The sequence below is a fragment of the Pseudomonas sp. TWR3-1-1 genome, from assembly GCF_049896545.1.
Taxonomy (GTDB): domain Bacteria; phylum Pseudomonadota; class Gammaproteobacteria; order Pseudomonadales; family Pseudomonadaceae; genus Aquipseudomonas; species Aquipseudomonas weihenstephanensis.
This window is the reverse complement of the sequence record NZ_JAFCUO010000013.1, coordinates 1-57,671: the sequence shown is the minus strand read 5'-3', so window position 1 is coordinate 57,671 and position 57,671 is coordinate 1. Positions and strand designations below refer to the sequence as shown.

Genomic DNA, 57,671 nt, shown 5'->3' with positions numbered 1-57,671 from the left:
TTGGGTGAGAACAACCAACGCCCAACGGCGCAAGACCTCGACAAACTACAGGGCAAAGTGGTCCGTATCTTTGCTGACGGGCGAGTGCCGGATGACAATCCATTTGTCGGGCAAAAGAATGTGCGGCCCGAAATCTGGTCGTTTGGGCACCGTAACCCGCAAGGCGCCGCCTTGAATCCGTGGACGGGAACGCTGTGGACCCATGAACACGGGCCGCAAGGCGGTGACGAGATCAACCTGATTGAGCGCGGCAAGAACTATGGCTGGCCGCAGGCAACCCACGGCATCGATTATTCCTCAAAACCGATTCCCGAAGCCCAGGGGCAAACGGTCGAGGGAACGGTCGTACCGCATCATGTGTGGGAGAAATCGCCAGGCATCAGTGGCATGGCGTTTTATGATGCCGAGCGTTTCAAGCCGTGGCAGCACACGCTGTTTATTGGCGCGCTGGCCGATAAAGACGTGATCCGATTAAAGCTCGATGGCGACAAGGTGGTGCATGAAGAGCGCCTCTTAGGCGAATTGAAATCACGTATTCGCGATGTGCGCCAAGGGCCGGACGGTTACCTCTATGTGCTGACCGATGAAGACAACGGCGCCTTGTACAAAGTAGGGCTGCAGTAGGTATCAAGCGTGTCGATGGACCTGCGCCATAAGGCGCAGGTCGATTACAACGTTACTCAACGACAGCTTGTTTGACTTGCTTGGAGGCGGACCAAATGCGGTAGCGCACTTCAATGTCCTTGGGCACGTACACCACGATCGGCAGCTTGCTGTTGTAGCGCAGCATGAAACCATCGCCAACGACCGGGACGAATTCAGCATGGGTTTTGCCTTCAGGGCAAGCCATCATCGTACTGGCAGGGCCGCTGACTTTGTTCAGGCGGTACATCGGATAGCCCCAACCCTTGAGGGTTTTCTCTTCGAGCTTGCCACCCAACCGCTGTTTGTTGCAGTCGACTTGCAGGGTCTTGCCCGCAATGATCTGGACTTTGTAGTCGTCTTCGTTTTTCTGCGTCGGCAGGTGAATGACTTGTCGGCTGAACCCGGCTTCGGCTTTAGGGTAAGGCGCCACGTCTTCCAGTTTGGCGGCGTTGGCAACGCCGCACAGCGTGCTCAACGAAAACAAAAGTGCCGCGCTGATGACCAGTGGTTTCATGTTGTGTCCTCAATTCAAAGCTTAAAATGTGCGCCCATTTGGATCATCGAAACGCAACTAAGTGCCATAGTTGTGCCATGTGGCAGCACATGTTGCAAATGCATGCTGCTCAAAACACACGAACTAGAGCATTGAATCAATAAAATTGAGCTCAGTTTGGTGCTGAAGGGATAGATCGCTTCTCGCCAGTGTCGAAGTGCCAGTAAACTGCGTTTTTTCCTCCGAATCATTTATTTCCCGAGGTTTTGCATGACACTCAGTCCTCTTGCGGGCAAACCGGCTCCAGCAAACCTGCTGGTCGATATTCCGCGACTGGTGACCGCTTATTACACCGGTCAACCCGATGCAGCGATGGCTACTCAGCGTGTCGCGTTCGGTACGTCCGGGCACCGCGGTAGCTCGTTTGATTTGAGCTTTAATGAGTGGCATGTGTTGGCCATCAGCCAGGCCATTTGCCTTTACCGCCAGTCCAAGGGTATCAACGGCCCGTTGTTTGTCGGGATCGACACACACGCGTTATCGACCCCTGCCGGGGCCAGCGCCCTGGAAGTGTTTGCCGCCAATGGTGTTGAAACCATGATCGCTGCAAATGACGAATACACGCCAACTCCTGCCATTTCCCACGCCATCATTTGCTATAACCGGGGCCGTACACGTGGGCTGGCTGATGGGGTGGTCATTACGCCTTCGCACAACCCGCCGGAAAGCGGCGGCTTCAAGTACAACCCGCCCAACGGCGGCCCTGCTGATACCGATGTGACCAAGTGGATTGAGGCTAAAGCCAACGAACTGCTGGCGGCTAAATTGTCGGGCGTCAAGCGCATCAGTTACCAACAGGCGCTCAAAGCCAGTTTCACGCACCGCCACGATTACCTGAATACTTACGTTGCTGACCTGAAAAATGTCATCGACATGGACACGTTGCGCGGTGCGAACTTGCGTTTGGGTGTGGATCCGCTGGGCGGGGCGGGCGTGCGTTACTGGTCGGCCATCGGTGAGCATTACGGCCTGAACCTGGAGGTGGTCAACACCGCAGTCGACCCAACTTTCCGCTTTATGTGTGTTGACTGGGATGGCCGTATCCGGATGGACCCGTCCTCCAGCTACGCCATGCAAGGCTTGATTGGGCTCAAAGAACGTTTCGACGTGGCGTTCGCGTGTGACCCGGACCACGACCGTCATGGCATCGTGACGCCATCGGGCGGGCTGCTGGCGCCGAATAACTACTTGGCGGTGTCAATTGACTACCTGTTCCAGAACCGTGCGCAATGGCGAGCAGACGCAGCCGTCGGTAAAACCGTGGTCAGCAGTGGTTTGATTGACCGCGTCGCCGCGCGCCTGGGGCGCCGCCTGTATGAAGTACCGGTCGGTTTCAAGTGGTTTGCCGACGGTTTGTTTGAAGGTTCGCTGGGCTTCGGTGGGGAAGAAAGCGCCGGGGCCTCGTTTTTGCGCCTAGACGGCACGGTATGGTCGACGGACAAGGACGGTTTGATTCCTTCATTGCTGGCTGCTGAAATGACCGCCCGAACAGGGCGCGACCCTTCACAGCTGTATCAGCAAATGACGCAAGACTTGGGTCAGCCGTATTCCACCCGCGTAGATGCCAAGGCCACACCGCAGCAAAAAGCCTTGCTTGGCAAGTTGTCGCCGCAGCAGGTCAAATCCACCACCTTGGCCGGTGAAGCCATCACCCAAATCCTCAGCCACGCGCCCGGCAACAATCAGGCGATTGGCGGGCTTAAAGTGATGACCGAAAACGGCTGGTTCGCTGCGCGGCCGTCAGGCACCGAAGACATCTACAAAATTTATGCCGAGAGCTTTGTCGGAGATGCGCACCTCAGCCGTTTGGTCGAAGAGGCTCAAGTGCTGGTAGACGCGGCCATCGCGTAAAACCGCCAGTGCAAAAAAAACCTGACCCCGGTAACGGGGTCAGGTTTTTTTATTTCAGCGTCAAGGGTTTCAGGCCTTGGTGTTGAGTTGCACCACTTGCAGCATTTGCTCGTTGCAGTTTCGTGCGTCTTTGAGCATCGCTTCAAACGGCGCGCTGATGATGTCGTCGTGGCTCAGCCAACTGTGCTTTTGGGTGACGGTGTACAGGTAACGGTACTCACCTTTACTGCGTTTACCGCTCAGTTCGACATCAAACCATGGCGAGTTCACCGTACACGTGTTGATCTCTTTGCCCACTTTGGCGCCAGACAGCGTGATGTCATAGGTCAGCTTTTCTGGATCGCCCAGGTACAAGTCGGCCAATTGCCCGTTGCGTCGGTAGTTCATCAAACCGTCCCAACGTTCACCCATGAAGGCTGGTTTGTACACGTGTTGCCCTGACAGGTTTTCAAGGGGACGCAGGTTGGTCAGGGTGGCGTTGATCCGGTAGTGATCAGGCACCACGAAACCGGTTTTTTCACGGGTAATGTTGCAGTCCGTGACTTCTTTGCCAAAGTTGTTGCACAGGTCCAGGTTGGTACCGGATACGCCCGAGGTGGTGTCGAAATAGCTGAGTTGCATCAGCGTCATCTGGCTCATGTCGACGGTTGCCGTGGTGCGTGCCTGCCCCTCGCGATTGAAGTGCTCGAACTTTTTCAAGTTCATGCTCAACGCGGGTTTTTCTTCGGGGATATGGTCTTCACGCACCTTGCCCTGGGCATCGATAACCAGCGCCCAGCGGTCCTGAATGTCGGGCATGCTGCGGCCTGGCAAAAACACAGGGTTGGTCGGGTCGAGCCACCAGACCTGGCCGTTGACTTGCGCCCTGACGATGGCATGGTTAGGTGCGTTGGTGCCTGGCAGCATCAGGCTGAGCGTGTTGGTGCCACGGCTGACCCAGGTGGTTTCAGCCTTTACGCCGCTGGCATTGAGCATGGCGGTCAGCAATACAGCCAGATCCTTGCAGTCGCCGTAGCCACGGTCCTCGATCTCGCTCAGGGTAAAGGGCACATAACCACGGTCAGTGGCACGCCAGTCGCCCATGTAGCGATAGTGATCGTGCAGGTATTGCATCAGGCCAGCCACTTGTTGCTCTGCGGGCAAACCCTTAAGCCCCGAGACCGCTTTGGCAGCACTGGCAGGCAGGCGGGCGGCGAGGATTTCGTTGTAACGCTTGGCGAACTGACCGAAATAGTCTTGCAACTGGGTTGAACTGCCCAATTCGACCCGAGGTACGTGGCGAATATAAGCGTTGCCGGATTCATTGATGTAATTCACGAAACGCGGTTTTTTCTGCTCAATGACCAACGTTTTGTTATCGGCAGACGGGGTGAAGGTGAAGTCCTCCATTAACTCACTGCGCCACACAATCGGCTGTTCGGCACTGAAGGTGCTTTTGAAACGGTCGGAGCGCACAGCGTTTGGACCGAACATCATGACGTAATGGAAGTTGTCCATCAGCGGTTTGGCGGCAGTATGTTCACGCAGGGTGTAGGTGATTTGAGTGCCTATGCGCAAGTTTGGAAAGGCAATCGAGGTCTGCTTGGAGCGTAAAAAACCCTGATCCGGGTTAGGCGCCATGCGCGTGTCGATTTGCGATTCGGCCAACGCAATGGGCTTGCCGCCGGGCTGGGTCGATTGTGCGTTGATGACCTCCAGTTGGTCGGTTTCTGCAAAACTGAAGTCGATACGCGACAACATCTCTCGACCATTATTGGTGAGGAGGGTGTAGCGATAGGAGGTGGTGCAATCGGTACTGGTGTCTTTATTGAAGTGGCAGGCCTTGTCGATTTCGCCGGCCAGGTCAGCTTCGGACTCTGGTTGAAATGCCGCAAAAGTCGGCAGACAGACAAACCCCAATGTTGCGCAAATCAACGATTTGCTAAAAGTAAAGCGGTGCATGAGCGCCTCAGGTTATTCCCTTAAAACAGCACCCAACGACGTTTTATTTGAGGTTGATTTGAAGTAGAAGGGTGCCGTGCGAACGGCAGATGATAATCGATCTCAACAATAATTACCATATTGTCAGACAATTAATATCGCTGAAAGGCCCGGCCTAGAGCCTTCGCTCTAATTTAAAGGCTGATTTTGGCGTTTAACTGGGGTTGATCCGCTGAGTATTTAATCGCGCGGACCTCAACTATTGCGGGCATGGCTTGGGTGAACCATTTTGAGACATGAAGCCAGAGGCGCGTCGGGAATGCGCGCTCTGGCTGAGTGGCGGTTAGATATCGAGGCAGATTTTGCCGAAGTGCTGATTGGTTTCCTGATATTTGAACGCTTGCACGATCTCGCTCAGCGGGAAGTGACGATCAATCACAGGGCGCATGCCGTTGGCATTGATGGCACGAATCATGTCTTGTTGCTGGCTACGGCTGCCCACCAATACGCCTTGCAGACGCACTTGTTTGATCAAGGCGGGCACAAAGTTCATCGCGCCGCTGACGCCGCTCAAAATACCGATGATGGAAATGTGCCCGGCCACCCGGATCGCGATCATTGACTGCTCAAGGGTCGCAGGACCGCCCACTTCAATAATGTGATCCACGCCACGACCACCCGTGAGGGCGCGCGCCGTCTCACCCCATTGGGTGTCTTTGCGGTAGTTGATGACGTGGTCGGCGCCCAGCGCTTTGAGGCGTTCCAGCTTTTCATCGCTCGAAGAGGTGGCGATCACGGTAGCGCCGGCCATTTTGGCGAATTGCAGGGCGAAAATTGAAACGCCGCCCGTGCCTTGTACCAGCACAGTGTCACCGGGCTTGAGCGAATCGTCGGCCATCAGTGCACGCCAGGCCGTCAGGCCAGCCGTGGTCAGGGTTGAAGCTTGGGCATGGCTATAACCTGTTGGCGCGAGGGTGAAGGCGGTGGCTTTGGCAGTCACTTTCTCACGGGCGTAGCCGTCGATGCCGTCACCCGGCACGCTGACAAAGCCTTCAACCAGCGGGGTGCCATCAATCCAGTCGGGGAAGAAGGTGCTGACCACCGCATCGCCCACTTTGAATTCGCTGACGTCGGCCCCGACTGCGATGACTTCCCCCGCGCCGTCAGCCATAGGAATACGTTTTTCGCTCGGCCCCCACATGCCACTGACAACGGCAAAATCGTGGTAGTTGAGCGAGTTGGCGTGCAAGCGCACCGTGATTTCGTCACTTGCAGGCTCGCGCACGTCACTGCTGCCGACAACCACGTTGTCATAGCCGCCACCCGGTTGGACGAAGATGGTTTTATTGCTCATGGGGCTTCCTCATATTTTCTAATTACGCAAAATAACGAAATGAATGGTTAAAAATTACAACTCGATTTTCAGCCTAGCCGCAAAGTCATTAATCGCCTGCTCGTTGCGTCGGTAATAGGTCCACTTGCCAATGCGGGTGGTCAGAACAAAGCCGGCCCGTTGCAAAATGGCCAAGTGCGCTGAAGCGGTCGACGGCGACAAGCCCGCCTTGTGCTGCAAGTGGGTCACGCACACACCGATGGCAGGATCTCCATGATCTTGCGGCGGAAAATTAGTCTGCGGGTCTTTGAGCCACTCCATCATTTGCATGCGAGTGTCATTGCCCAGCGCTTTGAGCTGTTCGAGAATCATGGGCGCCGATACTACGCTTTTTAACGAAATGTTCAACCCTCCACGCATTGCGCTGATGGACGCACAACACGCCAACCCTCACCGCTTGCGGTGGCTCAAAGGCGGGCAGGGTGTGCTGCGGCAATGGGCCGCATGCTTTGCATTTGCTGTTTCAATCCTGTATTTGTGGCGCCATTGAGCCTTGGCCAAGGCTCGCTTGTCTTATGAACCTGCCCTCAGGAACCATGATGCCTAACCAGTTCCCTTCTGTTCGCCCGCGCCGCCTGCGCCGTTCACAAACCCTTCGTGACATGTTTCAAGAAACCGAATTCAGCCTGAGCGATTTGGTGCTGCCGATCTTCGTCGAAGAAGAAATCGACGATTTTGTGCCCATCACCAGCATGCCGGGCGTGATGCGCATTCCTGAATCGAAACTGGCGGGCGAAATCGAGCGCTACGCCCGCGCAGGCCTCAAGTCGGTGATGTTGTTTGGCGTCTCCCATCATTTGGACGCTACTGGCAGCGATGCCATGCGCGAAGACGGTCTGGTGTCGCGCATGGTGCGCATCAGCAAAGACGCCGCGCCAGACATGGTGGTCATGAGTGACACCTGTTTTTGCGAGTACACCTCCCACGGTCATTGCGGCGTAATGCACGACCACGGCGTGGACAACGACGCAACGCTGATCAACCTGGGCAAACAAGCCGTGGCCGCTGCTGCTGCGGGCGCGGACTTCATCTCGCCCTCGGCGGCGATGGACGGACAGGTGCAGGCGATTCGCAGTGCGCTGGATGGCGCCGGTTTTCTCGACACCTCGATCATGGCGTACTCGACCAAATTCGCCTCGGCCCTCTATGGCCCGTTCCGCGAAGCCGGTGGCAGCGCACTCAAAGGTGACCGCAAGTCTTACCAGATGAACCCGATGAATCGCCGCGAAGCGATTCGCGAGTCGCTGCTGGACGAGCAGGAAGGCGCAGACGTGTTGATGGTCAAGCCCGCCGGCGCATACCTGGACATCATTCGCGACATCCGCGAAGCCTCACGCTTGCCTTTGGCTGCCTATCAGGTCAGCGGTGAGTACGCGATGATCAAGTTCGGCGCTCAGGCGGGGGCTATTGATGAAGCCCGTGTGGTGCGTGAAAGCCTGGGTTCGATCAAGCGCGCAGGCGCTGACATGATCCTCACCTACTTTGCTATGGACCTTGCCCTGCAAGGCATCTAAGCCCTCCTGGTGGCGGCGGTGCTCACACCGCCTGCCGCTCATTGCACCTTCCTTGACGTCCATCAATATCGTTTCAGTGCTTTTTGTCATATTACTTGGGGTTGATTTTTCCTCGCGTGCGAGCGGAAGTTGGCTATGGTCATTAGATAAAAAAGCCTGAGCGTATCCTGTCACCGTGAGACAGGAGCGACTCTGTATCCGGCATAGCGCACGGATGTTGAGGAGATTTATGGACGTCGGCAGAAGACAGTTCGTCAAACTTTGTACGGCCGGTGTTGCCACGGCCACGGTAGCATCACTCGGTTTTGCCCCCGGACTTGCCCAGGCAGATCCCTCCCGCCAATACAAATTGCTGCGCGCCAAGGAAACCCGCAACAACTGCACCTATTGTTCGGTGGGTTGCGGGATTTTGATGTACAGCCTGGGCGACGGCGCCAAAAACGCTAAAGCGCGCATCTTTCATATTGAAGGCGACCCGGATCACCCGGTCAGCCGTGGCTCGTTGTGCCCAAAAGGCGCGGGCCTGATTGACTTCATCTACAGCGAGCAGCGGCTCAAATACCCTGAATACCGCGCCCCCGGCTCCAACGAGTGGCAACGCATCAGTTGGGAGGAGGCGATCACGCGCATCACCCGGTTAATGAAAGATGACCGCGATGCCAACTTCATTGAGAAGAATGCTGACGGCGTGACCGTTAACCGCTGGCTGACCACGGGCATGCTGTGCTCGTCGGCTGCCAGTAATGAAACCGGTTTTCTGGATCAGCGTTTTACCCGTGCGTTGGGCATGCTGGGCATCGACTGCCAGGCACGGCTGTGTCACGCCCCGACGGTATCGGCACTTGCGCCGACGTTGGGCCGGGGCGCCATGACCAACAATTGGGTCGACATCAAGAACGCCAACGTGGTGTTGATCATGGGCGGTAACCCGGCTGAAGCGCACCCGGTAGGTTTCAAGTGGGTGGTCGAAGCCAAGATCCGCAATGGCGCCAAAGTCATCGTCGTCGACCCGCGCTTCAACCGCAGCGCGGCCGTGGCTGACATTTACTCGCCCATTCGCGCCGGTTCCGACATCGCCTTCCTGATGGGCATGATCCATTACCTGATCACCCACGACCGTATCCATCATGAATACGTGCGCGCCTACACCAACGCGCCGCTGATCGTGCGCGACAGCTACACCTTCGAGGAGGGCCTGTTCAGCGGCTTTGACCCTGCCAAGAAGCAGTACGAACGCAGCGAATGGATGTACGAGCTCGACGCCGACGGTTTTGCCAAACGCGATGAAACCTATAGCCACCCCCGCTGTGTCTGGAACCTGCTCAAACAGCACGTCAGCCGTTACACACCCGAGGTGGTGACCGACATCTGCGGCACGCCAAAAGAAGACTTTCTGGAAATCTGCCGCATCATCGGCGAAACCAGCGCGCCAAATCGCACCACTACGTTCCTGTATGCGTTGGGCTGGACCCATCACTCCAGCGGCGTGCAAATGATTCGCGGCGCCGGGATGATCCAACTGCTGCTCGGCAACATCGGCATGGCGGGTGGCGGGGTCAACGCTTTGCGCGGGCACTCCAATATTCAGGGCTACACCGACATCGGGCTGCTGTCGCTGCGTTTGCCGGGTTACATGAACTTGCCCAGCGATCAACAAAGCAACCTGGCCACTTACCTCAAGCAAACCACGCCCAATGCGCTGCTACCGGAGCAGGTCAACTACTACCAAAACACGCCGAAATTTTTCATCAGCATGATGAAAACGTTCTGGGGTGATAACGCGACGGCGGCCAACGATTGGGGCTTTGACTGGCTGCCCAAGTGGGACAAAAGCTACGACGTGCTGCGTTATCTGGAAATGATGCATGACGGCGAGGTCAATGGTTACATCGCCCAGGGTTTCAACCCGATAGCGGCCTTTCCGGACAAGAACAAGGCCAGCGCGGCACTGGCCAAACTCAAGTACCTGGTGATTATCGATCCGCTGGTGACCGAAACCTCCAGCTTCTGGAAAAACTACGGCGACCAGAACGACGTTGATACGGCCAGCATTAAGACCGAAGTCTTCCGCTTGCCGTCTTCGTGTTTTGCCGAAGAAAACGGCTCCATCGTCAACTCGGGTCGCTGGCTGCAATGGCACTGGGCTGGCGCGGCACCGCCGAACGAGGCATGGCACGACGGCAAGATTCTGGGTCACCTGTTCGTCAAATTGCGCCAAATGTACGAACAGGAAGGCGGTGCCAACCCCGCGCCGCTGCTGAACATGGCCTGGAACTACCGCGACCCGCTGGATCCGACTCCTGAAGAGGTGGCGCAGGAGGCCAACGGTTTTGCCCTCGAGGACTTGAAAGACGCGCAAGGCAACATCACGGTGCACAAAGGCCAATTGCTCAGCGACTTCTCGCAACTGCGTGATGACGGCAGCACCGCCAGTTTTAACTGGATCTTTGCCGGCTCCTGGACCCCACAGGGCAACCAGATGGCACGCCGCGATAACGCAGACCCGTCAGGCTTGGGCAGTACCCTGGGATGGGCGTGGGCCTGGCCACAAAATCGGCGCATTTTGTACAACCGCGCCTCGGCTGATCTACAAGGCAAGGCGTGGGACCCGCAGCGAGTGGTTATCGAGTGGAACGGCCAGCGCTGGACCGGCATTGATGTGCCCGACTTCCCGGCCACGATGCCGCCAGGCAGCAAGGCCAACCCCTTTATCATGCTGCCCGAAGGCGTCGGGCGCTTGTACGCCATCGATGCGCTGGTCGACGGCCCGTTCCCCGAGCACTACGAACCGACAGAATCGCCGACGGGGCGTAATCCCTTGCACCCGAGCATGGTCTACAACCCGACCGTGCGCATCTTCCCTTACGACCAGGCCCGCCTGGGCACTGCGGCAGAATTCCCTTACGTCGCGACCACCTATTCGATCACTGAGCTGTTTCGTCACTGGACCAAGCACTCGCGGATCAACGCGGTGTTGCAGCCCGAGCAATTCATCGAGATCGGTGAAAATCTGGCGAAGAAAAAAGGCATCGTCCAGGGCGATTGGGTCAAGGTCAGCACCAAGCGCGGCTACATCAAGGCCAAAGCGGTGGTGACCAAACGCATACGTACGCTGCAAGTGGGCGGACAAGAGGTCGATACCATCGGCATTCCTTGCCACTGGGGCTATGAAGGTGAAACCCGTAAAGGGTATTTGGCCAACACCCTGACCCCGGCCATCGGCGACGCCAACGCGCAGACGCCTGAGTACAAGGCTTTCCTTGTCAACGTGGAAAAGGCGTAAGGGAGAAAGCTCATGTCCATGCAATCCCAAGACATTATCAAGCGCTCTGCGACCAATAGCCTGACGCCTGCACCTCAAGTGCGTGACAGCGAAGTGCAAGTGGCCAAACTCATCGACGTAACCATCTGCATCGGCTGCAAAGCCTGTCAGGTGGCGTGCGGGGAATGGAACGACCTGCGTGACGAGGTGGGGCATAACGTCGGCGTATACGACAACCCGGCAGACTTGTCGGCTGAAACCTGGACCCTGATGCGGTTCGACGAGGTTGAGGATGAAAGCGGCAAGCTCGAATGGCTGATCCGCAAGGACGGCTGCATGCACTGCGCCGATCCCGGCTGTCTCAAGGCCTGTCCGGCGCCAGGGGCGATTGTGCAATACGCCAACGGTATCGTCGATTTCCGCTCCGACCACTGCATTGGTTGCGGCTATTGCATTGCCGGCTGCCCCTTTGACGTGCCGCGCATCAGTAAAAAAGACAACAAAGCTTACAAGTGCACGCTGTGCATTGATCGCGTGAGCGTAGGGCAAGAGCCGGCGTGCGTTAAAACCTGCCCCACCGGTGCCATCAACTTTGGCAGCAAGGCCGACATGAAGCACTTGGGCAATGAGCGGGTGGCAGAACTCAACACCCGTGGTTTTGCGAATGCGGGGGTATACGACCCGCAAGGAGTCGGCGGCACCCACGTGATGTATGTGTTGCAACACGCTGACAAACCGCAGCTGTACCACAACCTGCCAGCCGATCCGCGTATCAGTAATGTGGTTGAAGGGTGGAAGGGCTGGCTTAAACCGGTCGCCGCTGTGGCGTTTTTTGCGACCCTGGGCGCAACCCTGTTCCATTACGTGGGGGTTGGTCCACTCACCACCGATGACGCCGACGATGAGGCTGAGCGTGAAGAGGGCGCGGCACACCAGGATCAGGAGAAGCACTCATGAAGCATAAAGACATGATCTTGCGCACCCCGTTTGCGGAGCGGATTTGCCATTGGGTGATGGTGATCTGCTTCATGTTGGTGGCGTTATCCGGGTTGTCGTGGTTCTTCCCCTCCATGAGTTGGCTGAGCAACGTGCTGGGAACGCCGCAACTGGCGCGCATCCTGCACCCGTTTTTGGGCGTCGTGGTGTTTTTGGCCTTGATGTTTTTATGTGTGCGCCTGGTCAAATACAACTTGCCTGAACCCGAAGATCGTCTGTGGTTTGCCAACGTTAAAGACGTGCTGATGGGGCGTCACAACAAAGCGTTGCAGGTGGGTAAATACAACGCCGGGCAAAAGCTGTTGTTCTGGGGAATCATGGGGCTGATTTGCCTGCTGTTAATCAGTGGTGTGCTGATCTGGCGCCCGTATTTCGCACCGTTTTTCCCCATCCCCGTGATTCGCGTCGGGGCGTTGATGCACTCGCTGACGGGCATCTGCCTGATCCTGTTGATTATCGGTCACGCCTACATGGGGTTCTGGGTCAAAGGCTCGATTGGCGGCATGGTCACCGGTTACGTTTCGCGAAAATGGGCCAAAACCCACCACGACCGCTGGTTCAAACAGATCAATACCAAGAAGGACAATCAATGAGCAGCATTAAGCTCACGCCGATAGAGACACCTACCGGCGGCATTGGCCGGATAACGCCGTTGTTGCTACCCACCCTCAAGCAGCACTACACCCGGCGTGCCGAACGCTTGCAAACGTTGGCCATTGATCATCCGATGGGTGATTACCTGAACTTCGTGGCCAACCTTGTACAGGCTCAGCAGCGAGTGTTGGAACAGCAGCCGCTACCGCGCAATCTGGCCGAGGGCGCGGCGGCGCGAATAGGCCAGCCACTGGCGCCACTGGATTACGTCAGCATGCAGCGCGATAGCTACTGGCAACAGGCGCTGGGGGCATTACTCGATCAATTACCCTTGGCGACAGTCGCCGTCCAGGAGGTGGTTGCAGCATTGCGCGATACGCCGCCTGAGCAACTTGAACAGCAGGCCAGCGCTCTGCTCAGCGGCCACCACGGCGAAGTGGGCAGCGCTCGCGCGTTGTTTATCTGGGCGGCACTGTCGTTGTATTGGACGCAACTGGCGGCACAGTTGCCCGCCAGTGGCCACGCGGACTATGGCGAGCACCGCCAGTTTTGCCCGGTGTGTAACAGCGAGCCATCGGCCAGTGTGGTGTTGGGTGGCGCACAAAGCGGCCTGCGGTATTTGCATTGCCGTTTATGTGAAAGCCGCTGGCACATGGTACGCGCCAAGTGCAGCAACTGTGAGCAAACGGGGAAACTGGACTATTGGTCGCTGGACACCAAAGAGGCGAGTATCAAAGCCGAAAGTTGCCTGGATTGTCACAGCTACCTGAAGGTGTTGTATCTGGACCGGGACACACAGTTGGAAACCTTTGCTGATGATTTGGCGTCACTGATCCTCGACGCAAAAATCGAAGAACAAGGGTTCGCGCGCAGTGGGCTGAACCCATATTTGTTTCCGGGGTAAGCCATTCGAACGCATGCCGGTGGAGCGTTTTGGCTGCATCCATCGGTGTGAAGCCCTGCACTTTTTACGAGACCTGCGTTCAATGCTGTACACCGTGATAACTAAACTTTACTTAATAAAAAGTTCAGTTTCTGATGACTCAGGCAGCAACTTTATCGAGCGCTTAGTGTCACGACAGTCAACGTTATAATGCGCTGCTTGTGAGGCGGCAAAGCGATCTCTGGAACTTATTAGGGCATGAGAGCCACACACGCCATACCTGTGACTTACTTTAGAATGCCTTCGCTCGTGAGGGGGAAGGTAATGTCAGCAGGACGGTCATGCACATAAATAGTTTGGAGATTCGCTATGTCTAACACGCTCTCGCTCAACCCCATATTACTTGATGCAATGGCTGCAGTACGTAAACCAGGGCTTGACAGCGCTCCTCAACAACTTCCAAGCCCCTCTGAACACAGCACGGGCAGTTTGAATTTCGACTCGATAAAACTGGGGCCAAGGAATAACATAAAATTCCACGAAGCTTACAATGCGACGGTCATGCTTTCGGGTGCCAATCAATTTTCGGGTAAAACTGACAAAGAAGTCGCGCAAACGTTGAGGAACAATTTTGATGCGTTCGAGGACCCCAAGAATCCGGGGGCTATTTCTCAGAAAATGATCCGCAATATGGCCAATAGTCAGTTAAGCGGCAACTATGCCGACGATCAAAATATCATGCTGGCGCGCGAAATCCTGAACCGGCCTGACTTGAATAAACTCTTGGATCAAGACAGCGTAACCGGTAAACAAGACGGCTTGATTCGTAAGGAAAATACGGAAATTGCTGCGAACGGCGGCAATCCACTCTCCGGTAAGTCGGATCAGAAAGTTGCCGAGGAAATGCTTAAGAACTTTGACAAGCTCAAGGATGATTACTGGACAAGTTCAATTAAAGTCGACACCCTCAAAGACATATCTAAGCGCTCGCTGACCGGCAATGCCGATAAAGACCGACTCACTCACATTGCAAGAGAAGTGCTGAGCCGCCCTGAGCTCCTTAAGAAGCTGGACAATATATACAGTAAAGATGGTGACGGCTGGATCCGCTGGGAAGCACTCGAGTACATGAAGGATTAATTAATCAGCGAGTTGCCTTCTTTGCCAGGAAGAATGCCCCGAGACGGTCGCGGCATTCTTTTTCATGTGCAGGATGTTGTGATTTAAGCCCAATGGGCCGGGTCATCCACGATGCCTTGGTGCCCCTCCAGTGTCTTGGGAATTTCCTGCTTAAGAAATTCGACCCATGTCTTAACCTTGGCATCCAGAAACCGCCGCGAAGGGTAGAGCGCATAGATGCGCTTCTCATGCAGCCGATAGTGGGTCAGCAAACGTACCAGAGCACCACGCCTGTAAGAGCCGACGGCGACGTAGTCCGGCAGCAGGCAGACACCCAACCCCGCTTCCGCCGCCTGCGCCATGGCTTCGGCCACATTGACCTGAAACACGTCCCCGGGACGCACAGACTGCTCACCCTGGGCGCCGTGAAAGGTCCAGCTGTCCGTAAATAGCGGGTCGACCAGGTGCAAACATCGGTGCTGTTCAAGGTCATTGGGGGTTAGCGGGATGCCGTTTTTTTCAAGATAGGAGGGGGCGGCACTGATCACGCTAGAGATCGTACCCAACTGTTGACCTACCAGTTCTGAGTCGGGCAGGTGCGAGGACAGCGTGATAACCACGTCATGGCCTTCCTCCAGCAAGTCGGGCTGACGTTGTGAGAGGGTCAAGTCCACACTGACCTGCGGGTACAACTCAGCGTAGCGAGCAACCAAAGGCGCCAACAGTTGAATGCCAATCCCTGTGGTTGATTGCACGCGCAAATGGCCACGAGGCGTCAAATGTGCCCCGCCTGCCTCGGCGTTGGCGTCTTCAACCTCTTTCAAAATCAGACGGCATCGCTCCAGATACCGGGTCCCGACTTCCGTCAATGCCAAGCGCCGTGTACTGCGTTGCAACAGCCGGGCCTGCAATGAACCTTCTAGCTCTGATAACAGGCGCGAGGTTTGGGCCGTGGAGTAACCCAACGCTTGAGCGGCTGCCGTAAAGCTGCCGGTTTCGACCACGCGCACAAAGACACGCATCGCCTGAAAAATATCCATCCTGATTGTTACCCCACACGTGAGCGTGTTTTTTGTCGGGGGATAATTACACAGACTGATCAAATATGCCGCGTTGACATCATCGCGCCGGGCTGATCAGTGCGCCCAGGCTCGTGGTAAAACCGGTGGCCATTCTATCGGGCCGTATCACTCAAATGGCCTATGTGAACCGCTGTGTTGAGAAAAAAACCTTAAAGCCCGTTCTACAGCCTGAATAATGCCTTAGGGGGTTTCTGAGATTTTTGTAAGTAAATTGTCAATAAAATGAGAAACAGCCGCTGAAAATCATAATTGTGCTAGATATCACTTTGGCATCACTTGCTTTTATTGAGGTATGTGCTTGATTCTTAAGCGTAGGGATCTTTTTCAGGAATGGTCTGTCAGATAGGCATTGAAAACGACCTAACCTAGATCTGCTTAAGCAGTCAAGCGGTGAACTTGCCAAGAAGTTCTACTCACAAGGTGCATTTTTTTGAAAACTATTCAGCATCCGCTAGCAGAAACTTCGACTGATGAAATCGACCTGTTTGCTTTGATTCAATCGCTATGGCAGCAAAAAAAGCTGATTGCAGGCACCACTGCTGCGGTGGGCGCTCTCGCGTTGGGCTATGCGTTCCTGGCCCCGAGTGTGTACCAGGCCAGTACCGTGTTGCGCCCTGCGGCTATTAACGAACTCGATGCCCTGAACCGTTCCGAGGTGTACAAGCTCCCTCCGACCGATGCGTTGCTCAAAGTCGGCTCAGCACTGGACTCTTATGAGACGCGGCTCAATTATTTTGAAGCGCATCAGGACCTGTTCAAACCCCTGGAAAAGAAAGGCATTTCTCTGGAGCAAAGTTTCGAAATTTTCAACCGCGATGCGATTAATCTCACCCAGCCAGATCCCAAAAAGCCGGATTCGCTAAGCCCCTTCATCAAACTGGAACTTACTTACCCGGATAACGTTGACGGGGTAAAAATCCTTAACGGTTTTGTTGAATACGCGATCAATAATCAGCGTGCGCAAATTGGGGCTGACCTTAAAGTCATCATTAATAATCGCCTTAGAGAGCTGGAAGAAAAGATTGATGCGGCGCGCTCCGGTTATAAATCAGACAAAGAAGGCAAAATTGCCACACTGGTTGAATCAGACACATTACAGCGGGCCAAGCTCAACGATGAATTAAAGGCCCTTCGGTTGCAGTTAAAAACCGAACGAGAATCACGGATTGCACAGTTGTCCGAAGCGATCTCAATTGCCCGCTCATTGGGCATCACGCGTCCGACCACACCTTCAGCCATGTCGGATGCGGCCCAAGGCTCGAGTCGGGTCATGCGCACTGAGATCACATCCCAGAGCATTCCGCTCTACTTTATGGGAACTCAGGCGCTGGAGGCTGAGCGCACGGCACTGCTCAAACGCACCTCGGATGATTTCACTGACAAAGGCATCTCCGATATTGGCAAAAAGCTGCATATGCTGGAGGTTAACCGGCAGGTCGAAATGCTCGGCAAGCGTGCCAACGAGGACCTGTTTCTGAAAAATATCGAGCCGTTGCGGGCAGAGGTGGTTCGCCTTGGCAACCTGAACACCGACATGGGCAAGCTGGGGCTCGTCAGCATTGATCGCAAGGCCCAAACGCCGATCAGCCCGATCAAGCCCAAAAAGGCGCTGATTATTGCATTGGGTCTGGTGTTGGGCTGCTTGCTCGGTATCGCAATTGCGAGCACACGTTACTTGATCAGTCGACGCCGACCAATGCCCTGAAGCGATCAGGCCAGTACGGCCACGGATTTGATTTGCGCCCACATCTGCTGGCCCGTGGTGAGATTCAATTGATCGCGCGAGTAGCGGGTGATACGTGCCAAGAGCGCTGTGCCACTAGCATCGAGGTGGACCAGCACATGGGCCGGATTGTCAGCGGGAGCTTCGCTGATGACCGTCACTCGCAGGCAATTGAGGATGCTGCTGTGTGCGCCAGGCTCAAGGTTCAAGCTGATGTCGCGTGCCTGGACCTTGATTCGCAGGCTTTGGCCTACCGGCAAAGAGACATGCGCCACCCGCAACCCTTGGTTGCTGTTGGGCAGGCGCAAACTCAGTAATTGATAGTGGGCATCGTAGGCGTTGACCACGCCCTCAATGACTACCCCGGCGTCATCGCCTTGTGCCAAAGGCAAGTCGAGCCTGGCGAGGGTCTGGGCAATCGGGCCGCTGGCCAATGCTTGGCCTTCACTTAGCAGCACGATGTGGTCGGCCAGGCGCGCGACTTCATCCTGCGAGTGGCTGACGTACAGCACTGGAATATCCAGCTGCGCATGCAGGCGCTCAAGGTAGGGCAGGATTTCGCGTTTACGTTGGTTATCCAATGCCGCCAGCGGCTCGTCCATTAGCAGCAATTTAGGGCTGGTAAGCAGTGCTCGGGCTATACCCACGCGCTGGCGTTCACCACCGGACAGATGACTGGGCGAACGGTCGAGCAAATGGGAAATACCCAACAGTTGTGCGGCGTCAGCCAATTCAACGCTACGTTGATTACGTGCGATACGCCGCAGCCCAAAGGCAAGGTTTGAACGCACCGACAGATGCGCAAACAGACTGGCTTCCTGAAAAACATACCCCAAGGCACGCTTATGCACGGGCACAAACAGATTGCGCTGCGAGTCTTGCCACACTTCACCGTTGACCTCTACATAGGCCTGACTGGCACGCTCAAGCCCGGCAATGCAGCGTAAGCAGGTGGTTTTCCCTGAACCGGAATGCCCATAAAGCGCTGTAATGCCTTTGCCGGGCAACTGCAAATCGAGGTCCAGGGCAAAGTCGCTGTAACTGAGCTGGAGCCGAACGTTGATATTCGATTGCATGTTCATCCCCATGGGCTTTGACTTCTGCGGCTTGAATACAACGCCAGGAGCACCACAAAGGAAAACACCAGCATCGCCCCGGCCAGCCAATGTGCCTGAGCATATTCCAGCTCCTCCACGTGATCGTAGATCTGCACCGAAACCACGCGGGTTTTCTCTGGAATATTGCCCCCGATCATCAAGACCACGCCAAATTCGCCCACGGTATGGGCAAAGCCTAGAATCGCGGCAGTGACAAAGCCGGGTCGGGCCAGGGGCAATATCACGCTGAAAAAAGTATCCCAGGGGCTCGCGCGCAACGTTGCGGCCACCTCAAGCGGTCGCCGGCCAATGGCTGTGAATGCGTTTTGCAGAGGCTGTACGACAAAAGGCATTGAATAGATCACAGAGCCAATGACCAGTCCGGCAAAGCTGAAGGTCAATGTGCCGAGGCCGATAGACTGCGTGAACTGACCTACAAGGCCATGCGGCCCCATCGCCAGTAACAGGTAGAAGCCGATGACCGTGGGTGGCAATACCAGGGGCAAGGCAACAATCGCACCAATAGGCCCGCGTAATCGCGAGCCGGTATGCGCCAGCCATAACGCGATCGGCGTGCCGATTACCAACAAGATCACCGTGGTTAACGACGCCAGCTTGAAGGTCAGCCAAATAGCGGCGAAGTCAGCAGCCGAGAGCGGCATTTAAAGCTGGTAACCGTAAGCTTTGATGATGGCCGCCGCTTTAGGCCCTTTCAGGTAGTCCGCAAGGGCTTTGGCAGCCGGATTGTTCGCGCCTTTTTTAAGGATCACGGCATCTTGTTTGATGGCGTCATGCATCGAGTCTGGAACGATCCAGGCAGAGCCTGCGGTGACTTTGCCATCTTTGTAAATTTGCGACAGGGCGACAAAACCGAGTTCAGCATTACCGGTTGAAACAAACTGGTAGGCCTGAGTAATGTTTTGGCCTTCGACAATTTTGTCTTTGACCTTGTCAGTCAGCCCCAGTTTGGCCAGTACCTGGGTGGCGGCCAGCCCGTAAGGCGCGGCTTTGGGATTGGCGATAGACAAATGGGTAAATTTATTCGCGAGTAACGCCTGATCAGTGCCATCGATGTAGCCGTCTTTGGCTGACCACAACGCCAGTGTGCCAATGGCGTAGGTAAAGCGCGAACCTGGGACGATGTCGCCTTCTTTTTCGAGTTTTTGCGGCGTGCTGTCATCAGCCGCCAGAAATACTTCAAAAGGCGCACCATTTTTTATCTGCGTGTAAAACTGCCCGGTCGCGCCGTAGGCTGCGACTAATCGGTGCCCCGTGTCGTTTTCAAAATCACGGGCGATGGCCTGGATCGGGGCAGTGAAATTGGCAGCTACGGCGACTTGAACTTCATCCGCTTGTGCTGACATTGCACAAAGGCACCCGATCAATGTTGCGAGGGCCACAGGGGCAAAGCGAAACGCTTGGGCAGTCATGTCGAAACTCCTTTTAATGGCGAAGGCAGCCCAAGATTTTCAGGGTGTAGTGGGCGATAGGAAGATAATCGGTATGTATAAAAATATATAGCGATTTATCAGCTCACTGTCTGCGCTAAACACACTCGTCAGGGCAGGCTATTGAGCCTGCCTTGCGCAGAGTGATATTGATCCGTTGTTCCCCCAGCAATGAATGGTGCCCTGGCTTGATCGGCAGCACGCCATGGAAGCGCAAGCGATCGACGCCGCCCCAGACCACGATGTCGCCATGGAACAGTGAGATGCGTTGCGTGGGATCGTTGCGCTCAAAGCCGCCAAACAGGAAGATAGCCGGCAGCCCAAGCGAAATCGAAACAATGGGCGCAGTGTAGGTGCGCTCGTTCTTGTCTTGATGCAAGGACATTTTTGCACCCGGGGCGTAGGTATTGATCAAGCACGCATCGGGCGCAAAGTGATCAAAACCTGCTGCGTGTGCAGCGGCCTCGGCCAACTTCAGGAAAGGATCGGGCATTGCAGGCCAGCGTGCCCCGGTCAAAGGGTCCAGGGCGCTGTACCGATAGCCTGCAAGGTCGGTGGTCCAGCCCAGATCACCGCAACTGCTCAAACGCGCTGACATGATGTAGCCGCCAGGCGTTTGCATCTGTCGAAAAGGGGCCTGCGTCAAAACCTGCTCAAGCGCCGTGAGCAGTGTATCTACCCATGGCAAAGCAAAACCGCGCAATACAAACGCCTGCTCACTGATTTTTTCAATCCGTGCGGGTTGTTGCAGGTCCTGCTCGGCAAACAGGTCGAAAGACATGGCGGGTTAGAGTGCCTTGCTCACTTTGATCTCGGTGATGACTTCATCGCTGTTGTGAATTTTCTCAAGCGCTGCGCGGGCTTCTTCTTCGGAGCCAGTCTGCAGCTGCGCAAACTCAAATCGGCGCTCGCCATCGAGTTTGTACTTAATCACGTACTTAGTGGTTTCCACGGGATGTCCTGTCTAAAAGGGTGCTGACGTCAGGCTTAGCGGAGTTTTGAGCTGGAGCGACGAACAATTTTGATCGAGTGCTTCAAGGTCGGTTTGCGCGTCACGCTGACAGCGCGGGTGCTGACGGTATCGATCGTGATGTTCCAGAAACCGGTGCTCGGCGCAGTGATGCGGGCCGGAAATTTATCAAATGCACCGCCATGGTAAGAGTGGCGGCCACCGTTTTTAAAGCTGCGAAAATGTGCATCGCTCATCAAGCGGATATTGCACGGGTGTGAGCACTCGATGACGACAATGTCATCTTCATTAAGGTGCTCACGCTGGTGAATAAATTTCATTGGGGCTCCAAAGGGGGCATTTGTTAAAAAAACAGGACGATAGCATGTGCTTTAGTCCAAGTTGGAGGCGAAAGCAGCTTATTATGCCGCCGCGCAGAAAAGTCTGACGCCTGGCAAGTCGAAATTGCTACTTTTTAAGTATTAATTCCCTGTCATCAGGGAGAAATTTTAAAGATCGCTGGTCGTAAGGTCTTTAACGGAGGATTTGTATGAAGTGGGGCGTGTTGGTCGCAGTGCTGGCTTTGGGAGGCTGTGCATCAGTTACAGATATTGAGCAGACAATGCCCACCATGAGCGTGATCTCGGGAAAGAAGCCGGACGCTTACGCCCAATGCTTGGTGCAGCAGTTGTCACGCACGCGCAAGGCCCCGCAAATAGAGCCTCACAAGGAAGGTTTGCGGGTAATCGTTCCGCAAAAACTGACCTCGGGGCCCACAGCGGTGATTGATATCGAAGAGCGCTCAGGCGGGAGCAGCATCAAGGTGTATGAAAGCATGTCGAATGTGCCCATTCGTCCGGGTGACATCCGCGGTGCCGCAACGCACTGCATTTCGGGCGACTAAGCGTCAAATCTGATTTATATCGTTTGATGACTCAAAAACCTGGCGTCGCTTTACGTGATGTCAGGTTTTTTTTCGCCTGATGACCAGGGCGCGCGTCAAGGCAAGTGACGTGGCGACAGCGTTGAAGGTCAAACGCTCAGTGCTGATGGACTGAAGTATTCAGTAAACTGCGCGCATTTAGTTGTACCGGTGCTGAAGCCCTGCGCTTGAGCGCCAATTTTCAGGAGGACGCGATGAAGCGAGAACACGTCAAGCAGCGACATGCCGAGGGCAGCATTACAGCGACCCATGCCATTCAAAACCCGGCAGTTACGGGGGAGTGGATCGTATTTTTCAAGAAGAGTGCAGGCCGCAGCTTCTTTTTAGTCGACAACAACGACGAAGTTGAGTCGTTCGAGAGTCTGGATGCGCTGGTCGAAACCATTCGCTCGCTCGGGATCAAGTTCGTCGAAGTGCATATCTGACGCCAGGCAGGTGCAAATTATTTGCACATCACCACGACAGTCCGGCTCGTGAAATTACCGACATCGACCCCCAGGGTCTTTTCACTGTCCTGGACAGTTGATGAGCCATCGGTGCCCACAATGGTGTATCCCGTTCCGGCACACGAGGCGTCGGCTTTTTCGTAGCATTTGCCCCAGGACATGGCTTCGCCAGAACAGTCTATGCTCAACCCTTGCTTGCCATCCGGCAGGTAGGTATTGGATGCAGTGGCGCAGCCGCCAAGGGCTAGCAGTACAGCTATCAGGGTCTTTTTCATTGAGTGCCAGTTATCGCGATATAAGGGTCAGATTTTGTTTTTACGTTTGCGTGCAGGCGCATCGGGTTGATCTTGAAGCACAGCAGCCACTTCCATGGCGCTGGTTTCAGAGGCAAAAGGGCCAGCTACCTGCGCCTGGGCTGCGTCCAGTACCCACCATGCGCCCGGTGTGACTTCTTTGATCAGGTAACCGTTGACACTTTTGATATCCGACATTGTGAGGCGTGCTCATTGATTTGAAAGTGCGCAATAGTACCGTCAAACAGCCGTGGCGTGCTCTGATGCATACTCAATGGCCATTACGTTCAAGCAGACCCTGTCGACGCTTCATAGGTTCAAGACAGTGATCCAAAGCATGAAAAATAAGTCACGAAGGAACTAAGTGGCACAAAATTTCTCTATGTTGGCATCAGTATGCTATCGGGGGCATTGTAACGTCGCTGCCGCCTGATTAGACTGCGCCAAATTCGTACGCACAGCCCTTTTAAGGACTCATATGATCAAGAAATGCTTGTTCCCAGCAGCCGGCTACGGCACTCGCTTTTTGCCAGCGACCAAAGCCATGCCTAAAGAAATGCTGCCGGTGGTAAACAAGCCACTGATCCAGTACGGCGTTGAAGAAGCACTGGATGCTGGTTTGAACGAAATTTCCATCGTGACCGGTCGCGGCAAGCGAGCGCTGGAAGACCATTTCGACATCAGCTATGAGCTGGAAAACCAGATCAAGGGCACCGATAAAGAGAAGTATCTGGTCGGTATTCGTCGCCTGCTGAGCGAGTGCTCTTTCTCTTACACGCGCCAAACCGAAATGAAAGGTTTGGGCCACGCCATTCTGACTGGCCGTCCGCTGATTGGTGACGAACCCTTTGCGGTCGTGCTGGCAGACGATTTGTGCGTCAACCTGGAAGGTGACGGTGTACTGACTCAGATGGTCAAGCTGTACAACCAGTACCGCTGCACCATCATCGCGATTCAAGAAGTTGACCCTCAAGAAACCAACAAGTACGGCGTGATCGCTGGCGACTTGATCGGTGACGATCTGTACCGCGTGCGCAACATGGTTGAGAAGCCTGCGCCGGAAGATGCGCCATCGAATCTGGCGATCATTGGCCGCTACATTTTGACGCCGGACATTTTCGAGCTGATCAAGCAGACCGAGCCGGGCAAGGGTGGTGAAATTCAAATCACGGATGCCTTGATGAAACAGGCGCAAAACGGTTGCGTAATTGCCTACAAATTCAAAGGCAAGCGTTTCGACTGCGGCGGTGCTGAAGGCTACATTGAAGCGACTAACTTCTGCTTCGAGAACTTCTACAAAACTGGCAAAGCTTACTAAGTAGAGCGAGCCTGCTGATTGCTTCAACAGAAAGCCACCTACGGGTGGCTTTCTCGTTTTTCGTCTTCAACAACGCCCGCGCGCTGTTCAATCGTGCTGGAGCGATTATGCTGATGGACTGCTCAGGAGATAGAAATGTCCTACGAATTTGATTTGTTTGTGATTGGTGCGGGTTCGGGCGGCGTACGCGCTGCGCGCTTTGCGGCCGGTTTTGGTGCAAAAGTAGCGGTGGCAGAAAGCCGTTATCTGGGAGGGACGTGTGTCAACGTCGGCTGCGTGCCGAAGAAACTGCTGGTCTACGGCGCACATTTTGCTGAGGACTTTGAGCAGGCTTCTGGTTTTGGCTGGACCTTGGGCGAATCGAGTTTTGATTGGGCTACCCTGATTGCCAACAAAGACCGTGAAATCAATCGACTCAATGGAATCTATCGCAACTTGCTGGTCAATAGCGGCGTTACGTTGATCGAAGGTCATGCCCGTATTACCGGCCCCAACGAGGTTGAGGTCAATGGTCAGCGCCATAGCGCCAAGCACATCTTGATTGCCACCGGCGGCTGGCCGCAGATCCCTGAAATTGCTGGCCGTGAGCACGCGATCAGCTCCAATGAAGCCTTCTTTCTAAAGGCGTTGCCTAAGCGTGTACTGGTAGTGGGCGGTGGTTACATTGCTGTTGAATTCGCCGGGATTTTCCATGGCTTGGGCGCGCAAACGTCGCTGCTTTACCGCGGCGATATGTTCCTGCGCGGGTTCGACGGCGCAGTGCGTAAGCATTTGCATGAAGAGCTGACCAAGCGCGGTATGGACATTCAGTTCAACGCCGACATTGCGCGTATCGACAAGCAAGCAGATGGCAGTTTGAAAGCCACGCTCAAGGATGGTCGTGAGTTGGAGGCGGACTGTATTTTCTATGCCACTGGGCGTCGCCCAATGCTCGACAACCTGGGGCTGGAAGCCACCGGTGTAAAACTCGACAAGCGTGGTTTTGTTGAAGTGGATGACCTGTATCAAACGGCTGAGCCTTCGATTCTGGCCATTGGCGATGTCATCGGTCGTGTGCAATTGACGCCCGTTGCATTGGCGGAGGGGATGGCGGTTGCGCGTCGATTGTTCAAGCCCGAGCAATATCGTGCGGTGGATTACGCGATGATCCCGACCGCGGTGTTCAGCCTGCCCAATATCGGCACTGTGGGCTTGAGCGAAGAGCAAGCAGTTGAAGACGGGCATGCGGTACAGGTCTTCGAGAGCAGTTTCCGCCCAATGAAGCTGACCCTGACCGATTGCCAGGAGCGCACATTCATGAAACTGGTGGTGGATGCCAACACCGACAAGGTGCTGGGCTGCCACATGGTTGGGCCTGAAGCCGGGGAAATTGTGCAAGGACTGGCGATTGCATTGAAGGCAGGCGCGACCAAGCAGCACTTTGATGAAACCATTGGCGTGCATCCTACCGCCGCTGAAGAATTCGTCACCATGCGCACGCCGGTTAAGCGTTAAGCAATCAAATCACCACTGGTGAGGCTGTGTTGTTGCAGCCTCACCGGCAGGTACGTCTGGCTGGCTTACTCCTCGGGTGTCGCATCCCTCGCAATGCCCTGGGCTTCTTTCTGTGCCTTGAAGCTGTCAAGTGCCGCTTGCGCTTTCATCGCTTGCATTGTCAGCTCAGTTTGAGCCTGCTGCGATTGCGCATAAGCCTGTCTCAATACCTCGCTTTCTTGAGTGGCCACGCGCAGGCGCTCCTGAAGCAGCGTGCGCTCACTGTCCAGCAGGCTTAATTGCTTGTTCATCTGCTCATTGAGCTGGCTGGATTTGTGCTGCTGAGCATTGGCGTGCTGCAACTCCTTGGCCAGGGCGCGACTGTCGCTGTGTACGCGCTCGTTATCACGGTGCAATTGGGTGATTTCGTCCTGGCGCACCAGCGCGCTTTGTTGTGCCTGGCGTAACTCCATCTGAACTTGTTGAACTTGCCCTTCATGCCGGCGTTGATCTTGCTCGCGTTGCTCCTTGACCGAATTGCGGTAGTGCTCAAGGGCATCACGCGCGTGCAGGTGTTTTTCTTCCAGCGAGCTGATTTGTTCGTCGCGATCCTTGAGGCGTAGCTCAAAGTCGCTGCAAGCTTGATTCAGGGCAGCGTTGCGCGTCTGCTCGGTTTGCAGCATAGAGCGCGTTGACGCCAGGCTTGCGGTTTCCTGAGTCAATGCTTGCGCCTGAATCTCCAGTTGCTGTTGCAAAACAGCCAGCGCTTGCTGGGCCTCGGACAGCTCATCTTGCAACTGGTTTTTAAGTTGCTCGTAATGAGCCTGGGCGCGATCTATCGGCTCCTGGGCCTGTTCCTGCAAACGATGGGCGAGGCGGGTGACCAGCTCAGCCAACTCATCTCCCAGCTCGGCATGCGATACGCCGCGGCGCGTATCGCTCTCGTCCAGCTCCTTTAAATACCGGTGAATGGTGGTTTTTGAGCCGGTATTGCCCATTTCAATACGTACAGCATCGATGCTCGGGTGTTCGCCACGGGCGAGGATTGCTGTGCGCGCAATTTGGACCACTGCTTTGTTAACGCCGCCACGGGCCATGGCTGTCTCCTACGATTATGTACTGTGGTATGTATCATGTAATTACATACTATATTGTTTTATAAATCTTGTCTTTTATTCGTCATCTTAAGGCGGGATATACTGGTATTATCCCGTGCCAGGGCCTTGGATTCGTTTTTAGGGCCTGTTTTCAGTACACCCGCCAAGAGAACTACCCAATGAGCGATCTGGATCGCTACCTAAACGCGGCGACCCGCGACAACACCCGTCGCAGCTACCGTGCTGCAATTGAGCATTTCGAAGTGACCTGGGGGGGCTTTCTGCCGGCTACCAGCGACAGCGTGGCGCGTTACCTGGTCAATTACGCAGGACAACTCTCGCTCAACACCTTGAAACTGCGGCTTTCGGCCATAGCTCAGTGGCATAACAGCCAAGGCTTCGCCGACCCCACTAAGGCACCAGTGGTGCGCAAGGTTTTCAAGGGCATTCGCGCGCTGCATCCGGCGCAGGAAAAACAAGCGCAACCGTTGCAGCTGCAACACTTGGAAAAAGTGGTCGACTGGCTTGAGGACGAAGCGCAGGCCGCGCGTGCCAACCAGGATCACCCCGGATTGCTACGCGCCAGACGTGATTGCGCACTGATCTTGCTGGGTTTTTGGCGCGGGTTTCGTAGCGATGAGCTGTGCCGCTTGCAGATCGAGCACGTGCAAGCGGTGCAAGGGGCGGGTATCACCCTGTACGTACCGCGCAGCAAGGGCGATCGCGATAACCTGGGCAAAACCTTCCAGACGCCAGCGCTGTTACGGTTGTGTCCGGTGCGCGCCTATATCGAATGGCTCAATGTATCGGCCTTGGTGCGTGGCCCCGTGTTCAGAGGGATTGATCGCTGGGGCAACCTGGCGCAGGAGGGCTTGCACGCCAACAGTGTGATTGCGCTATTGCGCCAGGCACTTGAGCGCGCAGGTATCCCTGCCGAACAGTACACCAGCCACTCATTGCGGCGCGGTTTTGCGACATGGGCCCATCAAAGTGGCTGGGATTTGAAGTCGCTAATGAATTACGTCGGCTGGAAGGACGTAAAGTCAGCGATGCGCTATGTTGAAGCGACCCCGTTTACCGGGATGAGCGTAACCGCTGAAAAAAGTATCGGTCACTGATTGGGATCAAGAGGCGAGGGTGCGCAAAGGGTGATAGTCAGATTCAGGTTTCTTCTATTAATACAGTGACCTGATAGCCAAAACCAATCACCTGCATCAGCTTTCCCAATGAGCCTGATACAAAATGTGTTGTTAGGATTCACCCCATCAACTTTTCAACCCTGACGGAGAGACAACGATGCCTATCATCAACAGCCAAGTAAAACCGTTCAAAGCCACTGCTTACAAAAACGGCAGCTTCGTGGAAGTGTCGGACGCCGACCTGAAAGGCAAATGGTCCGTTGTGTTCTTCTACCCAGCTGACTTCACCTTCGTTTGCCCAACCGAGCTGGAAGACCTGGCTGATAACTACGAAGAGTTCAAAAAGCTTGGCGTAGAAATCTACAGCGTGTCGACTGACACTCACTTCGCTCACGCTGCCTGGCACAACACCTCGCCAGCCATCGGCAAAATCCAATACACCATGATCGGTGACCCAACGCTGACCATCTCGCGCAACTTCGACGTGCTGATCGAAGAAGCTGGCCTGGCTGACCGCGGTACGTTCGTGATCAACCCGGAAGGTCAGATCAAAATCGTTGAACTGAACGATGGCGGTGTGGGTCGTGACGCTTCCGAGCTGCTGCGCAAAATCAAAGCGGCTCAGTACGTTGCTGCACACCCGGGCGAAGTATGCCCAGCCAAGTGGAAAGAAGGTGAATCCACCCTCGCTCCATCGTTGGACCTGGTAGGCAAGATCTAAGCCTGTGAGCCAGCCAAGGGCGGTGATCCGCACCTGAGTTGTAAGCTGCATCGCCCTCAAAACGCCCGGGCGACATTCGCTCGGGCGTTTTTTTTACACAGTCTTAACGTTAAAGGAGATCGCCCGTATGTTGGACGCCAATCTAAAAGCTCAGTTGAAGTCATACCTGGAGCGGGTTACCCAGCCAATCGAGATCGTTGCTTCGCTCGACGACGGCGCGAAATCCCGTGAAATGCATGACTTGTTGAAAGAAATCGCTAGCCTTTCCAGCCAGATCACCTTGCTGGACAACGGCACCGATGCGCGCAAGCCTTCGTTCTCGTTGAATCGCCCGGGCGGCGACATCAGCCTGCGTTTTGCAGGCATCCCAATGGGCCACGAATTTACCTCGCTGGTACTGGCTTTGCTGCAAGTCGGCGGCCATCCCTCGAAAGCCAGTGCAGAAGTGATTGAGCAAATCCGTTCGCTTAAAGGCGAGTTCAACTTCGAGACGTATTTTTCGCTCTCGTGCCAGAACTGCCCGGACGTTGTTCAAGCGTTGAACCTGATGGCAGTACTCAATCCGAACATTCGCCACGTTGCGATTGACGGTGCTTTGTTCCAGGACGAAGTGACCGAGCGCCAAGTAATGGCAGTGCCAAGCGTATACCTGAACGGGGTTAACTTTGGTCAGGGGCGTATGGGGCTCGAAGAAATCCTTGGCAAGCTGGACACCAGCGCGATTGAACGCCAGGCCGAAAAAATCAGCGCCAAAGACGCTTTTGATGTGCTGGTGATTGGTGGCGGCCCGGCCGGTGCGGCGGCTGCAATTTACGCGGCCCGCAAAGGTATTCGTACGGGTGTGGCAGCTGAACGCTTTGGCGGTCAGGTGCTTGACACGATGGCCATCGAAAACTTCATCTCGGTTCAAGAGACTGAAGGACCCAAACTGGCCACGGCACTGGAAGAGCACGTCAAACAATACGACGTGGACATCATGAACCTGCAACGTGCGGATCAGTTGATCCCTGGCAAAGCGGGCGAGTTGCACGAAGTCAAATTCGCCAGCGGTGCCTCACTCAAGGCCAAGACACTGATTTTAGCGACGGGTGCGCGCTGGCGTGAAATGAATGTGCCGGGCGAGCAAGAGTACCGCAGCCGTGGTGTAGCCTACTGCCCACACTGCGACGGCCCCCTGTTCAAGGGTAAACGTGTCGCGGTGATTGGTGGGGGTAACTCAGGTGTTGAGGCCGCCATCGATCTGGCCGGTATCGTTGCGCATGTGACGTTGCTTGAGTTTGATACCAAGCTGCGTGCCGATGCGGTGTTGCAGCGCAAGCTCAACAGCCTGCCTAACGTGACCGTGATTACCAATGCCCAAACCACTGAAGTCACGGGTGACGGGCAGAAAGTCAACGGTTTGCGCTACAAAGAGCGCCAGTCTGGCGAGGTGCGTGACATCGCACTGGAAGGCATTTTTGTGCAAATCGGTTTGCTGCCTAACACCGACTGGCTCAAAGGCACGATTGAATTGACGCCTCGCGGCGAGATTGTTGTCGATGCGCGCGGTGAAACTTCAATCCCGGGCATTTTTGCCGCCGGTGACGTTACCACCGTGCCTTACAAGCAAATTGTGATTGCGGTCGGTGAGGGCGCCAAAGCATCCCTGAGCGCATTCGATCACTTGATCCGCACTTCAGCTCCCGACTGATCAATCGGCAATAAAAAACCCATGAGCGATCATGGGTTTTTTATTGCCTGCGTTTTACAGCGGGGTGGGCTGAATAATCTCGACCCAATAAGCATCCGGGTCCTTGATGAAGGCCAGCGACTTCATGCGGCCATCGGTTAGGCGTTTTTGGAAATCCACACCCAGCGCTTCGAAGCGCTCACACGCAGCCACGATGTCAGGCACCGAAATGCAAATGTGACCAAAGCCGCGCGGGTCCGTATTGCCGTTGTGATAAACAACGCTATCGTCTGTTTCCGAACCATGGTTGTGAGTGAGTTCGAGAATGCCGGGGATCGACTTCATCCACACGGTGCGAGCCGCGTCATCGGACGGGATTTGCGCTTTGTCGACCAGCGCAAGGAAGTACAAGCTGAATTGAGCGTCAGGGAAATCGCGCTTTTCGACCAGCGAAAAACCCAACACCCGCGTGTAGAAATCCAGGGACTTCTCGATGTTTTTCACACGCAACATGGTGTGGTTGAAAACGAAATTTTGGGTAGCGCTATCTGGAGCGGCAGTCACGCCAGAGATGTTGTTCAGGTCTTGCAGGCTCATGAACCCTCCGAATGTATTGCTTGGGTGATCGGTCGCTGCGGTGAGCGTGATGGGCGAATGATACGGAATGTGACGTCGTGCGCCAAACGGGTTTTAGGAAAACGTGAAATGGCGCATCGGATACGCAAGGGGTATACAGGCAAATTTCAGGCAAAAAGAAGCCCGCCGAAGCGGGCATGGGGCGCTAGTCCTTTAGCAGCCTCCATCCTGATGCGAGCGATGTGAAAAAAATGTGAATCAGGGCATGTCTACGACTATTGGTTGAGTTGCGCCGTCAATAAGGCGCAACTCTTCATTTCAGCGATGCTTGAACAAATCGATAAAGCGTTGAGTGCGTGTAAACAACGTCTTGTCTGTGGCGGTGTATTCATCCTGAAAAGCAAAAAAGCCCTGCAGGGCAGGGCCGGTGAAACAAAATGCATCAGGTACGTACCCAGGTCTCTACAGTGGCGGCACCGTATTGCTCTTTCCAGGCCTTAAGCCCGCGGTGATTGCCGCCTTTGGTTTCAATGAGTTCGCCGGTATGCGGATTTTGATACACCTTGAGCACACGCGCCTTGCGCTGCTTGGGGGTTGATGAGGTTTTGGACGTCGCGTGGCCTGGATCAAGAATGGCAATAATATCCCGCACGTTTTTATTGTAAGACTTCATCAATCCCTGGAGCTTCTGCTCGAACTCAATCTCCTTTTTCAAACCGGCATCATTCTTTAAGGCTTCTAACTGCGCCAACTGTTCTTGTAGCGCCTTTTCGGCAGCGCGAAATTCAGCAAGTCTGGACAAAGTCATTACTCCAATCGTAGGTCGGCAGGCTAAACCGATGAGATGAATGATGTATTAGCCACATGGCATGGACACAATAGTTTTACCGTCGTTCAGCCTGAATCAGGACTCGGCAAAACGAGTATTAAGGTGTTCTGTCATCAGTCAAAAAAATTGTAGTTGTTAATTTACAAAGTGCCAATGGCCCTTCACGGTGACAGTGCTGCGCCGCTCTGCAAGTTCTAACCCCTGTGTTTAGTTCATTGTTTGTTGTGGTCGCGCCTGCACCGATTTAATGAATTGCTCTGGTGGCAGTGGGCGCGAAAACAGATAACCCTGTAGAAACTCGACCCCGCGCGAGGTCAAGTAGTGGCGTTGTTCTTCGGTTTCAATGCCTTCTGCCACAACCCCCAGCTCCAGCTTTGCGCTGAGCTCAATGATGGTGTCCAGAATGTGCTTGGATAATGCATCGACACCGATCATGGCGACAAAACTCTGATCAATTTTCAAGTAATCAACGTTGAATTCGCGTAAATACGTGAGGCTTGAATGCCCGGTGCCAAAGTCATCTATCGCGATCATTACGCCGATCGCGTGCAGTTCAGCGAACAACTGGAGCGCCACCTCGCTTGGCACGATCAACTCTCGCTCTGTCAGCTCCAGTACGAGTTTGATATGGCCTGGTGCAAATGCTTTTAAAAAGGCTCGGCAGTCATCCACCAATCCCAAGTCCTGACAATGGCGTGCGGTGATATTGAAGCCAATATGAAAGCCCTGCGCCAGATTCGCTGCGTGGGGTGAGAGCAAGGCTGCAGTCTGCTGCATGAGCGATCGTGTCATCGGTACGATTAGGCCACTATGCTCCGCGAAAGGAATGAACAGATCAGGGCGAACCAATCCTTCTCGCGGGTGCTGCCAGCGCATGAGGATTTCGACGCCTGCCCACTCCTGCGTGTCGCTGCGCACAATCGGCTGGAAATAAGGAATGAACTCACCCGCCTCTAAGCCACGCTGAAGTTCATGACTGGGTGATGACGCACGCTTTTGCAGCCAGTGCACAGTCGCCGCTGATATCAGTCCCAGAAAAACCAGTAATCCCATCAATACGGGATATTCCACAACCGCGTACCGGGCAATTTCACCCTCACTAAAACCTGCCACGACGCGGTAGGGGTATTGCGTGGAGGGGTGACTGACTTGCGCCACGGGATAATCAGGCAGGGCGGCGTTGCTAACTAGACCATAGCGGTCTATCCAGGCGTTACCCACTTGAATCAATAAATGTGTTTTAGGGTTGATCAGCCCCAGCACATTGACTAAATGAAAACCATAGAGACTCACCAATACACTCTGTTGCCCGTTCTGCTTGCGCAATACCAGTAAAGGTTCGTTCGGTGTAATGGGATTGCCGGGCATTAACCACAATGTGCCTGCGGTGTAATCGCCGGGGTATACGCTCTCCTTGAAGCGGCCGAACAAGGAGGTGCAATACAATTTATTGTCCCAGGCCAAATTAACCGAGCGCACAAAAGGGCGGCGTGTCACTTGATCACGCAACGCCAATTCGACTTGTGCGCATTCTTGTCCAGCCAGCGGTAAAACCACATCGGCGGCCAAGTCTGCATTGTCGAGCATTTGATCGAATTGCCGGACCGCCTCCTCAGAGGTATGCAGGGCGATCAGTTCCAGCGAGCGGTTAGCCTGCCATGCCAGGATGAACAGGCCAAGTACAACGGGCAGCAAGCCACTGAGTACAATTAACGCGTAACGATCTGTCCACGTGCGGGTCAATTTCAGCGTTAAAGGCATTCAGGTTCCTGAGCGTACAAATAAAGGCGATGAAGAGAGAATAGGCGTTAATCGTCAAAGGCTAGCATTACGAGGCGACTAATTTAAAGGTGGCCGGGACAAACATCTTTACGCCATGTAGAATCCGCTTACGCATACAAGAATAATGACTTCTGCAAGCAGAAGCCCCGCCCGTATAGAGATGGGTCGACATGAAGACACTCGGGTTCCAACTGATCTACGGTGATTTCCTTGCGCGCAGTGTACGCGGCATCTCCTGCGCACCGCCTGTCAGCCTCTGCATTCTTAGCAAATAACCCTGCGTTAATTCTAAAAATGATACTGATGAGGCACCAACATGGCTGATCTATACGAAAACCCAATGGGCTTGATGGGCTTTGAATTCATCGAATTCGCGTCGCCGGTCCCCCATACACTCGAACCCATTTTTGAAATCATGGGCTTCACCAAAGTGGCCACCCATCGCTCAAAAGACGTGCACCTGTATCGTCAGGGCGACATCAACCTGATCCTCAATAACGAGCCGCACAGTGTGGCGTCCTACTTCGCAGCTGAACACGGCCCGTCTGTGTGCGGTATGGCGTTTCGTGTACGCAATGCCCAGCAAGCCTACTCCCGTGCGCTGGAACTGGGTGCGCAACCGATCGAAATCCCGACGGGTCCGATGGAACTCAACTTGCCAGCGATCAAAGGCATCGGCGGCGCGCCACTGTACTTGATCGACCGTTACGGTGAAGGCAGCTCGATCTATGACATCGACTTTGTGTTCATCGAAGGTGTGGATCGCCATCCGGTGGGCGCCGGCCTGAAAATCATCGACCATTTGACCCATAACGTGTATCGCGGCCGCATGGCGTACTGGGCTAATTTCTACGAAAAGCTGTTCAACTTCCGTGAAATTCGCTACTTCGACATCAAGGGCGAATACACCGGTCTTACCTCCAAAGCCATGACGGCCCCGGACGGCATGATCCGCATCCCCTTGAACGAAGAATCGTCCAAGGGTGCAGGGCAGATCGAAGAGTTTTTGATGCAGTTCAATGGCGAAGGCATTCAGCACGTCGCCTTCCTCAGTGATGACCTGATTAAAACCTGGGATGCACTGAAGAAAATCGGCATGCGTTTCATGACTGCGCCGCCAGAGACCTACTACGAAATGCTCGAAGGCCGCCTGCCTAATCACGGCGAGCCGGTGCATGAGTTGCAATCGCGGGGCATCCTGCTGGACGGTTCATCCGATAAAGGCGATCAGCGTTTGCTGTTGCAGATCTTCTCCGAAACGCTGATGGGGCCGGTGTTCTTCGAATTTATCCAGCGCAAGGGCGACGACGGTTTTGGCGAAGGCAACTTCAAGGCGCTGTTCGAGTCCATTGAGCGCGACCAGGTGCGTCGTGGCGTGCTGACAGCAGACTGAAAACACGTGTAAATAAACGCCCATCCGCTGTGTCGGTTGGGCGTTTTTTTATGGGTTTAAAACAGGCCTGCCGCGATATTGATCGAAAACCCGAGGACTGCGGTATTGAACAAAAAACCCAACAACGAATGAGCAAGGACTGCTTTGCGCATCTCGCGTGTCGCAATGGCGACGTCCGCTGTTTGCACCGCCACGCTGAGCGTGAAAGAGAAATACATAAAATCCCAATAATCAGGGCTCAGTTCGCCCTCTGGGAAGCGCAGCGCCGGTTCAGGCCCCTCGTTGTTATAGAACAAGCGCGCGTAATGCAGACTGAAAATGACCCCGATCATCAGCCACGAGCCGACGATGGTCATGCCGGTAAAGGCGTAATGCATGATCTGATCGGTATCGCTCAGTTTGCTGTTGCCTGACAGCTCAAGCGTGATGGCCGCGAGGCTGGCCACGGCAGCAATACACACCGTGAATAACACCATGCTGGCATTTTCATCTTCGACCTCAGCTGTGCGCTTCACGTCATGGGCCTTGGCGCGAATAACCAACCACAGCGTCAACGCTAAATACAGCCAGACACCGGCGTTCCAGCCCAGCAAAAATTTAGACGTCAGCGTCGCAGCAGGAGCAAAGATACCAACCGCGACCCCCAACACAGTGGCAGCGGTCAGGCGAGGGTGAGTGCGTGCAAGATGCGGCATAAACAATCCCTGTTACTCGGTATTGCTGCACCTTAGCACGCGCGGTGGACGCTTAAAGCGATCGCGATTTGCTTCTGACCAGTTTCATCACCACGACGAAGAATACGGGCACAAAAACCACTGCCAGGGTTGCCACAATCATGCCGCCAATCACCCCCGTGCCGATGGCCTGCTGGCTCGCGGAGCTTGCACCGGTGGCAATCGCCAACGGCACCACACCGAGAATAAACGCCAGCGATGTCATTACAATCGGTCGCAAACGCAAGCGGGCGGCCTGCACGGTGGCGTCCACCAAGTCATGACCTTCGTCATACAGCGTTTTGGCGAACTCAATGATCAAAATCGCGTTCTTGGCTGACAAGCCAATGATCGTGATCAAGCCCACTTTGAAAAACACATCGTTGGGCATTCCTCGCAAGGTCACGGCCAGCACAGCACCCAAAACACCCAGCGGCACGACCAACAGTACCGCCGTAGGAATCGACCAGCTTTCATACAGCGCCGCCAGACAAAGGAACACCACCAGCAATGACAGGCCCAGCAGAATCGGCGCCTGTGCGCCCGAGATTTTTTCTTCAAGGGACAGACCGGTCCATTCCATGCCCATGCCTGCTGGTAATTGAGCGACCAGGCGCTGGATCTCTTCCATCGCTTCGCCTGTGCTGTGGCCCGATGCGGCTTCACCCGAAATACTGATGGCCGGGTAGCCGTTATAGCGCGTCAACTGAGAAGCCCCTTGAATCCAGCGCGCTTCGACAAACGCTGAAAGCGGCACCATTTTCCCCAAGTTGTTGCGCACATTGATCTTGAGCAAGTCTTCAACCTGACTGCGTTGATCGCCCTCAGCCTGAACCACCACGCGCTGCATACGGCCCTGGTTCGGGAAGTCATTGACGTACGCCGAGCCGACCGCCGTGGACAGCACATTGCCAATGTCAGCAAACGAGATGCCCAACGCGTTGGCCCGCTTGCGATCAACCTCCAGTTGAACTTGCGGGCTTTCTGCCAGCGCACTTTCACGCACATTAGCCAGCACCGGGCTTTTCTCGGCCAGCGCCAACAGTTCGGTACGCGCTTGCATCAGTACCTCGTAGCCTGCGCCGCCACGGTCTTGCAGACGGAATTCGAAGCCGCTGGATGTGCCCAAGCCACTGACTGGCGGTGGCAGGATGGCAAACGCCACTGCATCTTTTAGCTCGCTGAAGGCGGCATTGGCTCGATCGGCAATGGCCGAGGCAGAGTCCTTGGCGCCGCGTTCTGACCAATCCTTCATCGTTGTGAACGCCAGTGCCGCGTTTTGGCCGTTACCCGAGAAGCTGAACCCCAGAATCATCGTCGTATTGCCCACGCCAGCCTCGCCTGCGTTGTGGGCTTCAATCTGCTCGGCGACTTTTATTGTGCGGCCCTGACTGGCTCCCGGCGGTAACTGGATATCGGTGATGGTGTAGCCCTGGTCTTCCACGGGTAAGAACGAGGAGGGCAGGCGGGCAAAGCACAGCACCAAGATCACGAGCAGCGCCCCGTAGAGCAACAAGTAGCGGCCACTGCGCTTGATCACGTGCACAACCCAGTGCTCGTAACCTTGGGACATACGCTCGAAGCGTGTATTGAACCAGCCAAAAAAACCGCCTTTGGCATGGTGTTCGCCCTTGGCGATTGGCTTGAGCAGCGTTGCGCACAACGCCGGGGTCAAGGACAGCGCTAGGAAGGCCGAGAACAGAATGGAGGTGGCCATCGACAGCGAGAATTGCTGGTAAATCACGCCCACCGAACCCGGCATAAACGCCATAGGGATAAACACGGCTACCAGCACCAGCGTTATACCGATGATGGCGCCGCTGATCTGGGTCATGGCTTTGCGTGTGGCCTCACGTGGCGACAACCCTTCGGTGACCATGATCCGCTCAACGTTTTCCACCACCACAATGGCATCGTCCACCAGAATCCCGATGGCCAGCACCATGCCAAACATGGTCAGCACGTTGATCGAAAACCCGAGGACCAGCATGGTGGCAAACGTGCCCATGAGGGCGACAGGCACCACCAGTGTCGGAATCAATGTGTAGCGCACGTTCTGCAAAAACAGGAACATCACGGCAAACACCAGCACCATGGCTTCGACCAGGGTGTACATCACTTTGGTAATCGAAACCTTCACAAACGGCGAGGTGTCGTAGGGAATGCTGTATTCGACCCCGGCCGGGAAGTAACGGCTCAACTCGTCCATCTTGGCGCGAATCAATGTCGCCGTACTCAGGGCGTTAGCTTCGGGCGCCAATTGAACGCTGAACGCGGTGGCCGTTTTGCCATTCAGGCGAGTGCCGTACTGGTATTCCTGACTGCCGATTTCTACGCGCGCCACATCCCGCACACGCACTGTCGAGCCATCGGGGTTGGCGCGCAGCACAATGTCACCAAACTCTTCAGGCGTCGACAACTGCCCCTTGACCAGCACCGTCGCGGTGATTTCCTGGGTGGGGCGCCCCGGTAAGTCGCCAATGCTGCCCGCTGAAACTTGAGCGTTCTGACTGGCAATCGCCTGATTGACATCGGCAGGGGTGAGGTTAAAACCAATCAGCTTTTGTGGATCGATCCAGACACGCATGGCACGTTCTGCGCCATAGAGCTGGGCCTTGCCCACGCCTTCGATGCGCTTGATTTCGTTCATCACGTTGCGCGCGAGGTAATCGCTGAGCGCGACCTCATCCAGCGGGCTGTCATTGGCGGTCAAGGTCACCAGCATCAAAAATCCGGAAGACACTTTTTCGACCTGCAAACCTTGCTGCATCACCGCTTGCGGCAGACGAGACTCCACGGCTTTGAGCCGGTTTTGCACATCCACCTGCGCCATTTCGGGGTCAATCCCCGGCTTGAACGTGGCGGTAATGGTTGCGCTGCCCAAACTGCTTTGGGATTCGAAGTACATCAGGCCGTCGGTGCCGTTGAGCTCTTGCTCAATCAGGCTGACCACGCTTTCGTCCAGGGTTTGGGCCGAGGCGCCGGGGTAAACGGCGTAGATTTCAACTTTAGGCGGCGCCACGTTGGGGTATTTGGCCACCGGCAGTTGCGGAATGGCCAATGCGCCGGCCAGCACAATGAACAACGCGACGACCCAGGCAAAGATAGGCCGATCGATAAAGAACTGCGGCATGCTCACTGATCCGTGGAGTGTACGAGAGGGAGTGCGGGGTCATCGATCTGTACCTGCTCGCCGGGGCGCGCGTGTTGCAGACCTTCAATGACAATGCGGTCACCGGCCTTGAGGCCGCTGTTAACAATCCAGCGATCATTTTGTGCATTGCCCAGTTGCACGGGGTGTTGCTTGACGCGGTTGTCCGCGTCAATCAGCAACACCTGCGCCACGCCGGCGCTGTCTCGCAAAATGGCGCGCTGCGGCACGCTGATGCCTTGCTTGTTCATCGCCTGCTCCAGGCGCACGCGCACAAAACTGCCCGGCAGCAAGTCGTAATCCGGGTTGGGAAATTCGCTGCGCAGAATCACTTGGCCAGTGCTGGGATCGACGTTGACGTCGGTGAACAGTAATTTACCGGGTAAGGGGTAGAGGCTGCCGTTGTCGCGGATTAGCGTGGCGCGGGCTTGATGGGCCCCCACTTGTTGCAGTTCACCGGCGCGAAATGATTCACGCAAGTTGTCCAGATCGCGCGTGGACTGAGTCAGGTCGACGTGCACAGGGTCGAGTTGCTGAATGCGGGCTAGCGGGGTGACTTCTCCCTGACCGACCAACGCGCCTTCCGTGACCAATGCCCGACCGATGCGCCCGGAAATAGGGGCTGTCACGGTGGCATAGCCTAAATTCAGGCGGGCGCGCTGCACAGCAGCCTTGTTTGCGGCGACATCGGCTTGCGCCTGTTGCGATTGGGCACGGGCGTTATCGTATTCCTGACGGCTGATGGCACTGCTTTCAATCAGTGCGCTGTAGCGTTCATCTTGCTGCCTGGCTTGCAGGGCCAGCGCCTGGGATTTACGCAGAGCGGCTTGCGCGCTGTCCAGGTCAGCCTTGAACGGTGCAGGGTCAATCAAGAACAACACCTCACCGCGTTTGACCTCACTGCCTTCCTCATACACGCGCTTAAGGATGACCCCCGCGACGCGGGCGCTGACCTGCGCCACGCGTGGTGCAACGATCCGCCCACTCAATTCGTTATTGATCGACAGGGGAGCAGTTGTAATGACTTCGGTGCGCACCTTGACCAAGGGCGCTTTCTGTTCAGCATCGGGGCTGTTGCCGCAACCGCTGAGGGCCAGTGCCAGCGCTGAAAGGCATAGCGGGGCAAAGAGCTTTTTCAATGAGCGTGCCTTCTTATAAATGCAGGATGGTTCTGTAAGTGCTTGCGAATGCTAAGCGCAGCACGCAAGAGGCGTTGTGAAGCTGTGTAGGAGGTGTGTGAAAAAGTGTGAAGGTTATGCTCCTATCCATGTGAGGTTGTATATCCTTTGCGTTTCCCCAAGTTGTAAGCATTTATTATGCCCACTATTTTGCTGGTCGAAGACGACGCTGCGCTCTCGGAGCTGATTGCCAGCTACCTGGAGCGTAATGGCTATGAAGTCAGCGTGATTGCTCGTGGCGATCAGGTACGTGATCGAGCCAAAAGCAACCCGCCAGACTTGGTTATTCTTGACCTTATGTTGCCGGGCCTTGATGGCTTGCAAGTGTGCCGTTTGTTGCGCAACGACTCGGCCAGTCTGCCGATCCTGATGTTGACGGCCCGCGACGATAGTCATGATCAGGTGCTAGGGCTAGAGATGGGTGCCGACGATTATGTGACAAAACCTTGCGAGCCGCGTGTACTGCTGGCGCGAGTACGCACTTTATTGCGCCGCAGCAGCCTGATTGAGCCACAAGTGGCCAATGACCGAATCCTGATTGGCAACCTGTGCATCGACCTTTCTGAGCGCACCGTGTGCTGGCGAGGCCAGGACATCGAGTTGTCCAGCGGGGAGTACAACTTGCTCGTGGTGCTGGCAAGGCATGCCGGAGAAGTGCTCAGCCGCGATCAGATTCTTCAGCGTTTACGCGGTATTGAATTTAATGGCACAGACCGCTCCGTTGATGTGGCCATCTCCAAATTGAGGCGCAAGTTCGACGATTGCGCGGGCGAAGCCCGCAAAATCAAAACAGTGTGGGGCAAAGGGTATTTGTTCAGCCGTTCCGAGTGGGAATGCTGAGCCATGTTCAAGGTTCTGCTACGGCTTTATCTGGTCACGATGGTGACCTTCGGCGCAGCCATATATCTGGTGCCCGAGCTGATCGTGACGGTGTTTCACGAGCGTTTCATGCATTACAACGTCGACATGTCCCGTGGCATGCAAACCCTTCTGGTCAAACAGTTCCACACGGTGCCCGCTGAACAGTGGCCGACACTGGCCAGCGAACTGGACACGCAATTCTCCCCGTTGCGGGTCAATTTACTGTCGATCAACGACCCTAAATTCAATGCCCGGGAGCGCCATCAACTGGAGCAAGGCCAAGGCGTGCTGCGCATCGGCGAGTGGGGCTGGCGCACATTAGTGGTGTCCCCGCTGAACCGACAACAAGCGATTGAGCTGGTGATGCCTCCCGACCCGTTCGACATGAACGTGTTGTATTGGAGCATCAACGTTTTGACCGGCGCAGCCTTGCTCGGCTGTCTGTTGCTGTGGTTGCGGCCGCACTGGCGTGACCTTGAGCAGCTCAAGCGCACGGCCGCACAGATTGGCCTGGGCCACTTGAGTGCGCGCACCCACATCTCGCCACGTTCCAATGTTCATGCGCTGGCCAGCGCTTTTGACACCATGGCGCAAGACATCGAGAGCCTGCTCAACCAGCAGCGCGACCTGCTCAATGCGGTGTCTCACGAACTGAGAACGCCCCTGACCCGGCTCGATTTCGGCCTGGCGCTGGTGCTGTGCGATGACCTGCCGCCTGCCAGCCGCGACCGCCTGCTGGTGCTGGTTGGCCATATACGCGAGCTGGATGAGTTGGTGCTGGAGCTGCTGTCCTTCAGTCGCCTGCAAAACCCGGCGCTGGTGCCGGAGCGGGTAGATGTGTCGCTGGACGAGTTCATTGACAGCATTCTGGGCAGTTTCGATGAAGCGCTCGAAACCCCGGACATTGTGCTGGACGTGTTGATGCAAGGGACTCAGGCGCGATTTGCCCTTGATCCACGGCTGACAGCGCGTGCGCTGCAAAACCTGCTGCGCAATGCCATGCGCTATTGCGATCACCGCATTCAAGTGGGGGTCAATGTCACGCCACAAGGCTGTGAGTTATGGGTGGACGACGACGGTATTGGCATTGCCGAGGCGGATCGCGAGCGGGTTTTTGAACCGTTCTACCGCCTGGATCGCAGCCGGGACCGCGCAACGGGGGGCTTTGGACTTGGATTGGCCATCAGTCGACGCGCCCTGGAAGCCCAGGGCGGTACGTTAAAGCTTGAGCAATCACCCTTGGGTGGGGCGCGCTTTAGACTGTGGCTGCCTGCCTGACTTAGAGGGAGCGGCGTTGGCGGCTCACATGCTTGAGGCCTTCAAGCACCAGTACCCCGACGGCCAGCCAGATCGGTCCGTAGGTCAGCCATTGCCCTTCTTGCAGGCTGTCGCCCAGCAACAGTGCGACGGCCACCAGCAACACCGGCTCGACGTAACTGAGCAGGCCGAACAGGCTAAACGGCAGCAAGCGGCTGGCCAAGATGTAAGCAAAGCCTGCGGCGGCACTGATAATACCCATCAGCGGAACGAGCGCGAACAACAGCGGGCGCTGCGCATCGAGATCGACATGCTCGCCGGCAAGTACAAACCATAGCGCAACCGGCACCATCAACAGCATGTCCAGCCATAACCCGCCCAGGTTGTCGATGCCGATCTTCTTGCGCAGCACGAAATACATCGGGTAGCCGATGGCGACCACCAGCGTGGTCCATGAAAAACCGCCGGTACGGTACAACTCGTTGGCAACCCCGACCACGGCCAGGGCGGTGGCGATTTTTTGCAGGCGCGAGAGGCGTTCGCCATACACGATGCGTCCAGTGAGAATCATGGTCAGTGGTAGCAAGAAATAACCCAGCGACACATCCAGCCCGTGGCCATTCAAAGGCCCCCACATGAACATCCACAGCTGTAGGCCCACCAGAAAACTGGTGACGGCGACGCAAGGGATCAGAGCCGGTTGGGCGCGCAAGCGCTGAAATATGAGCGGCACCCATTTCCAGTCGCCGCTGAGGCAGATAAACAGTGTCATGAAGGGCAGCGAGATCAGGATTCGCCAGCCGAAGATTTCTTGACCGTTGAGCGGCCAGAGCACAGACGTGAAGTAGTACAGGACGCCGAACAGGCACGACGCCAAAATCGATAAAACAATACCTTTAGACACAACAACCTCAATGGATCTACAGCGTTACTCGTGTGAGTGGGCACATAGCTTGAGGCTGTGGAACATCATTGGCAAATGTCTTTTAAACCAATAAGTTGGCTTTTAAACCTAGCCAAACAGGTAATGCGTGTAACTTCCAAGCAAATACTGGGCCAAAGACGTTTTAAGCGAGCGTTCGTGTTTTCAAAAAAAAAGATTAACGGTCATGCTCAGGCCCAGTACGCACCTTCCTAGACTGATTTTCTCTGACGCATCAAGTGCTTGAAGCCTTCAAAAATCAGCACCAGCACCGCCAGCCATATCGGCAGATACGTTAGCCACTGACCCGAACTGATGCTCTCACCCAGCAGCAACGCCACACAGACCAACAGCACCGGTTCGACGTAACTGAGCAACCCGAACAGGCTGAATGCCAGCATGCGGCTGGCCATGATGTAGCTGATCAAGGCCAGTGCGCTGATCACCCCCAGCAGCGGGATGAGCATATACAGAGCAGAGCGCTGACTGGCGACATCAAAGCCATGCTCCCCCCCCTGAACGAACAAGAACGCCACCGGCATCAACAACAGCATGTCCAGCCAGAGGCCGCCGAGGTTATCAGTGCCGATGCGTTTGCGCAGCACGAAGTAGAGCGGGTATCCAATCGCAACCAACAGCGTGGTCCACGAGAAACCGCCCACACGATAGACCTCGTTGGCCACGCCCAGGGTCGCCAGTGCGGCAGCGATCTTTTGCAAATGCGACAAGCGTTCGCCATACACCAAGCGGCCGGTGAGGATCATGGTCAGCGGTAACAGGAAGTAGCCCAGCGACACGTCGAGGCTGTGGCCATTTAATGGCGCCCACAGGAACAGCCATAATTGCACACCCACCAACGCACTCGAAGCAATCAGCCCGCCCCAGAGCATGGGTTGTTGGCGCAGACGGGAAACTATCGCCGGCACCAACCGCCAGTCCCCGCAGATACACATGAATACACTCATGCACGGCAAGGTGAGGAGCATCCGCCAGCCAAAAATTTCAGCACCGCTCAAGGGATAGAGCAGGGAAGTGAAGTAATACATGACACCGAACAGGCTCGATGCCAGAACAGACAGAACAATACCTTTGGACACAACAGCCTCGTTTACACGCGCATTTTGATTGTTAGAGGCGCGTAGCTTGAGGCCCTGAAGCCCTTAGGGCAAATGCATAAAAAATGGACGGGGTTGGCATAGCGGTTGCCGAAGGCGACGTCCGATTGCGAAGCGCTCGTAAACCCGATGACTGCGGTGTCAGTCAGACACCGCATCGGATGGGTTTCGACGGCTGCGCCGTCGGACGTCGTCTTGCATTACTCGTCAACGGCTAGCGTTTTTAAGTGCGTATGGCCCCGTCAATTACGCGTTGTTCATCCCCCGCGTCATGCGCAGCGCCAACACACTGCCGCCCACAATCACGGCGGCCAGCAAATAGAGCGCGACGTCGGTCGAACCCGTGGTGTCTTTCACAAACCCCACCAGGTACGGGCTCAAGAATCCGGCCATTTGCCCCATCGAGTTGATCAGGGCCAAGCCCCCGGCCGCTGCACCGGCACTGAGCATGGCGGTCGGCACCGGCCAAAACATCGGCAGGCCGGTGAGGGCGCCCATCGTGGCAATGGTCAGGCCCAAAATGGCGATTGCCGGTTGGGTGGCAAAGTTGACGGCGATGATCAGCCCCAACGCGCCCATCAACATCGGCACCACCAAATGCCAGCGGCGTTCTTTGCGCAAGTCGGCCGAACGCCCCACCAGCAGCATGAACACAGCGGCGAGCAGGTAGGGGATGGCACTCAACCACCCAATCACCAACGTGTCGCTGAACCCCAAGTTTTTGATGATCGAGGGCAGCCAGAAGTTAATCGCGTACACGCCGCTCTGAATGCAGAAGTAGATCAGGCCAAACGCCCAGATCGCGGGGTTCTTGAACACCGCGAGCAGTGAGTCGCTGGTGGTAGGCGGTTTGTTCGCGGCGTCCAGCCGATGATCGGCTTCGAGCACTTCGCGCTCATGAGGTGTGAGCCATTTGGCGTTGGCGAAACTGTCATTGAGCAGAAAGATCGCCAAGCCACCGAGGATGACAGTCGGAATCCCTTGCAACAGGAACATCCACTGCCAGCCGGCAAGCCCACCCTGGCCTGCGGCGAAGTGGCTGAGGATCCACCCCGAGAAAGGCCCGCCCACCAGGCCCGACACCGGGATGGCCGACATGAACAGCGCCATGATCCGGCCACGACGGAATGTCGGGAACCACTGCGACAGATACAGCACCACACCGGGGAAGAAACCGGCTTCAGCTGCACCCGTAAACAGGCGCAGGGTGTAGAACTGGGTTGGCGTGGTGACAAACATCAGGCAGGTGGACAGCAGGCCCCAACTGACCATCATCACAGCGATCCAGCGTCGCGGGCCAAACTTGGTCAACGCCAGATTGCTGGGTACGCCGCACAGCACGTAGCCGATGAAAAAGATCCCGGCACCCAGGCCGTACACGGTTTCGCTGAATTTCAGCGCGTCGAGCATCTGTAATTTGGCAAAGCCAACGTTTACCCGGTCGAGGTAATTGAACAGATAGCAGATGAAAATGAAGGGGATCAAACGCAGGGTGATGCGCTTGTAGATGGCGTTTTTATCGTCATCGCCGGTCAGCGAAGCGGGGGCGCTCTGTGACATCTCTTGTCTCTCTTTATTATGTTTTTTTGCGATCCGAGGTTAACGTTGGTCGCTGCTTGAGTCTCGGTCACCCTAACGTTGCTGTCTTTGTGCTACTGCACAGCATTTTTGCGCTCAGGCTGTGCCTAAGAACAAATGTTTCCAAGGATTGTCACCCTATGTTTGAACTGGATCATGATTTGGCGCAGGACATCGTGGATCGCGCGATGGCCATCTTGCCGTACAACGTTAACGTGATGGACAGCCAGGGGCTGATCCTGGGCAGTGGCGAGCCGGAGCGTATCAACACCCGACATGAAGGGGCGCAGTTAGTGTTGGCCAACGGACGGGTGGTGGAGATCGATGCGCAAACCGCCAAGTGCCTCAAGGGTGTGCAACCGGGTATTAACCTGCCCTTGCTGCTCGATCAACGCCTGATCGGTGTGCTCGGCCTGACCGGTGAACCCGAGCTATTGCGCACCTACGCCGAGCTGGTGCGCATGACTGCCGAGATGCTGGTGGGCCAGCGTCATCAGCAGGCCGAGCAGCAATGGCGACGCCAGCGTTGCGACGATTTGGTGGCCTTGTTGCTGAGTGAAGGCGGCGATTCTCCGCGCTTGATCGACGAAGCTCAGCAGTTAGGTCTCAAACCCCAACTGTCGCGTATTCCGTATCTGTTTGAGCTGGGCAAAGGTCTCACCGGCGAAGCCCTTGGCGCGTGGTTGCAGTCACGTTACCCGGACAGCTGGTGCGTGTGCCCGGCCAACGCATCGCTATTGTGGTGCCGGCCGGCCACCACCACGCTGGATGATGTGCGGCTGTTGGAGCGTCTCGACACCCAGGGCTGGAACGTGCTGCGCATTGCCGCCGGAGGCCAGGCCGATGCGCTCAAAGGGCTGCGTCGTTGCTACCGTCGGGTCGGGGATTTGCTGGCCTATGGGCGCGATGTATTACCTGACACACGGCTGCTGAGTCTGGATCGCTATCGATTGCCCGTCATGCTGTGGCGCCATCGCAATGACGATGCGCTGGAAGAGTTGCTCAATCCGTTGCACAAGGTGGTGGCCAAAGACAGTAACGGCCAATTGATTGCTACCTTGCGCAGTTGGTGTGTGCACGACGGTCAAAGTCAGGCCTGTGCCGATGCGCTGGGTATTCATCGCAACAGCCTGCGCTATCGCATGGAGCGCATTGCCGAGTTGAGCGGAGTCGATCCGCTGAGCCTGAACGGCATGTTGGCGCTGTATCTGGGGGTGCAACTGCTGCCCTATGCCCGAGCTTCAGCGATTTGAAAGCAAAAAAAGCCCCGCGACCGAATGAACGCGGGGCTAAACGGTTGGATGCGACCAACCAAAGGAGCCGTTAAATCAGTTGAAACTTAGCGCGCACTGGCCAGGGTTTCGACCTGCCAGCCGCCACCCAGGGCTTTGTAGATCGCCACAACGCCGCGATACAACTCAACCTCGGCTTGCGCTTGGCTGTCTTCGGCCGCCAGACGTTCGCGCTGGGCATCGAGCAGCACCAAAAAGTCCACGGTGCCTTCACGGTAACGAATGGCTGCCAAATCCGCCGCGGTGCGACTGGACTCGCTTTGTCGAATCAGCGACACCAAACGTTGCTGACGTTTGCCGTAGTCAGTGAACGCGTTTTGCGACTCTTCCAGCGCCAACAACACTTGCTGCTCATAGCTGGCCAAGGCGCCCTCGGCTTGAGCATCCGCACCGCGCAAGCGGGCGCGCACACTGCCCAAATCAAACGCAGGCCAGGTGATGCGCGGGCCTAAGGCCCAGGCATTGGCAGCAGCTGAACCGATTTGCGATCCACGCCCGGCGGTAAAGCCGAGGAACCCACTGAGGCTGACCCGCGGAAACAGATCCGCCTTGGCTACGCCGATACGGGCGGTGGCGGCGGCCAACTTACGTTCAGCGCTCATGATGTCCGGGCGACGTTGCAGCAGATCGCCGGGGTTGCCGATGTTCAACGCTTTAGCAATGGCAGGCAGTTTGGCCGGGCTCAGATCCACACTCAGTTGCTCTGGCCGTTGGCCCAGCAACGTGGCGATGCGGTTGCGCTCACGCGCCTGTTCGGCCTGCAATTGCGGCACGCTGGCTTCAACGGCGGCCAGACGTGCATCCGCGCGCATCACGTCCAGCTCATCACCCACCCCAGCATCGCGCAGGCTTTCGGTGATGGCTTTGGATTCCTGCTGGTTTTTCAGGTTGTCCAGGGCAATGCGTTCACGCAATTGAGCGCCGCGCAGTTCGCCATAGGCATCGACCAACTCAGCAATCATCGTCACTTGCAACTGATACAAATCCGCTGCCGCTGCTTGCTCGTCAGCGTCGCTGGCTTCCAATTGACGCTGGATGCGCCCGAACAGATCAATTTCCCACGCCATGTCCAGGCCCAGGTCGTAGCGCTCACTGTTGACGCGCTTCTCGGTCTGCCCTGGAATTTGCCCCTTGCCAAGGTCACTGCTGGCACGGCTGGTGATGGTCGGCATCGCATCGTTGCTGACGTCATCACGAATGGCCCGTGCTGCACGCAAGCGGGCAAACGCGACGCGCAATTCACGGTTGCCGGCCAACGACTGAGACACCAATGCATTCAAGGTTGGATCGTCGAACTGCTGCCACCAGATCCCTTCAAAATGTGCACGGTCAAAGCCTTTAAGACTGTCGGCGCTGATCTGCGCCGGCTCCGTCTTCGGCGTTTGGTAATCCGGGCCTACGGCACAGGCGCTCAACGCCAGTACCAACAGGCTTGGAAGGAAGGCTTTCACGCTCATTGCTGCGGCTCCAACTTCAATTGCTTGGCGGCTTTGCGCGCTTCACTGCGCTCCACATAGCGGCGAATCAAGACATAGAACACTGGCGTCAGCAGCAGGCCGAAGAAGGTTACACCGAGCATGCCGGAGAACACGGCAACACCCATCGCGTGACGCATTTCAGCACCCGCGCCGCTAGAGAGCACCAGAGGCACAACGCCCATGATGAAGGCGAACGAGGTCATCAGGATCGGCCGCAGACGCAGGCGGCAGGCTTCGAGCACCGCCGCCAGCGGGTCGAGGCCTTCTTCCTGTTTGTCCTTGGCGAACTCGACGATCAAAATCGCGTTCTTGCACGCCAACCCCACCAGTACGATCAATCCGATCTGAGTGAAGATGTTGTTGTCACCGCCCGAAATAATCACCCCGGTAATCGCCGACAGCAGCGTCATCGGCACAATCAGAATCACTGCCAGTGGCAGGCTCCAGCTCTCGTATTGCGCAGCCAGCACCAGGAACGCCAGCAGCACGCAGAGCGGGAACACAAACAGTGCGGTATTACCCGACAGAATTTGCTGATACGTCAGTTCAGTCCACTCATAGGTCATGCCGTTAGGCAGTTCTTCTTTGAGCAGTTTCTCCATGGCTGCTTCTGCTTGCCCGGAGCTGTAGCCCGGTGCCGCGCCGCCGTTGATTTCAGCGGTGACGAAACCGTTGTAGTGCATCACGCGGTCGGGGCCTGCGGTGTCGCTGACCTTGATGAAGGTCGCCAGCGGGATCATTTCGCCTTTGTTGTTGCGCACTTTCAGTTGGCCAATCTGCTCAGGTTCCAGGCGGAACTGCTGCTCGGCTTGAACGTTGACCTGATAAGTGCGCCCGAAGCGGTTGAAATCGTTGGCATACAGCGAACCCAGATAGATCTGCAACGTGTCAAAGATGTCGTTGATGGCCACGCCGTGGGTCTTGGCTTTTTCCCGATCAATCGCTGCATCAACTTGTGGCACGTTCACTTGGTAGCTGGTGAACAACCCGGCCAGCTCTGGCACGTTATGGCTCTTGGCAATCACGTTCTGTACTTCTTTGTACAGTTCGTCATAACCCAGATTGCCGCGGTCTTCGATTTGCAGGCGGAACCCGCCAATAGTGCCCAGACCTTGTACCGGAGGTGGCGGGAAAATCGCGATGTAAGCGTCCTGAATGTCCGCGAACTGAGCGTTCAAGGCGGCTGCAATGGCGGCAGCTGACTGGCTTGGGTCCTTGCGCTCATCAAACGGCTTGAGCGGGGTGAACACGATGCCGCTGTTCGGACTGTTGGTAAAACCGTTAATCGACAGGCCAGGGAAGGCCACCGAGTTGGCAACCCCCGGTTGTTTAAGCGCAATTTCGGACATGCGCTTGATAACGGCTTCAGTGCGATCCAGGCTCGCGGCGTCAGGCAATTGAGCGAAGGCCACCAGGTATTGCTTGTCTTGCGGTGGTACGAAGCCGGTTGGCGTATGGGCAAATCCGGCCCACGTCAGCACCATCAAGCCTGCGTACAGCAACATGGCGATACCGCTGCCACGAATCACGCGGCGCACGGTGCCGACGTAACCGTTACTGGCCTTGACGAAGAAGCGGTTGAACGGGCCGAACAGCCAGCCACCGAACAAACGATCCAGCACACGGGTAAAACGGTCTTTCGGCGCGTGATGGCCTTTAAGCAATACCGCTGCCAGTGCAGGGGACAACGTCAGCGAGTTGAAGGCCGAGATGACTGTGGAAATAGCAATGGTCAGGGCGAACTGCTTATAAAACTGCCCGGTCAGACCCGAGATAAAGGCGGCCGGAATAAACACCGCACACAGCACCAGTGCCGTGGCAATGATCGGGCCGGTTACTTCACGCATCGCCCGCTTGGTGGCCTCTACCGGGTTGAGTCCCAGCTCGATATTTCGCTCGACGTTCTCCACCACCACAATCGCATCGTCGACCACGATCCCGATGGCCAGTACCAGGCCGAACAGCGACAGTGCGTTGAGCGAGAAACCGAACATGTGCATCACGGCAAACGTACCGATCAACGACACTGGCACGGCCACTAGCGGAATGATCGAAGCGCGCCAGGTTTGCAGGAACAGGATAACGACCAGTACTACCAGAATCAGGGCTTCAAACAGGGTATGCACCACGGCTTCGATCGAACCACGAACGAAAATGGTCGGGTCATACACGATGTCGAAGTCCATCCCTTGCGGGAAGTTCTGCTTGAGTTCGGTCATTTTTGCGCGAACGTCATTGGAAATCTGGATCGCATTGGAGCCAGGGCGCTGGAAGATCGGTATCGCCACTGCCGGTTGGTTGTTCAGCAAGGAACGCAAGGCGTACTGACTGGAGCCCAGCTCAACCCGTGCAATGTCCTTCAAACGCGTGATCTGCCCATCGTCACCCGAGCGGATGATGATGTTCTCGAACTCTTCTTCAGTGACCAGACGGCCCTGGGTGTTGACCGACAGCTGGAAGCTGGTGGCATTCGGCGCTGGCGGGGCGCCCAGGGCACCGGCGGCAACCTGACGGTTTTGCTCACGAATGGCCGTGACCACATCGGTAGCGGTCAGGTTGCGAGATGCGGTTTTGTTCGGATCAAGCCAGACTCGCAATGAGTAATCGCCCATGCCGAACATCTGCACATCGCCGATCCCGTTCAACCGTGCCAACTCATCCTTGATGTTGAGGATGGCGTAGTTAGACAGGTACAGCATGTCGTAACGCTTGTCCGGGGAGGTCAAGTGAACCACCATCGTCAGGTCGGGCGAAGCCTTGTCCACGGTAATGCCGATGCGCGTGACTTCCTCAGGCAGCTTGGGCTGCGTGCGCGTCACACGGTTTTGCACCTGCACCTGAGCGTTGTCCAGGTCAGTGCCCAGCGCAAAGGTGATGGTCAGGGTGATTTTGCCGTCAGCGGTGGACTGCGAAGACATGTACAACATGTTTTCAACGCCGGTTATCGCTTGTTCCAGCGGCGCGGCAACGGTATCGCCGATCACTTTGGGGTTGGCGCCGGGGAAGTTGGCACGCACGACCACGGTCGGCGGTACCACTTCCGGGTATTCGCTGATCGGCAATTGGAACAGCGAAATGCCACCCGCAATCAAGATCAACAATGAAAGTACGGCCGCGAAAATGGGCCGCTGAATGAAGAACTGGGAAAAATTCATCGGAGTTATCGTCCCTTAACCACGAGGAGTCGCGACACTGGCCAGTTTCGAACCGCCAGTGGCGGGCTTGATTGGCGGCAGGTTGCTGGCTTCCAGGGCTTGTCGTTGTTGTGCCAGTGCGGCGAGGGTCTGTTCGTTGGCCATCGGGATAACTTCAGGTGTTACCGGCGAGCCGGGACGCACTTTCTGCAAGCCCTTGACGATGATCGTGTCGTCTTTGTTCAGGCCGTTACGAACAATGCGCAGACCCTCGATTTTTGGACCCAGATCCACCGCGCGATAGGTCGACTTATTGTCAGCATCCATCACCAGCACGAACTTTTTGCCCAGATCGGTGCCCACCGCTTCGTCATTGATCAAGACGGCAGAGTAGGTACCGCTGCCCACCAGTTTCAGCCGTGCATACAGCCCCGGGGTGAAGCTGCCATCAGCGTTATCGAACACCGCGCGTCCGCGAATGGTGCCGGTTTTCGGATTGACCTGGTTGTCGACGAAGTTCATTTGCCCCAGATGTGGATTACCGTCTTCGTTCGACAGCCCCAAGTACACCGGCGTGGTCTGGCCGCGCTGGCCTTGACGGGCCAGTTGCGTGTACTTGAGGAATACGCGCTCGTCGGCATCGAAATAGGCGTAGACCTTGTCAGTGGACACTACGCTGGTCAGTGGCGAGACGTCGGCCGTCACGATGTTACCGGCAGTGATTTCGGCACGGCTGACGCGGCCGCTGATCGGGGAAGTCACACGGGTAAAGCTCAAGTTGAGCTTGGCCAGGTCCAGCTCGGCCTGAATCGCGGCAACCCCGGCACGGGCTTGCTCAGAAGCCGTAGTGCGCGACTCGGCCAACTCGGCCGAAATGGCATTGCTTTCACGCAAGCGCTCACCGCGCTGTGCTTCGTTCTGACTGCGGGTGGCATTGGCGCGCGCCTGCTGCACTTGAGCTTCAAGGCGACGCACTTGGGCCTGGAACGGGCGCGGATCAATCTGGAACAACAGGTCGCCTTTCTTCACCAATGCACCTTCGGTGAAAGCAACCTGATCAATCTGCCCGGACACGCGCGGGCGAATCTCGACGGTTTCGGGGGCCTCAAGGCGCCCGGTGAACTCGTCCCATTCATTGACCGGCTGTTCGAGTACTTTGGCCACACTGACTTTTGCAGCAGGAGCTGGAGCAGTCGCTTGTGGAGTTTTGCCGCATGCACTCATCACCACGATGGCCAAGGCCGCGAGCGGGAAGCGCAAATGTTTAAGTGACTGTTCCATGAGAGGGGAGTCCGCCAATCTATTGAGATGGGGCGGATAATGCTGGCGCGCATGCTGGCGCACGAATCGAACCCAGCGAAGGTCACTATCATCCAGAATGATATAAACCCTGAGCAAGCCCTCTAGCCTGCGCTTTTTGTTAGGGGGCTATCAATTAATCTTTATCGTTTGCTGCAAACAATCAGAACCTGCTCAGAAATATACAGAAAGTCCCTACAGCATCCCAGAACCTCTTGTCATAGGGTTTCCACTCACCGAAATAGAGTGGAAGTTATGGCTAATCACGGTTACATGACCCTCACGGGCAAAACGTCAGGATTAATATCGGCGGGTTGCTCTACCCAGAATTCTATGGGTAACAAGTGCCAAATAGAGCATGCCGACGAAATTATGGTGCTGTCCTGCACTCACAACATGACCAACACCGGACATCTGAATAAAGCAACCCACGGCCCCATTATCATCACTAAAAACGTTGATAAATCTTCACCGCTGCTCGCTCAATCACTGTCCAGCCGTGAAGAGATAAGTGGCGTTATCAGCTTTTACCGACTCTCTTCTTTGGGTACGCACGAACGGTTCTACTCCATCTCGATCGAGGGCGGCATAATCGCTGACCTGACGCTCGACATGCCGCATGCTGTTTTACAAAATGAAGCCGAACCTCAAGAACATCTAGCCATTCGTTATCGCGAAATCACCTGGACCCACCATGTGGCAGGTACCAGTGGTTATAGTTATTGGGGGGCATGAGGCATGAGACCGCAAAAAACCAATTGCCCGCCAACACGTTGTGATGATTGGTTAGTTAGCGAGGCGGCCGCAAACGTGAGCCGTCAAGCTTGCACGTTAAGTGCAAGGCACATTAATGATGGAACCTTGAGGTTACAGTTCAATCGAGAGGTTTCTTATTACACCCAGGGGATTGTGAAGGATGTGTCTCAAGGCAATAAAACGGTAGAGCAGGGTTTGAAAGAGCTTAAGGATGAGCAGGGTAGTTTGCTTAGTCAGGCGAGGGAGGTCACTTTACGAGGTGCAAGTGTTATCTCAGGAACGCTTCAGTTTGCAGCGGGGGCAGGTATTTGCTATGCCTCCTTGGGTACGCTCTGTTTTGTCGCAGGTATACCCATGATGCTCAATGGTGCTAATAATACCTATGAGAGCGGACGTAACCTGCTCGAAAACCGTTCCGATGTCGTGGGGCCGCTTAGAAAGGGATATCGAGCACTGTCAGGAGTACTGGGTAGCGGCAATTGTGAAGCCGATATAGCTTATGGCGTTGTGGACTTATCCTCCTCGGCTTACGGCATAGGCAAACTTGTATTAAAGCCTGACGCATGGCGTTTATTTAGGTATGTGCGATCAGATTATGTAAGGGCATACCATCACGCTTCGCGCGGCGGGTTTTTCTTCGATAGATTTATAGATGGAATGACCGCAAAAACAATGTATGACATGTGTAATCATCAAAGTGAATAGTCTTATTTTTTATCTGTTTTTTGTTCTGATGACTCTGCTCCTATATGGGCTTTCTCGTTGGGCATGCTGTGAATTTTCGGGGCGTTATTTTTCCCCGTGGAAGTTTTGGTGCGCAGGCATCTATAACTTACTATGCATGTTTATACACGGTAACTTTGTCGAAAACAGTACTCTGCCGCTCTTGGGGGAAATCGATAACTCTGTCCTGGGCTGGCTATCGCTGATCATGATATTTGCTCATGTAGCTTCCTTGCCAACTAGCTGGGATAGGAAATGCTGGCTTTCCCGAAATAAAAATTAACCAAAAAAGTTCTATGTTTCACCATGCCCCCCAAAAAACATCTGAATACGAGAGCGTAACCAACGTTCCCCTGGATCGTTGTCTTGAGCTCCGCGCCGCGCCATATGTACTTCAAACGCCGGGTAGCGGGGGGCTCTTACGCGCACGCACCACCCACATCGCTCAGGGTATCAACGGTGTAGTCCGGCACAGTGGCGAGATTGTCGGTGCCCGTAGCAATGTGCTCACATTATCGAATTGGCCATGCAGGCGGCGAAGATACTCCCGGGGGCCAAATTGATTGAATTCACCGGTATGGGCCACGCGCCGTAAATGGAAGACCCGACAGGATTCAACGCCACCCTGATCAAGCAGTTGAGCCTGAAACCGGGGCTATTTATTAAGTCCTCATTGGCCGGCCAGCAGACCGGCTAATGGCCATGCTCTTTGCCGCGAACCTTGATTTAGACGCTTTTAATGCGTTATAGCTAAAAAGGAAACCTATTTGGACACAGGAAATAACACACCTTATGGACGGAAGCACACGTATCCATCGCCAGTCCGGCTCACGATCCGCACCCCTGATTGCGAATTGTGGGCCTCACATCAAGCACTGCGCATTCGCAGCTACAGGGTACATTTCCCGACTCTTGATCTTCATGGCCTTACCTTATCTTCGTCCCTGTTTCTCAGGGAACTGCGCCGACTGGCGCCATTGCTACGTCCCCCCGCCTGACACCCACTGAACACTGCTGCCTCTCGGCACTTCATCTGACCCTCATTGCCTGATCTGAACCCGGCGGACGGCTAAATTCCGTGTCCGGCGTGCAGAGACGATCCTCTTTCCACGCGCCTGCCAGACATTCGCACGGGCGCGAGCAGTTCAAGGAGTTACACCACCAATGATCTATTTCCAGGGCAAACGCATCCTCAGTGCCATATTCGATATGGACGGCACGATGTTTGACACCGAGCGCTTACGCTTCAAGACCTTGAAGCAAGCGGCGATGGAGATTTTCGGCAGCCCGCTGAGTGATGAAACCCTGACTGGTTCACTGGGTTTAAGTGCCAAACGCGCTGAAGCACTGGCAAAGGCCAATCACGGCGCAGACTTTCCCTACGCCCAAGTCAGGCAACGGGCAGATGAGCTTGAGCTGGCGCATGTGCGCAATCATGGCGTGCCCATCAAAGACGGCTTGCTCGACGTGCTAGAGCGTCTGCGCCGCTGTGGCCTGACCATGGCCGTGGCCACCTCCAGCCGACGCGCGATTGCCGAGGAATATTTGATCAACGCCAACGTGCTCAAGTACTTCGACATCACGGTGTGTGGTGATGAAGTGGAGCAAGGCAAGCCGCATCCCGAAATCTTCCTCAACGCGGCCAGCGCACTGAACTGCCTGCCCGAACACTGCCTGATGCTTGAAGACTCTGAAAACGGCTTGCTGTCAGCGATCCGCGCGAACGGGCAACCCATTCTGATCGAAGACATCAAGCCCCCGGCGCCTGAAGTCAAAGCGGGTGCGTTGCAGGCCTATACCAGCATGAGCGAATTTTTGGCGGACTTGAGCGACTGCATGCCTCACTTGGGCGTGCCTGAATTAACCGAGCCGTTTCCACAGGCCCTCAACCAGTTCAGCGTCGGCATCCACGGTTTCGGGGCGATGGGGGGTGGTTACCTGGCGCAAATTTTCTCGCACTGGGATGGTTACACCCGGCCTTGCGAAATCATTGCTGCGACCCGCTCGCCGATGCTGCGCGAAACCATTCAGGCGTTCGGTCGCTACAGCGTGCGCTACGGCGCCACCTCGTTTGATCAAACCATTGAAAACATGAGCATGATCGACATGGATGACGAGCAAGCCGTCATTCGCATGTACGACGTGGCCGAAATCGTTGGCCTGAGCCTTCCCGAGTCTGCGATCCGCAAGCAAGCGGGCGTGATTGCCCAAGGCTTGATTCGTCGTTTCGAACGCAGAAGCCGGGTACTCACCCTATTGATTGTTTTGAACAAGGTCGGCGGCGCTGCATTCGTGCGCGAGCAAGTTGAAGCGCATTTACGCCGCCTGGCCTCGCCGCAACTGTGTCAGCGCATCCTCGACAATACGTATTTTGCAGAAACCGTGGTCAGTCGCATCGTGTCCAAACTGTCCACCGACGCGTTGCTGCGACAGCTACGGATCAAGTCGAAAATGTTCGAAAACACCTTGAGTGAAGAGAGCCGCACACCGGCCACGGCCTCGAAAAAACGAGTGCCTGACTATGAGCAACTGATCAGTAGCTTCCGGCCATATGCCCAATCCAGTCAGGCGCTTAGCCAGTTGCATCTGATCCTGTTCAATAGCGAACCGGACATGCCGCTGTACGCCGAACGCTGCGGCCATTTGCTTGAGCGTCTGCGCCAGGTCAAGACAGTTGCAGACATTACCCAGACCCAAGTGATCAAGAATTTGCTGTGGAATGGCCCGCATGCCGTGATCGCCTGGTACGCCAGCCTGCTGGGGCATACCTGGCTGGGGCAGGGGATGGGCGATACACGGGTCAGCGCGCTGGCCCATCGACTTATCCGCGAAGAGGTCGGTCCGGCATTAATCGCGCAAAACCCGGAAGCGGCTGATGCTGTCGAAGATTTCTCACAGGTTTTCCTCAAGCGCTGTGCCACGTCCTTCAAAGATCCCTGTGCCCGCGTAGCACGAGACCCACTGCGCAAGTTGCAACGTCACGAACGCATCTTTCGCAGCATTGATCTGGCCCGCAAACACGGGATACCCACTCCATCCCTTGAGTTTGGGGCGGCTTTAGCCGTTCATTATGCCCTGCGCAACCCCAATGAGAAGGATCAGGAGTGCCAGTTGATACGTAAGATCTATCGTGAAAAGGGGGAGCTTTTGTCTGTTCTGAGCTATGTGGGCGACTACAATGGGCGTCCTTATTCAGGGCTGGATCCGGTCACCGACAAGGATTTGCTTGAGTCGATTTCCCGCCGGTTCATTGAACTCAAAACGCCCGATTAAAGCCCCGAAAATCGAAAGGGTGATCCTGTAAAAGGGCTCTCTTTCGTATCAGCGATACTGACGTCAGGTGTGAGATATAACGAGGTGGTTGCGAAAAGTAGCATATAGCCATGATGCGCAAGAAGTTGCGCACTCAAATGTGGATAACCGTGTGGATACATCGCTACAGCGCTCATAAAACGTGAGCTGTAGACGAGTGCGCAAGAAGTTGCGCAGCACTGCGCAACTTCTTG

At 55.6% G+C, this 57,671-nt stretch carries 50 protein-coding genes and 1 pseudogene (1 of these 51 running past the window's edge); 23 read left to right on the top strand and 28 right to left on the bottom strand.

From position 1 onward, the window contains the following. Positions 1-624: the 3' portion of a PQQ-dependent sugar dehydrogenase gene (locus ACP7A4_RS21565; protein ID WP_426248184.1), read on the top strand. Its footprint begins 519 nt before the window's first position; the window shows 624 of its 1,143 coding nt (coding positions 520-1,143); the start codon falls outside the window, past its left edge; it ends in the stop codon at positions 622-624. A 52-nt stretch (positions 625-676) separates the two neighbouring features. Here the strand turns inward: ACP7A4_RS21565 and eco are convergent, their stop codons facing one another. Further along, a complete protein-coding gene (gene eco / locus ACP7A4_RS21560; protein ID WP_048364783.1) occupies positions 677-1,159 on the bottom strand; it encodes a serine protease inhibitor ecotin in 483 nt (160 codons plus the stop codon). A 249-nt stretch (positions 1,160-1,408) separates the two neighbouring features. On the opposite strand from eco, the gene pgm reads away from it, so the two are divergent. Further along, complete coding sequence (gene pgm, locus ACP7A4_RS21555; RefSeq protein WP_426248182.1) at positions 1,409-3,049, top strand: phosphoglucomutase (alpha-D-glucose-1,6-bisphosphate-dependent); 1,641 nt, start codon at positions 1,409-1,411, stop codon at positions 3,047-3,049. A gap of 69 nt (positions 3,050-3,118) precedes the next feature. On the opposite strand, the gene ACP7A4_RS21550 is transcribed toward pgm, so the two are convergent. The 3 genes from ACP7A4_RS21550 to ACP7A4_RS21540 form a co-directional block, all read right to left on the bottom strand. Next, complete coding sequence (locus ACP7A4_RS21550) at positions 3,119-4,990, bottom strand: DUF3857 domain-containing transglutaminase family protein (RefSeq protein ID WP_059761852.1); 1,872 nt, start codon at positions 4,988-4,990, stop codon at positions 3,119-3,121. A gap of 322 nt (positions 4,991-5,312) precedes the next feature. Next, positions 5,313-6,323 carry a zinc-dependent alcohol dehydrogenase family protein gene (locus ACP7A4_RS21545; RefSeq protein WP_059761853.1) on the bottom strand — a complete coding sequence of 337 codons (1,011 nt, stop codon included), beginning with the start codon at positions 6,321-6,323 and terminating at the stop codon, positions 5,313-5,315. Positions 6,324-6,377: 54 nt separating this feature from the next. Next, positions 6,378-6,674, bottom strand: a complete 297-nt coding sequence (locus ACP7A4_RS21540) for an ArsR/SmtB family transcription factor (protein ID WP_059761854.1) — start codon at positions 6,672-6,674, stop codon at positions 6,378-6,380. A 227-nt stretch (positions 6,675-6,901) separates the two neighbouring features. Here ACP7A4_RS21540 and hemB point away from each other — a divergent pair, with 227 nt between their 5' ends. The 6 genes from hemB (at position 6,902) to ACP7A4_RS21510 (ending at position 14,751) form a co-directional block, all read left to right on the top strand. Next, the gene (gene hemB / locus ACP7A4_RS21535) at positions 6,902-7,876 is read left to right on the top strand and encodes a porphobilinogen synthase (RefSeq protein WP_048364789.1); all 975 of its coding nucleotides are present in this window, start codon (positions 6,902-6,904) and stop codon (positions 7,874-7,876) included. Positions 7,877-8,105: 229 nt separating this feature from the next. Continuing rightward, complete coding sequence (gene fdnG / locus ACP7A4_RS21530; RefSeq protein ID WP_426248179.1) at positions 8,106-11,159, top strand: formate dehydrogenase-N subunit alpha; 3,054 nt, start codon at positions 8,106-8,108, stop codon at positions 11,157-11,159. An 18-nt stretch (positions 11,160-11,177) separates the two neighbouring features. Beyond that, positions 11,178-12,095 carry a formate dehydrogenase subunit beta gene (gene fdxH / locus ACP7A4_RS21525; protein ID WP_275296676.1) on the top strand — a complete coding sequence of 306 codons (918 nt, stop codon included), beginning with the start codon at positions 11,178-11,180 and terminating at the stop codon, positions 12,093-12,095. Continuing rightward, positions 12,092-12,727: a formate dehydrogenase subunit gamma gene (locus ACP7A4_RS21520; protein ID WP_426248177.1), complete on the top strand. Its 636-nt coding sequence runs from the start codon at positions 12,092-12,094 to the stop codon at positions 12,725-12,727. The genes fdxH and ACP7A4_RS21520 overlap by 4 nt, the downstream gene beginning before the upstream one ends. Then, positions 12,724-13,632: a formate dehydrogenase accessory protein FdhE gene (gene fdhE / locus ACP7A4_RS21515; RefSeq protein ID WP_203303406.1), complete on the top strand. Its 909-nt coding sequence runs from the start codon at positions 12,724-12,726 to the stop codon at positions 13,630-13,632. Before ACP7A4_RS21520 ends, fdhE begins: the two co-directional genes overlap by 4 nt. Before the next feature lie 348 nt (positions 13,633-13,980). Then, entirely contained in the window at positions 13,981-14,751 is a 771-nt protein-coding gene (locus ACP7A4_RS21510; protein ID WP_426248175.1) for a hypothetical protein, read from the top strand. Between the two features lie 83 nt (positions 14,752-14,834). Here the strand turns inward: ACP7A4_RS21510 and ACP7A4_RS21505 are convergent, their stop codons facing one another. Next, a complete protein-coding gene (locus ACP7A4_RS21505) occupies positions 14,835-15,770 on the bottom strand; it encodes a LysR family transcriptional regulator (protein WP_426248173.1) in 936 nt (311 codons plus the stop codon). A gap of 472 nt (positions 15,771-16,242) precedes the next feature. Here ACP7A4_RS21505 and ACP7A4_RS21500 point away from each other — a divergent pair, with 472 nt between their 5' ends. After that, on the top strand, positions 16,243-17,517 hold the full coding sequence (locus ACP7A4_RS21500) for a Wzz/FepE/Etk N-terminal domain-containing protein (protein WP_059761861.1): 1,275 nt from the start codon (positions 16,243-16,245) through the stop codon (positions 17,515-17,517). 5 nt (positions 17,518-17,522) lie between these two features. Here the strand turns inward: ACP7A4_RS21500 and modC are convergent, their stop codons facing one another. The 6 genes from modC to ACP7A4_RS21470 form a co-directional block, all read right to left on the bottom strand. Continuing rightward, entirely contained in the window at positions 17,523-18,611 is a 1,089-nt protein-coding gene (gene modC, locus ACP7A4_RS21495) for a molybdenum ABC transporter ATP-binding protein (RefSeq protein ID WP_426248172.1), read from the bottom strand. Positions 18,612-18,613: 2 nt separating this feature from the next. Then, entirely contained in the window at positions 18,614-19,294 is a 681-nt protein-coding gene (modB, locus tag ACP7A4_RS21490; RefSeq protein WP_426248171.1) for a molybdate ABC transporter permease subunit, read from the bottom strand. Continuing rightward, complete coding sequence (gene modA, locus ACP7A4_RS21485) at positions 19,295-19,996, bottom strand: molybdate ABC transporter substrate-binding protein (RefSeq protein ID WP_426248212.1); 702 nt, start codon at positions 19,994-19,996, stop codon at positions 19,295-19,297. A gap of 181 nt (positions 19,997-20,177) precedes the next feature. Continuing rightward, a complete protein-coding gene (gene alkB / locus ACP7A4_RS21480; protein WP_426248170.1) occupies positions 20,178-20,861 on the bottom strand; it encodes a DNA oxidative demethylase AlkB in 684 nt (227 codons plus the stop codon). Positions 20,862-20,867: 6 nt separating this feature from the next. Next, the gene (locus tag ACP7A4_RS21475; protein ID WP_203303399.1) at positions 20,868-21,032 is read right to left on the bottom strand and encodes a hypothetical protein; all 165 of its coding nucleotides are present in this window, start codon (positions 21,030-21,032) and stop codon (positions 20,868-20,870) included. A gap of 35 nt (positions 21,033-21,067) precedes the next feature. Then, complete coding sequence (locus ACP7A4_RS21470) at positions 21,068-21,370, bottom strand: DUF1883 domain-containing protein (protein WP_048364799.1); 303 nt, start codon at positions 21,368-21,370, stop codon at positions 21,068-21,070. A 209-nt stretch (positions 21,371-21,579) separates the two neighbouring features. Here ACP7A4_RS21470 and ACP7A4_RS21465 point away from each other — a divergent pair, with 209 nt between their 5' ends. After that, positions 21,580-21,933 (top strand): hypothetical protein, encoded by a 354-nt coding sequence (locus ACP7A4_RS21465; protein WP_048364800.1) that lies wholly within the window; start codon positions 21,580-21,582, stop codon positions 21,931-21,933. A 233-nt stretch (positions 21,934-22,166) separates the two neighbouring features. Next, positions 22,167-22,397: a hypothetical protein gene (locus tag ACP7A4_RS21460; RefSeq protein WP_059761865.1), complete on the top strand. Its 231-nt coding sequence runs from the start codon at positions 22,167-22,169 to the stop codon at positions 22,395-22,397. A 17-nt stretch (positions 22,398-22,414) separates the two neighbouring features. Here the strand turns inward: ACP7A4_RS21460 and ACP7A4_RS21455 are convergent, their stop codons facing one another. Next, positions 22,415-22,693 (bottom strand): hypothetical protein, encoded by a 279-nt coding sequence (locus tag ACP7A4_RS21455; protein ID WP_048364802.1) that lies wholly within the window; start codon positions 22,691-22,693, stop codon positions 22,415-22,417. A gap of 27 nt (positions 22,694-22,720) precedes the next feature. Then, a complete protein-coding gene (locus tag ACP7A4_RS21450; protein WP_048364803.1) occupies positions 22,721-22,909 on the bottom strand; it encodes a hypothetical protein in 189 nt (62 codons plus the stop codon). Between the two features lie 280 nt (positions 22,910-23,189). On the opposite strand from ACP7A4_RS21450, the gene galU reads away from it, so the two are divergent. Together galU and gorA are read left to right on the top strand one after the other, a co-directional pair. Next, entirely contained in the window at positions 23,190-24,029 is an 840-nt protein-coding gene (galU, locus tag ACP7A4_RS21445; RefSeq protein WP_003445709.1) for a UTP--glucose-1-phosphate uridylyltransferase GalU, read from the top strand. A 135-nt stretch (positions 24,030-24,164) separates the two neighbouring features. Continuing rightward, entirely contained in the window at positions 24,165-25,523 is a 1,359-nt protein-coding gene (gene gorA / locus ACP7A4_RS21440) for a glutathione-disulfide reductase (RefSeq protein WP_203303398.1), read from the top strand. 65 nt (positions 25,524-25,588) lie between these two features. On the opposite strand, the gene ACP7A4_RS21435 is transcribed toward gorA, so the two are convergent. Next, on the bottom strand, positions 25,589-26,599 hold the full coding sequence (locus tag ACP7A4_RS21435; protein WP_426248169.1) for a DNA-binding protein: 1,011 nt from the start codon (positions 26,597-26,599) through the stop codon (positions 25,589-25,591). A 179-nt stretch (positions 26,600-26,778) separates the two neighbouring features. Here ACP7A4_RS21435 and ACP7A4_RS21430 point away from each other — a divergent pair, with 179 nt between their 5' ends. The 3 genes from ACP7A4_RS21430 to ahpF all read left to right on the top strand — a co-directional run bounded on the left by ACP7A4_RS21430 (position 26,779) and on the right by ahpF (position 30,149). Beyond that, entirely contained in the window at positions 26,779-27,717 is a 939-nt protein-coding gene (locus ACP7A4_RS21430) for a site-specific integrase (RefSeq protein WP_203303396.1), read from the top strand. A 178-nt stretch (positions 27,718-27,895) separates the two neighbouring features. Then, positions 27,896-28,459 carry an alkyl hydroperoxide reductase subunit C gene (ahpC, locus tag ACP7A4_RS21425; RefSeq protein ID WP_016780891.1) on the top strand — a complete coding sequence of 188 codons (564 nt, stop codon included), beginning with the start codon at positions 27,896-27,898 and terminating at the stop codon, positions 28,457-28,459. Positions 28,460-28,586: 127 nt separating this feature from the next. Continuing rightward, complete coding sequence (gene ahpF / locus ACP7A4_RS21420) at positions 28,587-30,149, top strand: alkyl hydroperoxide reductase subunit F (protein ID WP_048364808.1); 1,563 nt, start codon at positions 28,587-28,589, stop codon at positions 30,147-30,149. 54 nt (positions 30,150-30,203) lie between these two features. Here ahpF and gloA read toward each other — a convergent pair whose 3' ends face one another. From gloA to ACP7A4_RS21405, 3 genes are all read right to left on the bottom strand, one after another. Further along, positions 30,204-30,725 (bottom strand): lactoylglutathione lyase, encoded by a 522-nt coding sequence (gloA, locus tag ACP7A4_RS21415; RefSeq protein WP_048364809.1) that lies wholly within the window; start codon positions 30,723-30,725, stop codon positions 30,204-30,206. A 421-nt stretch (positions 30,726-31,146) separates the two neighbouring features. Then, positions 31,147-31,506: a histone-like nucleoid-structuring protein, MvaT/MvaU family gene (locus ACP7A4_RS21410; RefSeq protein WP_426248210.1), complete on the bottom strand. Its 360-nt coding sequence runs from the start codon at positions 31,504-31,506 to the stop codon at positions 31,147-31,149. Positions 31,507-31,740: 234 nt separating this feature from the next. After that, entirely contained in the window at positions 31,741-33,294 is a 1,554-nt protein-coding gene (locus ACP7A4_RS21405; RefSeq protein ID WP_426248167.1) for an EAL domain-containing protein, read from the bottom strand. A 337-nt stretch (positions 33,295-33,631) separates the two neighbouring features. On the opposite strand from ACP7A4_RS21405, the gene hppD reads away from it, so the two are divergent. Continuing rightward, the gene (gene hppD, locus ACP7A4_RS21400) at positions 33,632-34,708 is read left to right on the top strand and encodes a 4-hydroxyphenylpyruvate dioxygenase (protein WP_048402334.1); all 1,077 of its coding nucleotides are present in this window, start codon (positions 33,632-33,634) and stop codon (positions 34,706-34,708) included. A gap of 56 nt (positions 34,709-34,764) precedes the next feature. Here hppD and ACP7A4_RS21395 read toward each other — a convergent pair whose 3' ends face one another. Genes ACP7A4_RS21395 through ACP7A4_RS21385 form a run of 3 tightly spaced genes read right to left on the bottom strand, consistent with a single transcriptional unit; the run spans position 34,765 to position 39,711 of the window. After that, on the bottom strand, positions 34,765-35,403 hold the full coding sequence (locus ACP7A4_RS21395; RefSeq protein WP_059761871.1) for a DUF1345 domain-containing protein: 639 nt from the start codon (positions 35,401-35,403) through the stop codon (positions 34,765-34,767). A 52-nt stretch (positions 35,404-35,455) separates the two neighbouring features. Continuing rightward, on the bottom strand, positions 35,456-38,554 hold the full coding sequence (locus tag ACP7A4_RS21390) for a multidrug efflux RND transporter permease subunit (protein WP_426248166.1): 3,099 nt from the start codon (positions 38,552-38,554) through the stop codon (positions 35,456-35,458). A 2-nt stretch (positions 38,555-38,556) separates the two neighbouring features. After that, positions 38,557-39,711 carry an efflux RND transporter periplasmic adaptor subunit gene (locus ACP7A4_RS21385; protein WP_059761873.1) on the bottom strand — a complete coding sequence of 385 codons (1,155 nt, stop codon included), beginning with the start codon at positions 39,709-39,711 and terminating at the stop codon, positions 38,557-38,559. Between the two features lie 177 nt (positions 39,712-39,888). Between ACP7A4_RS21385 and ACP7A4_RS21380 the strand changes: the two genes are divergently transcribed. Together ACP7A4_RS21380 and ACP7A4_RS21375 are read left to right on the top strand one after the other, a co-directional pair. Next, the gene (locus ACP7A4_RS21380) at positions 39,889-40,590 is read left to right on the top strand and encodes a response regulator transcription factor (RefSeq protein ID WP_059761874.1); all 702 of its coding nucleotides are present in this window, start codon (positions 39,889-39,891) and stop codon (positions 40,588-40,590) included. A gap of 3 nt (positions 40,591-40,593) precedes the next feature. Then, positions 40,594-41,889 (top strand): ATP-binding protein, encoded by a 1,296-nt coding sequence (locus ACP7A4_RS21375; RefSeq protein ID WP_059761875.1) that lies wholly within the window; start codon positions 40,594-40,596, stop codon positions 41,887-41,889. Between the two features lies 1 nt (position 41,890). Here the strand turns inward: ACP7A4_RS21375 and rarD (ACP7A4_RS21370) are convergent, their stop codons facing one another. The 3 genes from rarD (ACP7A4_RS21370) to ACP7A4_RS21360 all read right to left on the bottom strand — a co-directional run bounded on the left by rarD (ACP7A4_RS21370) (position 41,891) and on the right by ACP7A4_RS21360 (position 45,465). Beyond that, a complete protein-coding gene (rarD, locus tag ACP7A4_RS21370; RefSeq protein WP_426248165.1) occupies positions 41,891-42,772 on the bottom strand; it encodes an EamA family transporter RarD in 882 nt (293 codons plus the stop codon). A 230-nt stretch (positions 42,773-43,002) separates the two neighbouring features. Then, positions 43,003-43,887 carry an EamA family transporter RarD gene (gene rarD, locus ACP7A4_RS21365; protein WP_426248164.1) on the bottom strand — a complete coding sequence of 295 codons (885 nt, stop codon included), beginning with the start codon at positions 43,885-43,887 and terminating at the stop codon, positions 43,003-43,005. Positions 43,888-44,151: 264 nt separating this feature from the next. After that, positions 44,152-45,465, bottom strand: a complete 1,314-nt coding sequence (locus ACP7A4_RS21360) for an MFS transporter (RefSeq protein WP_059761877.1) — start codon at positions 45,463-45,465, stop codon at positions 44,152-44,154. Between the two features lie 158 nt (positions 45,466-45,623). On the opposite strand from ACP7A4_RS21360, the gene ACP7A4_RS21355 reads away from it, so the two are divergent. Beyond that, positions 45,624-46,736, top strand: coding sequence for a sugar diacid recognition domain-containing protein (locus ACP7A4_RS21355; RefSeq protein ID WP_059761878.1), 1,113 nt, complete (start codon positions 45,624-45,626; stop codon positions 46,734-46,736). A gap of 86 nt (positions 46,737-46,822) precedes the next feature. Here the strand turns inward: ACP7A4_RS21355 and ACP7A4_RS21350 are convergent, their stop codons facing one another. From ACP7A4_RS21350 to mexE, 3 genes are read right to left on the bottom strand one after another with little or no spacing between them, the layout of a single operon-like run. After that, positions 46,823-48,232 (bottom strand): efflux transporter outer membrane subunit, encoded by a 1,410-nt coding sequence (locus tag ACP7A4_RS21350; RefSeq protein ID WP_059761879.1) that lies wholly within the window; start codon positions 48,230-48,232, stop codon positions 46,823-46,825. Further along, positions 48,229-51,408, bottom strand: coding sequence for an efflux RND transporter permease subunit (locus ACP7A4_RS21345; protein WP_426248163.1), 3,180 nt, complete (start codon positions 51,406-51,408; stop codon positions 48,229-48,231). Before ACP7A4_RS21345 ends, ACP7A4_RS21350 begins: the two co-directional genes overlap by 4 nt. A 15-nt stretch (positions 51,409-51,423) precedes the next feature. Continuing rightward, on the bottom strand, positions 51,424-52,668 hold the full coding sequence (gene mexE, locus ACP7A4_RS21340; RefSeq protein ID WP_426248162.1) for a multidrug efflux RND transporter periplasmic adaptor subunit MexE: 1,245 nt from the start codon (positions 52,666-52,668) through the stop codon (positions 51,424-51,426). A 273-nt stretch (positions 52,669-52,941) separates the two neighbouring features. Here mexE and ACP7A4_RS21335 point away from each other — a divergent pair, with 273 nt between their 5' ends. Beyond that, positions 52,942-53,421 carry an Hcp family type VI secretion system effector gene (locus ACP7A4_RS21335; protein ID WP_059761882.1) on the top strand — a complete coding sequence of 160 codons (480 nt, stop codon included), beginning with the start codon at positions 52,942-52,944 and terminating at the stop codon, positions 53,419-53,421. Between the two features lie 75 nt (positions 53,422-53,496). Further along, positions 53,497-54,147 (top strand): DUF4225 domain-containing protein, encoded by a 651-nt coding sequence (locus ACP7A4_RS21330; protein ID WP_426248161.1) that lies wholly within the window; start codon positions 53,497-53,499, stop codon positions 54,145-54,147. 312 nt (positions 54,148-54,459) lie between these two features. On the opposite strand, the pseudogene ACP7A4_RS21325 reads toward ACP7A4_RS21330, so the two are convergent. Next, a pseudogene (locus ACP7A4_RS21325) lies at positions 54,460-54,736 on the bottom strand (LysR family transcriptional regulator); the annotation flags it as partial. 593 nt (positions 54,737-55,329) lie between these two features. Here ACP7A4_RS21325 and mtlD point away from each other — a divergent pair. After that, positions 55,330-57,438 (top strand): bifunctional mannitol-1-phosphate dehydrogenase/phosphatase, encoded by a 2,109-nt coding sequence (mtlD, locus tag ACP7A4_RS21320; RefSeq protein ID WP_426248160.1) that lies wholly within the window; start codon positions 55,330-55,332, stop codon positions 57,436-57,438. Here the strand turns inward: mtlD and ACP7A4_RS21315 are convergent. Further along, positions 57,435-57,671 (bottom strand): hypothetical protein (locus ACP7A4_RS21315; RefSeq protein ID WP_426248159.1); only part of this gene is annotated, 237 nt, incomplete at its 5' end. The genes mtlD and ACP7A4_RS21315 overlap by 4 nt on opposite strands.

What these genes read in the sequence shown, in the direction of transcription:
- ACP7A4_RS21470 (WP_048364799.1), bottom strand. Translation starts at nt 21,370, where the DNA reads ATGAAATTTATTCACCAGCGTGAGCACCTTAATGAAGATGACATTGTC.
- gorA (WP_203303398.1), top strand. Translation starts at nt 24,165, where the DNA reads ATGTCCTACGAATTTGATTTGTTTGTGATTGGTGCGGGTTCGGGCGGC.
- fdnG (WP_426248179.1), top strand. Translation starts at nt 8,106, where the DNA reads ATGGACGTCGGCAGAAGACAGTTCGTCAAACTTTGTACGGCCGGTGTT.
- ACP7A4_RS21450 (WP_048364803.1), bottom strand. Translation starts at nt 22,909, where the DNA reads ATGTCGGATATCAAAAGTGTCAACGGTTACCTGATCAAAGAAGTCACA.
- ACP7A4_RS21520 (WP_426248177.1), top strand. Translation starts at nt 12,092, where the DNA reads ATGAAGCATAAAGACATGATCTTGCGCACCCCGTTTGCGGAGCGGATT.
- ACP7A4_RS21355 (WP_059761878.1), top strand. Translation starts at nt 45,624, where the DNA reads ATGTTTGAACTGGATCATGATTTGGCGCAGGACATCGTGGATCGCGCG.
- ahpC (WP_016780891.1), top strand. Translation starts at nt 27,896, where the DNA reads ATGCCTATCATCAACAGCCAAGTAAAACCGTTCAAAGCCACTGCTTAC.
- modB (WP_426248171.1), bottom strand. Translation starts at nt 19,294, where the DNA reads ATGCCGCTCTCGGCTGCTGACTTCGCCGCTATTTGGCTGACCTTCAAG.
- hemB (WP_048364789.1), top strand. Translation starts at nt 6,902, where the DNA reads ATGCCTAACCAGTTCCCTTCTGTTCGCCCGCGCCGCCTGCGCCGTTCA.
- galU (WP_003445709.1), top strand. Translation starts at nt 23,190, where the DNA reads ATGATCAAGAAATGCTTGTTCCCAGCAGCCGGCTACGGCACTCGCTTT.
- ACP7A4_RS21335 (WP_059761882.1), top strand. Translation starts at nt 52,942, where the DNA reads ATGGCTAATCACGGTTACATGACCCTCACGGGCAAAACGTCAGGATTA.
- pgm (WP_426248182.1), top strand. Translation starts at nt 1,409, where the DNA reads ATGACACTCAGTCCTCTTGCGGGCAAACCGGCTCCAGCAAACCTGCTG.
- ahpF (WP_048364808.1), top strand. Translation starts at nt 28,587, where the DNA reads ATGTTGGACGCCAATCTAAAAGCTCAGTTGAAGTCATACCTGGAGCGG.
- eco (WP_048364783.1), bottom strand. Translation starts at nt 1,159, where the DNA reads ATGAAACCACTGGTCATCAGCGCGGCACTTTTGTTTTCGTTGAGCACG.
- ACP7A4_RS21510 (WP_426248175.1), top strand. Translation starts at nt 13,981, where the DNA reads ATGTCTAACACGCTCTCGCTCAACCCCATATTACTTGATGCAATGGCT.
- ACP7A4_RS21545 (WP_059761853.1), bottom strand. Translation starts at nt 6,323, where the DNA reads ATGAGCAATAAAACCATCTTCGTCCAACCGGGTGGCGGCTATGACAAC.
- fdxH (WP_275296676.1), top strand. Translation starts at nt 11,178, where the DNA reads ATGCAATCCCAAGACATTATCAAGCGCTCTGCGACCAATAGCCTGACG.
- ACP7A4_RS21550 (WP_059761852.1), bottom strand. Translation starts at nt 4,990, where the DNA reads ATGCACCGCTTTACTTTTAGCAAATCGTTGATTTGCGCAACATTGGGG.
- mexE (WP_426248162.1), bottom strand. Translation starts at nt 52,668, where the DNA reads ATGGAACAGTCACTTAAACATTTGCGCTTCCCGCTCGCGGCCTTGGCC.
- hppD (WP_048402334.1), top strand. Translation starts at nt 33,632, where the DNA reads ATGGCTGATCTATACGAAAACCCAATGGGCTTGATGGGCTTTGAATTC.
- ACP7A4_RS21540 (WP_059761854.1), bottom strand. Translation starts at nt 6,674, where the DNA reads ATGATTCTCGAACAGCTCAAAGCGCTGGGCAATGACACTCGCATGCAA.
- ACP7A4_RS21360 (WP_059761877.1), bottom strand. Translation starts at nt 45,465, where the DNA reads ATGTCACAGAGCGCCCCCGCTTCGCTGACCGGCGATGACGATAAAAAC.
- ACP7A4_RS21375 (WP_059761875.1), top strand. Translation starts at nt 40,594, where the DNA reads ATGTTCAAGGTTCTGCTACGGCTTTATCTGGTCACGATGGTGACCTTC.
- ACP7A4_RS21380 (WP_059761874.1), top strand. Translation starts at nt 39,889, where the DNA reads ATGCCCACTATTTTGCTGGTCGAAGACGACGCTGCGCTCTCGGAGCTG.
- ACP7A4_RS21405 (WP_426248167.1), bottom strand. Translation starts at nt 33,294, where the DNA reads ATGCCTTTAACGCTGAAATTGACCCGCACGTGGACAGATCGTTACGCG.
- ACP7A4_RS21435 (WP_426248169.1), bottom strand. Translation starts at nt 26,599, where the DNA reads ATGGCCCGTGGCGGCGTTAACAAAGCAGTGGTCCAAATTGCGCGCACA.
- fdhE (WP_203303406.1), top strand. Translation starts at nt 12,724, where the DNA reads ATGAGCAGCATTAAGCTCACGCCGATAGAGACACCTACCGGCGGCATT.
- mtlD (WP_426248160.1), top strand. Translation starts at nt 55,330, where the DNA reads ATGATCTATTTCCAGGGCAAACGCATCCTCAGTGCCATATTCGATATG.
- ACP7A4_RS21460 (WP_059761865.1), top strand. Translation starts at nt 22,167, where the DNA reads ATGAAGCGAGAACACGTCAAGCAGCGACATGCCGAGGGCAGCATTACA.
- modC (WP_426248172.1), bottom strand. Translation starts at nt 18,611, where the DNA reads ATGCAATCGAATATCAACGTTCGGCTCCAGCTCAGTTACAGCGACTTT.
- ACP7A4_RS21390 (WP_426248166.1), bottom strand. Translation starts at nt 38,554, where the DNA reads ATGCCGCAGTTCTTTATCGATCGGCCTATCTTTGCCTGGGTCGTCGCG.
- ACP7A4_RS21455 (WP_048364802.1), bottom strand. Translation starts at nt 22,693, where the DNA reads ATGAAAAAGACCCTGATAGCTGTACTGCTAGCCCTTGGCGGCTGCGCC.
- ACP7A4_RS21430 (WP_203303396.1), top strand. Translation starts at nt 26,779, where the DNA reads ATGAGCGATCTGGATCGCTACCTAAACGCGGCGACCCGCGACAACACC.
- alkB (WP_426248170.1), bottom strand. Translation starts at nt 20,861, where the DNA reads ATGTCTTTCGACCTGTTTGCCGAGCAGGACCTGCAACAACCCGCACGG.
- ACP7A4_RS21505 (WP_426248173.1), bottom strand. Translation starts at nt 15,770, where the DNA reads ATGGATATTTTTCAGGCGATGCGTGTCTTTGTGCGCGTGGTCGAAACC.
- ACP7A4_RS21345 (WP_426248163.1), bottom strand. Translation starts at nt 51,408, where the DNA reads ATGAATTTTTCCCAGTTCTTCATTCAGCGGCCCATTTTCGCGGCCGTA.
- ACP7A4_RS21395 (WP_059761871.1), bottom strand. Translation starts at nt 35,403, where the DNA reads ATGCCGCATCTTGCACGCACTCACCCTCGCCTGACCGCTGCCACTGTG.
- ACP7A4_RS21465 (WP_048364800.1), top strand. Translation starts at nt 21,580, where the DNA reads ATGAAGTGGGGCGTGTTGGTCGCAGTGCTGGCTTTGGGAGGCTGTGCA.
- ACP7A4_RS21350 (WP_059761879.1), bottom strand. Translation starts at nt 48,232, where the DNA reads ATGAGCGTGAAAGCCTTCCTTCCAAGCCTGTTGGTACTGGCGTTGAGC.
- modA (WP_426248212.1), bottom strand. Translation starts at nt 19,996, where the DNA reads ATGTCAGCACAAGCGGATGAAGTTCAAGTCGCCGTAGCTGCCAATTTC.
- gloA (WP_048364809.1), bottom strand. Translation starts at nt 30,725, where the DNA reads ATGAGCCTGCAAGACCTGAACAACATCTCTGGCGTGACTGCCGCTCCA.